Consider the following 57,671-nt stretch of genomic DNA (forward strand, 5'->3'; position numbering starts at 1 on the left):
CCCGAGGTTCAGTCCCAGTCGCACGAACCGGGACCCTACCGGTCGGTAACCTGGTTGGCCAGGGCGACACCCCCGACGGCGTGTCCCCGATCGTGACGGGATCCGCCCTTGACAAGCGCGTGCCACGGGCCGCCGGAATGTCGATCACCCCTTAGGCTCCCCCGCGTGGAACAGCGATACCTCGGGCGCAGCGGACTGCGGGTCTCCCGGATCGCCCTGGGCACGATGACCTGGGGCCGGGACACCGACGCGGACGAGGCGGCCACCCAGCTGCTCGCCTTCACCGAGGCGGGCGGCACCCTGGTGGACACCGCCGACGTGTACGTGGAGGGCGAGAGCGAGCGGATCCTGGGCGGCCTGCTGGGCGAGGTCGTGCCGCGGGACGAGCTGGTGATCGCGACGAAGGCCGTGGCGCGGCGCAACGACGGCCCGTTCGGCGGCGGGGCGTCGCGCGGCGCCCTGCTGCACGCGCTGGACGGGTCGCTGCGCCGGCTGGGCGTGGAGCACATCGACCTGTGGCAGCTGCACGCGTGGGACGCGAACGTGCCGCTGGAGGAGACGTTGTCGGCGTTGGACGCGGCGGTGGCGTCGGGCCGGGTGCGCTACGCGGGGGTGTCGAACTACTCGGGCTGGCAGCTGGGCACGGCCGCGGCGCTGCCGGGGCACACGCCGCTGGTGTCGACGCAGGTGGAGTACTCGCTGCTGGAGCGGGGCGTGGAGCGCGAGGTGGCGCCGGCGGCGCAGCACCACGGCGTCGGGCTGCTGCCGTGGGCGCCGTTGGGGCGCGGTGTGCTGACCGGCAAGTACCGCAACGGCACGCCGTCGGACTCGCGGGGCGCGTCGGCGCACTTCGCCGGGTACGTGGAGCAGCACCGCACCGAGCGGGCGGCGCGGATCGTGCAGGCGGTGGCGACGGCGGCGGACGGGTTGGGCACGAGCGCGTTGTGCGTGGCGCTGGCCTGGGTGCGCGACCGACCGGGCGTGGTGGCGCCGGTGGTGGGCGCGCGGGACACGGGCCAGTTGCTGGGGTCGTTGGCGGCGGAGGAGCTGACGTTGCCGCCGGCGATCCGGGCCGCGCTGGACGACGTGAGCGCGGTGGAGTTCGGCTACCCGGAACGGCCGCTGGTCTGACCCGCGCCCCCTCCCCCGCCCCGAGCCGCAGGGGAACAAGTCGTGCCACTCGACCGTCGTGCCGATGGGGATCGGCGGGGTTCCGGGTCACCGGTCCGGCGGAGGGTTGCCGAGCAGGGTGTCGTCCACCAGCCGGAACCACTCGCGCACCCCGCCGAGCTGGCCTTCGAGCCAGGTGGCGACGTCCGCGGCGAGGTCGAGGGCGCGGGGCGTGCGGACGTGGCCGGCGAGGTGCTCGACGAGGGTCTGGATGCGCCGCACGGGCGGCGGGTGGTTGCCCGTGAACGGGACGGCGAGGCCCAGCTCGTCGGCGAGCCGGTCGGTGACCTCGTGCAGGAACAGCACCAGCAGCACCGCCCCGACCAGGCACGGCTCGTGCGCCTCCAGCTCGCGGTGCCCGAGGTCGTCCAGGGTGCGCAGCATGATCGTGGCGGCGACGCGGTCGGCCTCGTGCTCCCGCGGCCAGCCGACCGACTGGGCGTCGAGCGGGCCGACCGGGGTGTGGGGGTCGGTGCGGCGGCGGGCGTGCACCAGGTGCCCGGACACCACGTGCCCGACCTCGTGCGCCAGCACGAACTGGGCGCCGCGCCGGGCCATCAGCGAGACCAGCGCGGCGCGCTGCCCGGACAGCTCGGGCAGCCGCCGGGCCTGGACCGCCCCGTTGCCGTACAGGTGGGCGTTGACCGCCTCGGCCAGGGCGTAGGTCGCCTGCTCGGGGGTCAGCAGGGGCGGCGTGCCGTAGTTCGGCAGCGCCCCGGTCATGATCTTCAACACGGTGTCGAGCAGGTCCAGCAGCGAGGTGTTGACCAGCACGAGCACGCCGCGGCCGGGCACGGGGACGCTCAGCGCGTCGAGGACGCCGGTGGGGAACACGCCCGCCAGCAGCGGGGTGGCGGTCTCCCAGCCGGCGGCGCGGGCCAGGCGCAGCACCTCGGGTTGCAGCGCGTCGAGCAGGCGCTGCTGGTCGCGCAGGTGCGCGGGCCGGTAGGCGGCCGGCCGGACCCGCACGTCGACCAGCCGCGTGAGCAGGTCCGACAGCGGCTCGGCGGCCACCTGCGTCCACGTGTGGTAGCGCTCGCCGGTGTCGGCCGGGTGCGCCGGCGGGTCGAGGTGGTCGGCCACCCGCCGGTCCCGCAGCAGTTGCACGTGCCGGTTCCGCAGCTCCTCGACCGTCATGGCGACGCCTCCCGTTCACCTGGGATAGTCGTCGGGAAAAGCGCGGAGGTACGGGTGGAGCGCGACTATCACCTGCCCAGACCAACGACAACACCCGCCCCCTGCGTGACGATGGCCGTTCGGTGATGGATGCTGGGAGGGCTGAACGGGGTCGACTGGGAGGTCCGACGTTGCGCCGACTGGCGGCGGTAGTGCTCACCGGGGTCGTGGTGGTCTCGGGCTGCGCGACCGAGGAGAACCCGGCCGATCCGCTGCAGCTCGCGGCGACGTTGGAGCCCGCGCGGCCCGCCGCGTCGCCGGCGCAGGCGGGTGTCCCGCACGGTCGGGTGGTGCCCTCCGGAGGGGCCGCGGCGGTCGCGGTCGCGGGCGGTCGGGTGGCGGTGGCGGTGACCGATCCGCCGTCGGTGGCCCTCTACCCCGTCGACACGCTGGGTGACCCGGTGGTCGTGCCGTTGCCCGGTCCGGCCGAACGGTTGGTGACCGTCGGTGACGCGGTGGAGGCGGTGGTGCCCGCCGGTGTCGTGGTGACGATCCGGCCGGACGGCACGACGACGCAGCGCGCGGTGGACGGCGCCCCGGTGGACGTGGCGCGGGTGGGCGACCGGACGTTGGTGGCGCAGCGCGACCTGCGCCAGGTGTCGGTGGACGGGCACGTGGTGCGCGGCATCTCCAGCCCGGACCGGCTGGTCGCGGTGGACGGCGCGGCGGTGGTGCTGGACCGGCCGCGCAGCGCGGTGTTCGACCTGGACCCGACCGCCGACGGCCCCGGCGCGGGGCTGCGCGCGGGCGAGGGCGCGACGAACGCGGTCGCCGACCGGTTCGGCCGGGTGCTGGTGGTCGACACGCGCGGCGGTGAGCTGATGGCGTTCTCCACCGGTCCGCTGATCATGCGGTTGCGCTACCCCGTGCCGGGTGGCCCGTACGGGATGGCCTACGACGAGACGCGCGACCTGGTGTGGATCACGCTCACGGAGCGCAACGAGGTCGTGGCGTTCGACGTGGCCGGCGCGGAGCCGGTGGAGGAGCACCGGTTCGCCACGGTCCGCCAGCCGGACTCGGTGGCGGTCGATCCAGGCAGCGGGCGCGTGTTCGTCGCGTCCGGGGACGGCGCAGGGATGCAGGTGATCGGATGACGGGGTGGTCGACGGGGACTGGGAGTACCGGCCGCTGCGGCTGCCGGCCGGTGTCTCCCGCCGCACGGCGACGACGCAGCTGACGATCCACGCGGAGTTCGCCGGGTGGGAGCTGTCGCGGACGTTGTTGTTCGGCGACGGTTCGCGCAAGGTGTGGCTGCGCCGCAAGCGGACGGCCGCCGTGATGCCGGGTGTGATCACCTAGGACCGGTCCGGCGCGGTCCTTCGCGCGTCACCGTCGCGGCGGTGACGGCGGGTTCGTCCGGCCCTCGCGACTCACCACCACACCTGTGGTACCACAGGTGTGGTGGTCCGGGCTCGGGCAGAACCTTCCGCCCCTTCTGTCCGCTGTGGACGACGAACCCCCTGCGGCGGACGGGTCCACGGTGGACGGACCTCCGGCACGGGCGACTGCTTGCGGCGCCCCGGGTTCAGTCGGTGTCGTTGAGGGCGGTGGCCGGGTCGCGGTGCGGGGCGCCGGTGGGCCACCAGTCGCCGTCGGTGGCGCGGTAGGGGTACCAGCGGCCGTCGCGGCCGTAGCGGAGTTGTCGGTCGTGGACGGTCCAGCGGTTGCGCCACACGGTGGGTTCGGGCAGTTCGCCGCCGGCCCAGGCGGCGCGGGCGCGGGCGGTGTCGGGTTTCCCGGGCGTCCACGGGTGTTCCAGGACGTCGAGGGCGCCCGCCCCGCCTTGTTGCCACGCGCGGACGGCGCGCGGGTCGACGTCGAAGCGGTCGCGCAGCGCGGGGTGGGCGGCGGCCATGCGGATGTGGTCGCGGCGGTCGTCGGGCGCGGGCCACTGGCCGGTGGCGAGCACCTCGCGGGCCTTGGCGGCGGCGTCGGCGACGAGCAGCCGCAGCACGTCGACGTCGAGGCCGGGTGCGGGTTCGAACTCGGGCAGCGGGCCGAGGTCGGCGGGCGGCGGGTCGTCGGGCAGGTCCGCGACGGGGCGGGCGTAGGCGGCGGTGGCGAGGATGCCGGCGGTGGGCCTGGCGCCGGCGACGACTTCCTCCTGGTCGCGTCCCCGCAGGAGCAGCAGCACCCACGGGTCGGCGTCGAGCAGCCAGGACGCCTGGTGGCACAGGGCGGCGGCGTGGCGGCAGGGCAGTTCCCAGCCGGGGCAGGTGCACTCGGGGTCGAGGTCGCCGATGCCGGGCAGGAGCGGCACGCCCGCGTCGGCGGCGGCGTCGGCGAGCTCGCGGGGCATCTCGCGGTCGAGCAGCGCGGCGAGGTGCCCGGACTTGGCGGCGACCTGGCCGAGGAACCGGTCCCACTCGGCGTCGGTGAGCGGGGTGAGGTGGACGGAGGTCCGGTAGGTGTCCTCGGTGTCGTAGACGGTGGCGGCGATGCGGCCGGGGCTGACGGTGATGGTGCCGACGAGCCCGGCGTGGGCGTACTTGCGGCCCTGCCGCAGCGGCGCCTGGTCCAGCGAGGTGTCCTCCAGGGCCTTCAGCCACGCCTTGCCCCACCAGGAGCGGGCGTGGCGCACGCCCTTGCCGAACGCGGGGAAGCCCTTGACGCGGTCGCTCATGTGCCGCTCCGGAGTTCGACCAGGTTGCCCAGCTCGTCGTCGGACAGTTCGGTGAACGCGGCGTCGCCGCGGGACAGGACGGAGTCGGCGAGGTCTCGCTTGGCGCGCAGCATCGCGGCGATGCGGTCCTCGATGGTGCCCTCGGCGATGAGCCGGTGCACCTGCACGGGCCGGGTCTGGCCGATGCGGTGGGCGCGGTCGGTGGCCTGGTCCTCGACGGCGGGGTTCCACCACCGGTCGTAGTGCACGACGTGGTCGGCCCGGGTGAGGTTGAGGCCGGTGCCCGCGGCTTTGAGGGAGAGCAGGAACACCGGGCACTCGCCGTCCTGGAAGCGGCGCACCATGTCCTCGCGGGCGGGCACGGGTGTGCCGCCGTGCAGGAGCTGGCTGGGGATGCCGCGGTCGGCGAGGTGGCGTTCGATGAGGCGGGCCATGGCGACGTACTGGGTGAACACGAGCACCGCGCCGTCCTCGGCGAGGATGGTGTCGAGCAGTTCGTCGAGCAGTTCGAGCTTGCCCGAGCGGCCCGCGAGCTTGGGCGAGCTCTCCTTGAGGTACTGGGCGGGGTGGTTGCAGACCTGCTTGAGGCCGGTGAGGAGCTTGACGATCCGGCCGCGGCGGGCGATGCCGTCGGCTTCGCGGACCTCGGCCATGAGCTCCCGCACGACGGCCTCGTAGAGCGCGGCCTGTTCGCGGGTGAGGGAGACGGGCTGGTCGGTCTCCGTCTTCGGCGGCAGTTCGGGCGCGATGCCGGGGTCGGTCTTGCGGCGGCGCAGCAGGAACGGCCGCACGAGCCGGGCGAAGCGCCGCGCGGTGTCCTGGTCGCGGTCGCCCTCGATCGGGCCGGCCCAGCGGGCGGCGAACTCCGGCCTGGTGCCGAGCAGGCCCGGGGTGGTCCAGTCGAGGATCGCCCACAGCTCCGAGAGCGTGTTCTCCACGGGGGTGCCGGTGAGGGCGACGCGGGCGCGGGCGGGGATGCGGCGCAGGGCCTTGGCGGTGTCGGAGGCCGGGTTCTTCACGTGCTGCGCCTCGTCGGCGACGACCATGCCCCAGTCGACGTCGGCGAGCCGGTCGGCGTCCAGCCGCATGGTGCCGTAGGTGGTGAGCACGAAGCCCTCGTGCGCGACGTCGCGGCGGGGGCCGTGGAAGCGGCGGACGGGCACGCCCGGCGCGAAGCGCTCGATCTCGCGCTGCCAGTTGCCCATCAGCGACGCGGGGCAGACCACGAGGGTGGGGCCGGGGTCGCGCCGGTCGCGGTGCAGGTGCAGCGCGATGAGCGTGACGGTCTTGCCCAGGCCCATGTCGTCGGCCAGGCACGCGCCGAGGCCGAGCGAGGTCATGCGGTCCAGCCAGCGCAGGCCGTGCAGCTGGTAGTCGCGCAGGGTGGCGCGCAGCGCGGGCGGGGCGGGGACGGGGTCGTCGTCGAGGTCGGTGAGCCGGGACCTCAGCTTGTCCAGCCAGCCGGTGGCGGCGACCTCGGCCTCGACGCCGCCGACGCGGGTGGTGCCGGTGAGGGCCGCGCCGAGCGCGTCGATCGCGGTGACGGGTTCGAGGGCGCGTTCGCGGGCGCGGCGGGCGAGTTCGGGGTCGACCAGGGTCCAGCGGTCGCGCAGCCGCACGACGGGCCGGGTGGCCTCGGCGAGCTGGTCGAGCTCGGCGGGCGTGAGCGGGTCCTCGCCTAGGGCGAGCTGCCAGTTCACGGAGGTGAGCTGGTCGGAACCGAAGAACGAGGGCCGGTCGGCGGGGCGTTCGCCGATGACGACCTTGGCCGACAGGTCGCGCACCAGGTCCTTGGGCCAGTGCACGTCCACGCCGGCGCCGGCCAGGCGGACCGCGCCGGTGGCGAGCAGGTGCTCCACGTCGGAGTCCAGGAGGGCGACCTCGTCGGGCACGGGCTGGTCGAGCAGCCGTTCCAGGGGCGGCCAGGCGCGGGCGGCGCGGCGCAGGGCGACCGTGGCGTCGGCCCGGGACCGCTGGTTGGCCGACGCCCACAGCTCGGCGGCGTCGACCACGCGGGCCGGGTCGGCGAGGCTGTGCACCTGCACGACGGCGCGGAACGGGCCGAAGCCCTCGATCCGCAGCGAGATGCGCACGCCCTGGTCGGCCCAGTCGCGCAGGTGCGGCACCCGCTGGGGCGCGGTGGCGGCGAACGCGGGCGCGCCGGCGGCGTGCACGGCCGCCGCGCCGCGCGGCATGGTGTCGGCGACGGCGTCCAGGAACGCGCGCAGCAGCGGTTCGGCGTCGGGCAGTTCGAGCGGTGCGCGACCCGGCAGCGGGACGGCCCTGGCGTGCGCGGGCATCGCGTCGGCCAGGTCGCGGACGCGGGCGTGGTCGGCGGCGTCGAGCGGGCCGAGCAGCCAGGCGTCGAAGTCGCCGTCGGTGACCGCGGGCCGCACCCGGCCGCGGGCGACCAGCTGCAACGCCACCACCACGGCCGCGCCCCAGAACGCGGTGGCGGGGTGGGCGTGCGGCGCGCGGCGGGCGCGGCTGAGCATCGGCACGGCCTCGGACACGGGCAGCCGCAGGGCGGGGACGCTCCGCCGGACGCCGTCGGGCGTGGCGATGCTCAGCCGGTCGGGTCCGGGGGCGCCGACCGCGTCACCGGCGGGAGGCGGGTCCTGGGCGGGGTAGAAGGCGATGGTGGACGTGCGTGGCGGGTCGGCTGCCTCGAAGACGGCCGCGTACCGCTCCAACCCTGTGTTCAGCGCTCCCCCTCGCTACTCAAGTTTGAGTATAGCCCAGCTGCCGGGTGTGCCGGGCGATCCCGGCTCGCCCGCCATCGGGTAGGCGCCCGCTTCGAGGCGGTCGACCAGGCCCCGCGTCCACTCCACCCCGCTGGCCGCGATGTGCTCGGACAGCCCGTACAGCTCCTTCACGTGCGGCGGTTCGCCCCACTGCCCCGCCTGCTCGCGCGCCGCGTCGCGCCGCGCCCGCAGCGCCGCCAACCGCTCGGTGAGCAGGCCGACGGCCTCCGCCCGCGACAGCGACGGCAGCAACGCCAGCCCGGCGGCCAGCAGGTCGGGCCGCGCCTCCGGGCGGCGCAGCGCGTCGCGCAGCAGCTTGCGGTACTCGGCCTCCCCCTTGGGGGTGATCTCGTAGTCCGTGCGGCCCGGCGGCACCGAGTAGTCGGTCAGGCAGCCGTCCTTGGTGAGCTGCTTGAGCGCGTGGTAGAGCGAGCCCCACTTGACGTTGGCCCACTCGCCCGCGCCCCACGACATCAGGTCGTTGCCGATCAGGTAGCCGTGGGCGCGCCCGTAGCCACGCACCACCCCGAGCACCAGCAGCCGTGTTGCCGACATCGCGTCCTCGTCCAGCGGTATCCGGGGTTCCGCGATCCCGGTTTCGCCGATCAGGGTAGATCGCCGAGGATGGGCCGGTGACGCTCGCCAGGATCGACGACGCCCAGCGGCGGGCCCGCCTCGCCGTCCGACACCTCCTGACCACCCGCGCCGCCGCCGTGGAGGACGTGGCCGAGGCGGTGGTCGGCCTGCACGCCACCGACCCGGCCACCGTGTTCCTGTCCGCGTGCGCCCGCTTGGCGCGGCCCTCGGTGGCGGAGGTGGAGGCCGCGTTCTACGACCGGGGCACGCTGGTCCGGCTGCTGTGCATGCGCCGCACCATGTTCGCCGTCACCGCCGCGACCGCGCCCGTGGTGCAGGCCGCCGCCGGCGCCGCCATCGCCGTGAAGGAACGCCGGAAGCTGCTCGACTTCCTGGCCGAGAGCGTCGGCTGGGACGCCGACCGCCTCGCCGAGGTCGAGCGGAACACCCTGCGGGCGCTGGCGCGGCGGGGCGAGGCCACCGCCGTCGAGCTCACCCGCGACGTGCCCGCCCTGCTCGAACAGGTCGTCGTCGCGGCCGGCAAGCCCTACAAGACCCGGCAGAACGTGTCCAGCCGGATCATCCGCGTGCTGGCCGCCGACGGCCGGCTGCGCCGCGGCCGGCCCCTCGGCACGTGGCTGAGCACCCAGTTCCGCTGGGCGCCCGCCACACCGTGGCCCGAGCTCGACCCCGACGAGGCCCGCGCCGAGCTGGCCCGCCGCTGGCTCGCCTCCTACGGGCCCGGCGCCGAGGCCGACCTCAAGTGGTGGACCGGCTGGAACCTCGGCCACACCCGCAAGGCCCTCGCCGCGGCGGGCGCCGTCGCGGTCGAGCTGTCCAGCGGCCCCGGCTACGCCCTGCCCGACGACCTCGAACCGGTCGAGGAGCCGGAGCCGCGGGCCGCGCTGCTGCCGGCCCTGGATCCGACCCCGATGGGGTGGCAGGCTCGCGACTGGTACCTCCCCGACCGGCACCGGCCACGCCTGTTCGACACCGCGGGCAACGTCGGCCCGACCGTGTGGTGGAACGGCGCGGTCGTCGGCGGGTGGTCCCAACGCGCGGACGGCGGACTGGTGTGGGAACTGCTCGACGACGTCGGCGCCGAGGCGGAGGCCGCGATCGCCGGGGAGGCGGACCGGGTGGCGTCCTGGCTCGGCGGGGTGCGCGTGATCCCCCGCTTCCGGACACCGCTGGAGAAGGAGCTGACGACGTGATCGTGCTGCGGAAGGTGGACGACGCGGCGGTCGAGCGGCTGCTCGACCTCGCGGTGGCCGACGCCGACCCCGCCGACGTGATGCCGCCGGGCTGGACGGCCGACCGGCCCGACGAGTTCCGCGACTTCTACCGCGGCTTCCAGGACGACGCCTACGAGATCGTGCGGGACGACCGCACCGTCGGCATGATCCGGCTCACCGCCGAGGGCGAGACCGGCATCTGGGTCGCCCGCCGCGCCCGCGGCGACGGCGTCGGGCTCGCCGCGCTGCGCCGCGTGATCGAGCAGGCCCCGCGACGCGGCGTCACCACGATCGTCGCCGACACCACCACCGGCAACACCGCCGCCCTGACCGTCCTGCGCAAGGCCGGCGCCATCCTCGACGTCGACGGCGCCCGCGTGCTCGCGCGCATCACCGTGCCCGTCGGAACCGTGCCGGCCGAGTCGCCGCCCGACTCCCCCGAGCCGCCCCCGACCCGACTCGACGGCGGGGTCGGGACCTGACGGGCCGGTCGGTCAGGTCCCGGACCTGCGGAGCTTGGCGTGCAGCGCGCGGCGGGCGACCGGCCCGAGGTCCTGCACCACGTCGACGAGGACCGCCAGGCGCTCCAGGGCGTCCAGCGCGGCGTGCGCGCCGGCGGGGTCGACGCCCTCGAACAGCTCCAGGCCGATGAACCCCGCGCACACCGCGCGGGCCAGCCCGGCGGTGTCCACCAGGTCGACCACCGGGGAGCCGGCCAGCAGCCGCTCCAGCGCCCGCTCGACCGGCCCGACCCACAGCCGCAGCGCCGCCGCCGTCGCCCCGGCCAGCGCCGGGTCCCCCTGCGCGCCGGCCAGCATCTGGGCGAGCACCATGACGTTGCCCTGCTCGCGTTCCTCGGCGTGCAGCCGCCTACCCAGGTCCAGCAGCTGCCGCAGGTCGGCGACCTCGTCCAGCCGGGCCGCGAACGGCGCGACCCTCGCCTCGGTCGAGGCCAGGCACGCCGCTTCCAGCAGCTCGTGCACGCTGCCGAAGTGGTAGAACACCAAGGCCTGGTTGACGCCGGCGGTGGCGGCGATCGTGCGCGCGGACGTCCCGGTGAGGCCGTGCCGCCGGATCGTCTCGATCGCGCCGTCGATCAGTCGCTGTCGGGTGTCGGCCATGCCATCACGGTAGGGGCGCGGCCACGCGGACCTCCGCCGGGCGTGCGCACAGGTAGGGCCGGGCGAGCACCAGCGCGGTCGCGGTGAGGCCGAGCCCGGCGAACACCGGCGCCAGGTGGCCCGCGTCGGTGTAGCCGATGACGCCATGCACCACGAGCGCGGGCAGGAACCCGGCGGCCGCGGCGAGCGCGAGCGACCACCACACCCACGCCTCGCCCCGGCGCCACCCCCACGCGCCGAGCAGCGTGATCGCGGCGGCCGCGGCCATCAGCGCCCCGCCGAACCCCGCCCGGTCGTGCGCGACGAACCCCGGCAACCGGGGGTTGGCCGCGTGCAACGCCTCCGGGCCGGTCCGCAGGAACTCCAGGTCGCCGGCCACGAACACGTCCGACAGGCCGACCGCCGACACCACCACGCCGCCCACGAACAGCCCGGACCCCGTGCACACCAGCAGCAACTGCCCGACCAGCGCCCGCCGCCGCTCGCGCTCGGGCCCGTCCGGGCGCACCGTCCACCGCGGACCGCCCGACCGGCGCCGCGTGGCGGCCACGAACATCGGGAACAGCACCACGACCGCCAGGGTGTGCAGCGGCTCCACGAACCCGACCCCGAGGAAGTAGAGCAGCGTCGGGAACCCGATCCACCCGGAGACGAGCAACGCCTCGCGCGCCCACGGCCGGCCCGTCCGCAGACCGCCCGCCGCCAGGCCCGCGTAGAGCACGCCGATCGCCACCATCGTCCCGGCCATGGTGATCCGGTCGTGCTGCAGGAAGCGCACCAGGTGGTGGTTGATCCCGTGCAGCCGGTCGACGTCCGCGCCCAGGTAGCCGCGGTCGTACCACAGCAGCACCGGGCCGAGGGTGATCGCGGCGGCGCCCAGGCCGGCGACGACCATGCCCACCCCGAGCAGCGTGCCCCACCACCACGCCGGCCACCGCCGCGGATCACGGCCGACGTCGCGCACCGACGGCGCCGGACCGGTGGGCGTCACCACCTCCACCACCCGCGCGAAGAAGCCCGGACCGGCCCGCACCAGCACGTCCGGCGTGACCAGGACCGCGGTGGCCGGGTCGGCGAGCAGGTCAGCGGCACGCGCCGGGGACGCGGAGGTCAGGTGGACCACGTCGGGACCGGCGCCGACCCGGACCGCGTCGACGTGCGGCGACAGCACGTCCGCCACCGCCCGCTCCGTCGCGCGCACCACCACCGGCACCCGTCGACCCGCGGCGGCCGCACGCACCACGCCCACGTCGGCGAGCCCGACCGGCGCCACCTCGACGACTCCCGCGCCCAGCAGCGGCAACGCCCGGATCGCGTCCCGCGCCACGTCCGGCGGCACCACGGCGCCGAGCCGGTTGCGCACCGGCACGCCGGCGACCTCACCGGCCAACGCCGCCGGCGGGTGACGGTGCCCGAACCCCCACGACACCAGCCGACCACCGCCCGGCCACGACCCGACCGCGGCCAGCGTCCGCAACGCGACCCGCCGGGAGCGACCGGTCCCCAGCAGCGCGGCGGCGATCCCCCGCAACGGGTGGTAGGTCCAGTCGGGCACTAGCGACCCGCGCCGTGCGGCGCGCGGTCGGACGACGGCGGGTTCCACCCGAGGACCGGCGCCACGGCACGCAGCGCGACCGCGGCCGGGGTCAGCCTGGCGGCGAGATCGCGCGCCACCACCGCGGGCGGCCACGTCCACCGGGCCACCCGGCCCAGCCGCGCCGAACGCCGCGCCACCGCCCGCGTCCGAGGCCCGCGCGACCGGTCGTAGCGGACCAGCGCCGATCCCACGCTCGCGGCCGAAACGAGGCAGTCGGCCAGCACGACCGCGTCCTCCAGCGCCTGCCCCGCGCCCTGGCCCAAGGCCGGGTCCATCGCGTGCGCCGCGTCGCCCAGCAACGCCACCCGGCCGCGCACGTAGCTCGCCAACGGCGGCACGACGTGCACGTCGTGCCGCACCACACCGCCCTCCGGCACCGCCGCCACCAGCGCGGGCACCGGGTCCGGCCAGGCGCCGAACCGGGCGCGCACGGCGGCCAGCTCACCCTCGGCAGCCGCGCCACCGGCGGGCACGGCCGCCGTCCCGAAGCAGTAGAACCGGCCGCCCGGCAGGCCGGTGAACCCGAACCGCTCACCGCGACCCCAGATCACCGCCCCCTCCGCGGGCGGCTCGGCGACGGGCCCGGTGATCATCCGCCACGCCGTGCACCCCGCGTAGCGCGCGGGCTCCGCCTCCGGCCACCACTGCCGCCGCACCCCGCTGTGCACGCCGTCCGCGCCGACCACCAGCTCCGCCCGCACGACCCCGCCCCGGTGCTCGACCACCACGGCGTCGCCGTCCGGCCGCACCGCCCGCACCTCGGCGTCCGCCGGCAGGCACTCCGGCGGCAACGCCTCCGCCAGCACCCGGACCAGGTCCGCCCGGCGCACCACCACCAGCGGCATCCCGTGCCGCCGGGCGATCTCCGCGTTGTCCGTCCGCGACAGCCAACGACCGGAACGGCCACGCACGCCGCCCGCCGCCTGCACCGCGCCGACCGCGCGGACCCGCTCCGCCACCCCGAGCGCCGCGAGCGCGCGCATCGCGTTGGGCCACAGCGCGAGCCCCGCCCCGACCTCGCCGAACCCCGCCGCGCGTTCCAGCACCACGACCCGGCACCCGACCCGGCGCAGCGCGACCGCCGCCGCCAGCCCACCGATACCGCCACCCACCACGACCACAGTCCGCCCGACCACCGGCCACCCCCCGTATTTGAGCGAGTGCTCAAAACGGAGGGTAGCCAGTTCTGAGCACCCGCTCAACACCCGGTCTACGGCCCGACCGAACCGATCACCACGGTCGCCGACAACTCCTCGTCCGACACGACCTCCCCGCGCAACCCGCCCGCCGCGAACGCCCGCACCGTCCCCGACGCCTGCCGCGCACCCGTCTCCACCAGCAACCGCCCACCCGGCGCCAGCCACCGCGCCGCGCCCGCGATCACCCGCCGCTGCACGTCCAGACCGTCCGCCCCACCGTCCAACGCCACCCGCGGCTCGTGCTCACGCGCCTCCGGCGGCATCAACCCGATCGCCTCCGTCGGCACGTACGGCGCGTTCGCCACCAGGACGTCGACCCGCCCTGCCAACGACACCGGCAACGGCTCGTAGAGATCACCCGCGTACACCCGGCCCGCGCCGACGTTGCGACGAGCACACGCCACCGCCGCCGGGTCCACGTCCACCGCGTGCAACTCCACCCCCGGCACCCGGTCGACCACCGCCGCGCCCACCGCACCCGAACCGCAGCACAGGTCCACCACCACCGAACCCGACCGCGCCACCCCCACCGCCACCCGCACCAGGAACTCCGTGCGCCGACGGGGCACGAACACCCCCGGCTCCACCACCACCCGCAACCCGCAGAACTCCGCCCACCCCACCACCTGCTCCAACGGCAACCCGGCCACCCGCCGCGCCGTCAACAACTCCAACTCCTCCGGACCCCGCGCGGCGGCCACCAACAACCGCGCCTCGTCCTCGGCGAACACACACCCGGCCGCACGCAACCGCGCGACGACATCAACATCCATGGGAACGAACGCCTCTCGCGTGAAACCCGAGGGCGCCCCTCACACCGCCACGACGCGGCCGGGAGCGACCCGATGCACACCAGCAGAAATGGGTCCCACCTCCCTCGTCCGCGCCAACCGCCACACCGTATATCACCACGCACCGAACTCAGCCCCCGCCGGCGCGCGCCCGCGCCACCGCCGCCTCCACGCCGTCCAACAACACCTCCAACCCCGTCACGAAGTTCCCCACCGCGTCCCGCTCCAGGTACGGCACGTCCTCCTCCCCCGCCACCTCCGGCGGCTCCTCCGCGCCCAGCCACGCCGACAACGGGAACCGCTCGGCGAAGTCCGGCACCACCTCCTCGAACACCCCCGACCGCGAGAACCACCACTCCTCGTCCGTCATCCCCGTCTCCCGCGCCGCCCGCCGCGCCTCCGCGATCACCCCCGCCGCGCCGCGCACGAACTGCACCACCGCGCCCACCACGCCCCGCAACACCGACGCGCCCAACCCGGTCGGCCGCAGGATCCCCAGCAGCACCTCCAGCATCACGAACTCGTTCGGCCCCAGCACCGGCCGCGCCTGCGACACCTGCAACACCCACGGGTGCGCCAGGAAGAACTCCCGCGCGTCACCCGCCCACGCCCGCAACGCCACCCGCCAGCCCTCCTCCAGCGGGTACCGCGACGGCAACTCCCCCAACACCCGGTCGTACATCAGGTCCAACAACTCCGCCTTGCTCGGCACGTGCGTGTACAACGCCATCGCCGAACGCCCCAACCGCTCGCCCACCGCGCGCATCGACAACGCCGCCATGCCGTCCCGGTCCGCCACCTCGATCGCCGCGTCCACGATCACGTCCACCGACAGGCCCGACCCCGCGCCACCACCCGGCGCACGCCACAGCAGCCTCATCGACCGACCCGCGTCACCCTGCCCGGCGAAGACGGCCACTTGCCCACCCCTTACAACGTAAAGTACGGTGCCGCGAGCACCTTACGGCATAAACAAAGCAGGGGGAAAGCCGGCGATGGCCGCACCAGCAGACAGCCACGACGTCATCCAAGTACGCGGCGCCAGGGAGAACAACCTCGCCGACGTCTCCGTCGACATCCCCAAACGACGACTCACCGTCTTCACCGGCGTCTCCGGCTCCGGCAAGTCCTCCCTCGTCTTCGGCACCATCGCCGCCGAGTCCCAACGACTCATCAACGAGACCTACACCGCATTCGTCCAGTCCTTCATGCCGAGCCTCGGCCGCCCCGACGTCGACGCCCTGCGCAACCTCAGCGCCGCCATCATCGTCGACCAGGAACGCATGGGCGCCAACTCGCGCTCCACCGTCGGCACCGCCACCGACGCCCACACCATGCTCCGCATCCTCTTCAGCCGCCTCGGCCGACCCCACGTCGGCACCTCCGGCGCCTTCAGCTTCAACCTCCCCGAAGGCATGTGCCCCACCTGCGAAGGACTCGGCCGCGTCTCCACCGTCGACGTCGACCAGCTCGTCGACCGCACCAAGTCCCTCACCGAGGGCGCCATCACCGTCCCCGGCTTCACCGTCGACAACTGGTACGTCCAGACCTACGTCCAGTCCGGCTTCTACGACCCCGACAAGAAGCTCCAGGACTTCACCGACGAAGAATGGGACGCTTTCCTCAACCGCGACACCACCAAGGTGAAAATCGGCAAGACCAACGTCACCTACGAAGGGCTCCTGGTCAAGGTCCAACGCCTTTACCTCGGCAAAGACCGCGAATCCATGCAACCCCACGTCCGCGCCTTCGTCGACCGCGCCGTCACCTTCACCGAGTGCCCCGACTGCGGCGGCGCCCGCCTCAACGCCGCCGCCCTCTCGTCCAAGATCGACGGCGTCACCATCGCCGACTGCTCCACCATGCAGATCAGCGACCTCGCCGACTGGGTCGCCAAGATCACCGACCCGTCGGTCGGCCCCGTGCTCACCACCCTCAAGGAACTCCTCGACAACCTCGTCGAGATCGGCCTCGGCTACCTCAGCCTCGACCGACCCGCCGCCACCCTCTCCGGCGGCGAGGCCCAGCGCGTGAAGATGGTCCGCCACGTCGGCTCCGCCCTCACCGACGTCACCTACGTCTTCGACGAACCCACCGTCGGCCTGCACCCCCACGACATCCAGCGCATGAACGACCTCCTGCTCCGCCTGCGCGACAAGGGCAACACCGTCCTGGTGGTCGAGCACAAACCCGAGACCATCGGCATCGCCGACCACGTCGTCGACCTCGGCCCCGGCGCGGGCACGAACGGCGGCCACATCACCTTCACCGGCACCGTCGACGAGCTCCGCGCCTCCGGCACCCTCACCGGCCGCCACCTCGACCACCGCGCCCGGCTCCGCGACCAGGTCCGCACGCCCACCGGCCGCCTGGCCATCACCGGCGCCGCCCTGCACAACCTCAAGCATGTCGACGTCGAGGTGCCCCTCGGCGTCCTCACCGTCGTCACGGGCGTCGCCGGCTCCGGCAAGAGCTCCCTCATCCACGGCTCCCTGGCCGGCCGCGACGGCGTGGTCACCGTCGACCAGGCGCCCATCCGCGGCTCGCGGCGCTCCAACCCCGCCACCTACACCGGGCTGCTCGACCCCATCCGCACCGCCTTCGCCAAGGCCAACGGCGTCAAGCCCGCCCTCTTCAGCGCCAACTCCGAAGGCGCCTGCCCCCAGTGCAAGGGCATCGGCCTCGTCTACACCGACCTCGCGATGATGGCCGGCGTCGCCTCCGTGTGCGAGAAGTGCGAGGGCAAGCGGTTCACCGCCGAGGTCCTCACCCACACCCTGCGCGAGAAGAACATCAGCGAGGTCCTCGGCATGTCCGTCACCGAGGCCCGCGACTTCTTCACCGAGAAGCAGGCCAAGGCCGTCCTCGACCGGCTCGTCGACGTCGGTCTCGGCTACCTCTCCCTCGGCCAGCCCCTCACCACCCTGTCCGGCGGCGAACGGCAACGGCTCAAGCTCGCCATCCACATGGCCGAGAAGGCGTCCACCTACATCCTCGACGAGCCGACCACCGGCCTGCACCTCGCCGACGTCGACCAGCTGCTCGCCCTGCTCGACCGGCTCGTGGACGACGGCAACACCGTCATCGTGATCGAGCACCACCAGGCCGTCATGGCCCACGCCGACTGGATCATCGACCTCGGGCCCGGCGCCGGCCACGACGGCGGCCGGGTCGTCTTCACCGGCACCCCCGCCGACCTGGTCGGCAACGCCTCCACCCTGACCGCCCAACACCTCCGCGCGTACGTGGGCGGCTGACCGTCCAGGCGGTTTGGGGAGTCCTCTTCCGGTGTCGACGTGACCCCGGAAGAGGACTTCTTTCAGTTGACACTGAAGTTATTAAGATTATTGGCCAGTGGGGCGTGCGTCACCCCTTCGGGGGCTCGGCGTCGTTCGGAATACCGCAGGTCGTTCCCACTGCCGGCCGATTGTCCGGTTCCGAGCGGTCCTCTAACGTTGCCGATCACGTCCGCGCGAACGTGATCGCAGAACCTCCACTCCCCGGCCGACCCGCGCCGCTATGGGTCTGCCGGAACCCCTGCATGAGGGAGAACCCTGCAATGGGAGACGTTCGCGGATCCAGACGTGCGCTGATCGCCCTGGGCACGGTCGCGGTGACCGCCCTGGCCCTGGCCTCCGGCGCCACACCGGCCGCCGCCGAGGGCGACATCCTCGGCACGACCAACCCGACCGCCATCAAGGACAGCTACATCGTCGTCTACCACCAGCTGTCCACCCAGAGCGTCGACGCTCTCACCGCCGACCTCAGCGCCAAGTACGACGCCGAGGTCGACTACACCTACCGCAACGCGTTCAAGGGCTTCGCGGGCACGCTGTCCGAACGGGACGCGCGCCGCCTGGCCGCCGAGCCGGGCGTGGCCTACGTCCAGCAGAACGGCGAGGTCCAGGCCACCGGCACCCAGCCGAACCCGCCGTCCTGGGGGCTGGACCGCGTCGACCAGCGCGACCTGCCGCTCGACTCGTCCTACACCTACCCCAGCGACGGGACCGGCGTCACCGCCTACATCATCGACACCGGCATCCGGACCACGCACTCCGACTTCGGCGGCCGGGCCACCTGGGGCACCAACACCGTCGACACCAACAACACCGACTGCAACGGCCACGGCACCCACGTGGCGGGCACGGTCGGCGGCACGTCGTACGGCGTCGCCAAGGGCGTGCGGCTGATCGCGGTCAAGGTGCTCAACTGCGCCGGCTCCGGCTCGTTCGCCGGTGTCGCCGCGGGCATCGACTGGGTCACCGGCCACCACACCTCCGGCCCGGCCGTGGCGAACATGAGCCTCGGGGGCCAGGGCAGCGACGCGACCGGCGAGGCCGCGGTCCGCAACGCGATCGCCGACGGCGTGACCTTCGCGATCGCGTCGGGCAACTCCAACGCCGACGCGTGCAACTTCACCCCGGCCCGCGTCGCCGAGGCGATCACCGTGAACGCCTCGACCAACACCGACGCGCGTGCCTCGTTCTCCAACTACGGCACGTGCAGCGACATCTTCGCCCCGGGCCAGAACATCACCTCGGCCTGGAACACCAACGACACCGCCACCAACACCATCAGCGGCACGTCCATGGCGTCGCCGCACGTGGCCGGCGGTGCGGCGGTCCTGCTCGGCGCCACGCCGTCGTTGACGCCCGCGCAGGTCCAGAGCACGATGATCGCCAACTCCACCGCGAACAAGATCACCAGCCCGGGCACGGGCTCGCCCAACCGGCTGCTGTTCGTCAACACGGGCGGCAACCCCGACCCGGGCAGCCCGTCGGTCACCCCGCCGGGCAACCAGACCGGCAGCGTCGGCACCGCCACCAGCCTGCAGCTCAAGGCCTCCGGCGGCACCCCGCCGTACACGTGGTCGGCCACCGGCCTGCCGCCCGGCCTGACGATCGCGGCGGCCACCGGCCTCATCTCCGGCACGCCCACCACCGCCGGCTCCTACAGCGTGACCGCCACCGCGACCGACAGCGCGGGCAAGACCGGGAGCGCCACGTTCACCTGGACCGTCAACCCCCCGGGCGGCTCGTGCGCCGCGCCCGGTGAGAAGGCGGTCAACGGCGGCTTCGAGAGCGGCACCACCGGCTGGTCCAACGCCACCCACACGATCTCCGCGTGGACCGGCGAAGGCGCGCCCCGCACGGGCACGCGCTCCTCGTGGATCAGCGGCTACGGCTACAGCAACACCGAGACGCTGACCCAGACCGTCGCCATCCCGGCGGGCTGCGTCAACACCACGCTGTCGCTGTGGCTGAAGATCAGCACGGCGGAGTACGAGCCCGAGGTGTTCGACACCTTCACCGTGTCGGTGGCCGGCACCACCCTGGCGACCTACACCAACCTCAACCCCTCCGGCTACGCGGTGCGCACCTTCAGCCTGGGCGCGTACGCGGGCCAGAGCGTCACGCTGAGCTTCACCGGCACGGAGGACTGGTCCTACCAGACCTCGTTCGTGCTGGACGACGTCTCGGTGAACGCGGCCTGAGCCGACCGTGGGGAGGGCCGGTCGCCGGCCCTCCCCACGGCCTCACTCAGCAGGCGATCGGCGAGGAGCCGATCGCGACATCGTCGTACCACAGCGTGTTCGAGCCCTCGCCGTAGCTCTCCCAGCCCAACCGCAGGTCGGTGACCGCGGGGCGCCAGTTGGTCTTGCGCAGCCACTGCCCGTCGACGTCCGGCGTCGACACGCCGTCGGCCACCAGGCCCTCGACGACCGCGCCGTTCAACGAGGTCGACAGCTTGCCCGCCGGGTCCACGGTGAACTGCACGCAGTTCCACTGGCCGGTGGGCAGCGGCTTGCTCTTCGACACGCCCACCGGGCTCTGCTCGGGCAGGGTCGCGTCGTCGGACTCGCGGTTCCACTGCAGGGCCGCGTTCTGGCCGCCCATGCGCAGGTCCTTGCCGCCGTCGGCAGTGTCCTTCATCGCCATGAACGTCACGTGCGACATCGGCAGGGCCGTGGTGTGGCGCACGTAGTACCGGCCGTGCACGACGCTCGAACCGCTCAGCGGGGTGCCGAAGAAGATGTGGTTGCAGTAGCCCGCCGCGCCGTTGACCCGCACCGACTTCGAGCCGCTGCGCGCGACCGAGTTGTCGATGCTGACCGTGCCCTGGCCGGTGCAGTTGGGCGCGCCGACGGTCCAGCGACCGCTCGGCGACGTCCCGGTCTGCTGCTCGAAGCCGTCGCACAGCGTCGCCGAGCCGCAGTCGCCGGGCACACCGGTCGTCGTGGTGGTCGTCGTGGTCGACGTCGTGGTGGAGGTGCTCGTCGAGGTGCTCGTGGACGTGGTGGTCGACGTGGTGGTGGTCGTCGTCGGACCGTCGCCGCTGCACGAGACCCCGTTGAACGCGAAGTCGGTCGGCGTCGCGTTCGTGCCGCTGTAGGTGGCCTGGAAGCCGAACTGGGCGCTCGCGCCCGTGCCCAGCGAGCCGTTCCACGGCATGTTGGACGCCGTCACCACGGCGCCGGACTGCTTCACGTCGGCGCTCCAGCCGGAACTGACCGCCTGGTTACCGGCGAAGGTCCAGGTGAGCTTCCACGAAGTGACCGGAGCGGACTGGTTGGTCACGGTCACGTTGGCGGTGAACCCGGTGGCCCACTGGTTGAGCTTGTAGTCCACGGCACAGACGGGAGCAGCCCCCGCCGTGCTGGTCCCGCCGATCACCACCAACCCGGCTATCGACACCACAGCGGCCACCGCCGCCAGCAGATTTCGCACAACAACCCCTTCGTTGTCGTATCTGGGAGCGTTCCCAGAAACAGACTGTAACGATTCCGTCACCTGAACGGAATAGGCCGCTTGCCGCAACGGCCGTCCGAACGACGACCCGCCGAGCTGCCGTCGGGTACCGCGGAACGATCCAGGTCCGCTGCGCATTACCCGGTTCCGACGGGGCGATCGGCCACCGCGAGTCGACTTGGCGCTGAGCGCGGTCACCGTGCCGCGCCACGCCTGCGGCGCCGGGGAAGCCGGAGACGTCGTCGCCGAGCGGTGCCGCGAAGGCGTCGAAGACGTCCAGGCGGCGGTCCGGGCCGGCAGCCCACGTCTCGGGGTCGAACCGGCCCCGGATCACCGTCGAGTACGGCGGCAGCGCGCGGTAGCGGTCGTAGGCGGCGCGGCGAGCTCGTCCACCTCGCGGCGCAGTCGCGCGACCTTGCCGGGGTGCGCGGCCGCGCCCACGCCGCCTCGCGCACGGCCGCCTGCCTGGTCGGCAGCTCTTCGGGGTCGACGCCGACGTCGTGGTGGCGAGGCCACTCCGGGTCCTCGGCCGGGCGCGGCGCGGACACCTCGAACTCGTCGGCGAAGCGGTGGCCGCACTGTCGGGCGTAGGCCTCGCGGGTGAGCTCGGCGCGGGCGAGTCGGGCCAGGCCGAGGCTCGTCAACTCCCCCACAGCGCGAGCAGGGCGAGCCTGGTCAGCGAGGCGCCCTTCCCGTCGACGGTCTCCAGGTCGGCCGCGGGGTCGGCGAGCGGCAGCACCAGTGTGGTGGTCCCCATCCGCCGCTCCTCGCACCGGTGGCGACCACGGGCGGCGCGTGGCTCTACGGGGCGAGCAGGGCTGTTGGGGGCGTGGGGTTCCCCGGCGCGCGGGGTGAGGGCGCGAACTCCCGCGCGCCGGGGAGGTTCACAGGCCGTTGGTGAACAGCAGGCGGTTGACCGTGCCGCCGGTGGCGCCGCCGCCCACGACGTTCGGCGTGGCGCTGGAGTTCAGCCAGTTGTGCACGGTGGCCGACGGCTGGTCGCCGAACCGCTGCTTGTAGAGCGCGGCCACGCCCGCCACGTGCGGCGACGACATGGACGTCCCGCTCATCGTGCCCGAGCCGCCGGTGCGGACGGTCGAGACGATCGAGCTGCCCGGCGCGTAGAGGTCGACGCAGGCGCCCGTGCTGGAGAACGACGACCGGGCGTCGGTGTTCGTGGTGGACGCCACCACGCTGGCCGTCTCGACCTTGCGCGGCAGGCGGTCGCACGAGTTGCCGCCGGTGTTGCCCGCCGAGGTCGCCAGGAAGACGCCCGCCGCGATCATGTTGCGGATCGCGGTCTCCAGGCTGGCCGACGCGGTGAAGTTCCACGACGTGTTGGCGACGGCCGGCTTGGTGTGGTTGGCGGTGACCCAGTTGATCGCGTTGAGCGCCGACGTGGTGGTGGCGCTGCCGGAGCAGTTCATCATCTTCACGCCGTGCAGCCGCACGCCCTTGGCGATGCCGTAGGTGGCGGAGCCGATCGTGCCGGCGACGTGCGTGCCGTGGCCGTGGCAGTCGGTGTTGTCGGTGTCGTAGGCGTTGTAGTCGAAGGTGGCCCGGCCGCCGAAGTCCGCGTGGCCCGGCGTGATGCCGGTGTCGATGATGTAGGCGTGCACGCCCGCGCCGGTCTGGTTGTAGGTGAAGCTCTTCGACAGCGGCAGGGCGGCCTGGTCGATCCGGTCGATGCCCCACGACGGCGGGTTGGCCTGGGTGGCGTCGAGCGCGTCGGTGACCAGCACGTCCTGCTCGATCGTGGTGACCGCCGGGTCGCGGCTGAGCTTGCGCAGCTGCGCCGGGGTGAGCTTGGCGGCGAAGCCGTGGAACGCCGCGTCCCACACGTGGGTCGGCGTGACGCCCGCCGTGGCGGCCACGCTCGCGCCGCCGCGGGCCGTCGAGCCGAGGGTGACGATGTAGGAGTCCTTGATCGGGTGGACGGTCGCGGACGCCGTCGCGGTGACGAGGTCGGCCTGGTGCTGGGGTTCGGCCGAGGCGGTGGTGGCGGTGAGGCCGACGGCGGTGCTCGCGACGGCCAGGACGGTGAGCGTTCGACGGAAAGGACGCACGGGGTGGCTCCTTCGGGTGAACCCGGACGAGCGCGCCCCGACGCAGGGTTGACGGAGCCGACGGTCACTCGCCCGAGGTCCAGACCAGCAGCCTGACCAGCGGTTTTGTCATGGTCAACCGAGGTCGGCCGAACGGCCGCCCGGCTCGTCACCCTCGGTGGACATAACGGACAACTGGTAATGCCCGGGTCGCTCGGCCGGGCGCTTGCCCGCCGCCGACCGGGCCAGTGCCAGCCGGGTCAGCGCGACACCGACCAGGACGACCGCCATGCCCGCGACGATCCGGGGCGTCAGCGGCTCGTCCAGCACGAGCGCGCCCAGCGCGACCGAGACGACCGGCAGCAGGTAGCCGACCGTGGCGGCGCTGGTCGGGCCTTCGTCCTCGATGATCCGGTAGTTGAGGATGAACGTGAAGCCGGTGCCGAAGACGCCGAGCACCACGACGGCGACGACGGCCGTGGCGTTGGGCGTGGCCGGCGCGTGGTCGAACGGGATCATGACGGTGCTCAGCGCCGTGGCGGCGAGGAGCTGCGCCGCGGACACCGCGACCGGACCGCCCTGGCCGACCAGCTCGCGCCCCATGTAGGCGAACGCGACCGCGTAGCTCGCCGCCGCGCCGAGCAGGGCCAGCGCGCCCAGGCTGACCACGCCGGGCTGCTCCCACGGGGCGAAGATCAGGGTCACGCCGGTGAAACCGACGACCAGGCCGAGCACCCGGACCGGGGTAACGGGGCCGTCCGTGCCCAGGGCGAAGCCGATGAGCAGCGAGAACAGCGGGGTGGTCGCGTTGAGCACACCGGCCACGCCGGAGTCGACGGTCTGCTGCCCGACGGCGAACAGCAGGAACGGCAGGGCGTTGCAGAAGAACGCGGCGACCGCGAGCCTGCCCCACAGGCGGCGCGGCAGCTTCTGGCGGTTCACGCGCGCCATCACGAGCAGCGTCACGGCCCCGAGGGCGCAGCGGATCACCGTGATCTGCGTCGGCGACAGTCCGGTGAGGGCCAGTTCGATCCACAGGAACACCGAGCCCCACAGCAGGGCCAGCGCACCCATCCGCACCACACCGCGTCCGATCATGGGAACCACCGTCCCCCACGACCGACTTCAAGAAAAGTGAAACCTCATGACGAAGCGTTAAGCACTGCTACAAGATCCGTGCCTGGGTGCAGCACCCCCGCGAGAGTCCCGCACCCAGGTCCCGAGAGTCCTACGCCGAGGACCCCTGAGTTCAACGGTCAGCGCGTGTGGACGAGCAGCGTCTCGACCCCGTGCACGATCGACGCCGTCCGGAACGCGGGCCGCTCCTCGGCCAGGCGCAGGTTCGGGAAGCGGCGCAGCAGGGCCGGGTAGGCGGCACGCAGCTCCAGCCGCGCCAGCTCCGCGCCGACGCACCGGTGCGCGCCGTAGCCGAACGCCAGGTGCGACGACGCCGACCGGCCCGCGTCGAAGTCGGACGCCCCTTCGCGGTTCGCCGCCGACAACGACACCACGACCACGTCGCCTTCCTCGATCTGCTGCTCACCGACCCGCAGCGCGTGCCGGGCGAACCGCGGGAACGCCACCTGCACCACGCTCAGGTGCCGCAGCAGCTCCTCGACCAGCGGCGCGGCCGACGCGTCGTCGTCACGCATCGCCGCACGCGCGGCGTCGTCCTTCAGCAGCACGATCGCGCCCAACGCGAGCATCGAGGCCGTGGTGTCGAACCCGCCGGTCAGCACACCGTCGGCGAGGCCCGCGAGCTCCACGTCGCTCACGTCGTCGCCGTGCTGCCGGATGATCGAGCCGATCAGGCCGTCACCGGGCGACCGGCGCTCGCGGCGCACGATCTCCTCCATGTACGACAGCGACTCGGAGATCGCGCCCAGCGCCTGGCCCGCGCCGCCGAACACGTCGAACCGCGCCGCCGCCAGCTCTTGGAACCGGTCGCGGTCGGCGTAGGGCACGCCCAGCAGTTCGCAGATGGTCAGCGACGGGACCGGCAGCGCGAACTCCCGCACCAGGTCGACCGGCCCGTCGGCCGCCTCCATGGCGTCCAGCCGCTCGGTGACGATCGCGTCGATGCGCGGCACCAGCCGGGACAGCCGGCGCATGGTGAACTCCGGCGTGAGCAGCTTGCGCAGCCGCGTGTGGTCGGGCGGGTCGGCGAAGCCGAGGCCGCCGGGCGACTGCTCCAGCCGGCCGACCGCCGCGCCGAGCCGCGCGTAGTCGTTGCTGAACGCACCTGTGTCGGAAAGCACGTTCTTCGCTTCGTCCTGACCGGTGACCAACCACACCCGCAGGCCGAACGGCATCGGGATCCGGTGCACCGCGCCGGTCTCCCGCATCCGCTCCAACTCGGCGACCGGCACCACGCCGTCCCGCTTCAGCGGAACCAGCGCACGGTCCGGGAGCAGCGCGAACGCCCGCGAACCGATCTTGCCCAACACCCACCGCGTCGCCGAACGCCGTGCGACCCACGCCACCAGACCGTCGCGCACGGACGCCAGAGTCGTCATCGAACACCCCTCTTCCCCAGACCGGATCGCCCGACGGTAACCGTACGTAGGGGTGAGCAGCATCGCGCTAGAGGCGGATTGACACGCCAAGGTCCGTGACAGACGATCGGCAATCGCGCGCGACACGGGGGAAGCCGGTCGAAATCCGGCGCTGACCCGCAACGGTAGGTCCCACCCGGGACGAGCCCGAACACCCGTCGCGCGTGCCACGCTCCTGACACCGTCGAGGTCAACGGGTCGGAGCCCGGGGGAAGTCGGTCACGGCTGTCCGGGGTCCGCTCACGCCTTGCCCCCGGAAAGGCCGAACATGTCGTTGAGACGGACCGCTGCCGTCATCGCCGCCGCCGCTGCCGCCGTGCTCGCGGCGACGACCGCCGCCCAGAGCCAGGCGGCGCCGACGACGCCGGACGTGAGCGACACGGCCGCCGGCTGGCTCTCCCGGCAGCTCGTCGACGGCGACCACTTCGAGAACGTCATCGAGGGCGTCGCCTACCCCGACCAGGGCCTGACCCTCGACGCGCTGTTCGCGTTCACCGCGGCCGGCGTGGCGTCCGACAGCGCGGACCAGGCCGCCGCCTGGCTCGCGGAGCCCGAGGTCATCGCCAACTACCTGCGCTTCGGCGACCCCGCCGAGTCGTTCGCGGGCGCGCACGCCAAGCTCGCGCTGGCGGTGCAGGTGCGGGGCCTGGACCCGACGTCCTTCGGTGGCGAGGACCTGATCGCCGGCCTCACCGCGCTCCAGACGCCGTCCGGCCGGTTCTCGGACAAGTCCCAGTACGGCGACTACTCCAACGGCTTCACCCAGGCGTTCGCGGTGCTCGCGCTGGACCGGTGGGAGGGCGCGCCGCAGGCCGCCGTCGACTACCTCGTCGGCCGGCAGTGCGCCGACGGCGGGTTCCCGCTGGTCCTGGAGGCCGCGACCTGCGCGTCCCACGTGGACGCCACCGCCATGGTGGTGCAGGCGCTGCTGGCCGTGGGGAAGGACGCCGAAGCCGCCGAGGCGCTCGACTGGCTGACCGGCGCGCAGCAGCCCGGCGGCGGGTTCCGCGACGAGGGCGCGGCCGGCGAGGGCAACGCCAACAGCACCGGTCTGGCCGCGCAGGCGCTGCGCGCGGGCGGTCGGACGGCCGCCGCGGACCAGGCGGCGAGGTTCCTGACGTCGTTGCAGGTCGGGTGCACGGCCGCCGAGGCCGGCCGGGGCGCCATCGCGTTCGACCGGAACGGGTTCACGCAGGCCACGTCGCTGCGTGCGAGCGCACAGGGCGTCCTCGGCCTGGTGGGCGTGAACTTCGCGGACCTGACGGCGGAGGGCGGTACGCCGACCGCGCCGGCGCTCGACTGCTCGGTCACCCCGACCACGTCGACGTCGTCCTCGTCGTCCACTTCGAACACGACGACGACCGCTCCCGCGGCCACCACCACCTCCGACGACACGGCCACCACGACGACGACCGCCGCCGTGGTGGCCGTGTCGACCAACCGCGGCAACCTCGCCCGCACGGGCGCGGAGGTCGGTCCGATGCTGGGGATCGGCGCGTTGCTGCTGGTGGGCGGCGTGCTCGCGGTCACCCTCGCGCGTCGGCGGCACGCGGAGGCACGCAAGTGACGGCACCTGGTCGCGGCACGCCGGCCGTGCCCGTCATCCGATGAGGGGCGGGCTTCGGCGGGCCCTGACGGCCCTGGCCGTCGTCGGGCTCGCCCTGACCACCGTCCCGCTGACCGCCCACGCGGCCGACTGCGGGGGTGTCACGGTGGTCGTGGACTTCGGCCCGCTGGGCGGCGGCGTGCGGACGGGGTGCGCCCCGGGTGACCCGGCCACGGGCACGGCCGCGCTGACCGCCGCCGGGTTCGGCTACACGTTCGCCGCCCGGCAGCCCGGTTTCGTGTGCCGGATCAACGGCGCGCCGAGCAGCGACCCGTGCGTGACCACCTCCCCGACCACGGCGTACTGGGGTTACTGGCACGGCCGGCCGGGCGGTTCGTGGGTCTACAGCAGCACCAGCGCCGGCGCGTACGACCCGGCTCCGGGCAGCGTGGAGGGCTGGGCGTTCGGCGCGGGCGGGCAGCCGGGCATCGCGCCGCCCGCGCCTCAACCGACCCAGCCCGCGCCGCCACCGCCGGCGGCGGGCCAGCCGGTGCAGCCCGGCCAACCTGGGCAACCCGGGCAACCGGAGCCGCCCGCGCCGGTGCCCGGTCAACCCACGCAGCAGACCGCTCAGCCGTCGGAGACGCCGGCGTCGACCACCGCCGGGACGACGACCTCGCCGCCTTCATCGGCGGCGACGACCGCCGCGGGCACGACGTCGAGCACGGCCGCGCCGACCGGTCCAACGGCGGTGGCCGTGGAGCCGACGGCGGGCACGTCGTCCGGTGGCGCGGTCGGGCTGGTCGTCGGGATCGTGGTGATCGCCGCGTTGGCCGGCCTGGGTGTGTGGACCGCGCGCCGGCGCGCCAAGGCGACGGAGTGAGCCTGCACCCCGGCGCGTGGTGGCTGTGGGCGTTGTGCCTGGCCGCCGTGGCCGGCCGCACCACCAACCCGGTGCTGCTGGCGCTGGTGATCGCGGTCGCCGGGTTCGTGGCCGTGTCGTGCCGGGAGGACACGCCGTGGGCCAGTGCTTACGGCGTGTTCCTCAAGTTCGCGCTGGTGGTGCTCGCGGTCCGGGTGGTGCTGCACGTGCTGCTGGGCGGGGTGGGCGGGCCGACGGTGCTCGTGACGTTGCCGGAGATCCCGTTGCCGGAGTGGACGAAGGGCATCCGGCTGGGCGGCCCGGTGAGCGCCGAGGGGCTCGCGTTCGCGGTGTACCAGGGGCTTCAGCTGGCGACGTTGCTGTGCTGCGTCGGCGCTGCCAACGCGCTCGCCAACGCCAAGCGGCTGCTGCGGTCGTTGCCGGCCGCGTTGTACGAGGTCAGCGTGGCGGTGGTGGTGGCGTTGACGGTCGCGCCGCAGCTGGTGGCCAGCGCGCGGTCGGTGCGGCGGGCGCGGGCGTTGCGGGGTGACGTGGTGCGTGGGGTGAAGGCGATGCGGGTGTTGTTGGTGCCGGTGCTGGAGGACGCGTTCGAACGGTCGCTGGTGCTGGCCGCGGCGATGGACTCGCGCGGCTACGGCCGGACGGCGGGGTTGCCGAAGCGGACCAGGGTGGTGACCGGCGCGCTGGTGCTCGGCGGGCTGCTGGGGTTGTGCGTCGGCGCGTACGGGCTGCTCGGCGGCGCCACGCCGGGCGTGGTCGGCACGCCGATGCTGGCGGTGGGCTCGGTGCTGGCCGTCGCGGGCCTGTGGACGGGGTCGCGGCGGGTGCGGCGCAGCCGTTACCGACCGGACCGGTGGGGTGCGCGCGAGCTGGCGATCGCCGGGTCCGGGCTGGTCGCGGCGCTGGCGACGTACCTCGCGCCGGGAGGTTGGGGCGGTGCCGCGCTGACGCCGGCCACGGTGCCGCTGACCGTGCCCGAGCTGCCGCTGCTGCCCGCGGTCGGTCTGCTGTGCGCGCTCGCGCCCGTCGTCATCGCCAGGAATGTCGTGGTTGCCAGGAACGTCGTCGCCAGGGACAAGGTGAACCCGTGATCCGGTTCGAGAACGTGTCCGTCACCTACCGCGACGCCGACGCGCCCGCGTTGGCGTCGGTCGACCTGCACGTGCCCGAAGGCGAGCTGTGCCTGGTCGTCGGGAGGACGGGGTCGGGCAAGTCGACGTTGCTGCGCGCGGTCAACGGCCTGGTGCCGCACTTCACGGGCGGCACGCTCACCGGCCGCGTGCTCGTGGCCGGGCGTGACACCCGCACCCACCCGCCGCGCGAGCTGGCCGACGTGGTGGGCCTGGTGGCGCAGGACCCGCAGGCCGGGTTCGTCACCGACTCGGTCGAGGAGGAGCTGGCGTACTCGATGGAGTCGCTGGCGCTGGCGCAGCCGGTGATGCGCAAGCGCGTCGAGGAGACCTTGGACCTGCTGGGCCTGGCCGACCTGCGACACCGGCCGCTGGCGACGTTGTCGGGCGGGCAGCAGCAACGCGTGGCCGTCGGCGCGGCCCTGACCGCCCACCCGCGGGTGCTGGTGCTGGACGAGCCGACCTCGGCGCTGGACCCCGGCGCGGCGGAGGACGTGCTGGCCGCGCTGCACCGGCTGGTGCACGACCTGGGGATGACCGTGCTGATCGCGGAGCACCGGCTGGAACGGGTCGCGCAGTACGCGGACCGCGTGGTGTGGCTGCCCGGCGGTGGCCTGCCGCCGGTCGCCGGGGAGCCCGGCCCGGTGCTGGCGGACGCCCCCGTCGCGCCGCCCGTGGTGCGGTTGGCGCAGCTGGCCGGGTGGACGCCGGTGCCGGTGTCGATCCGGGACGCGCGGCGGCTCGCCGGCCCGTTGCGCGACCGCCTGCCCGAGCCGCCGGTGGCGCCGTCGTCGCGGCCGGCGGAGTTGGTGGTCGCGCGCGACCTGCGAGTCCGCTACTCCACCGTGGACGCTCTGCGGGGCGTGTCGTTGAGCGTCGGCGCGGGTGAGCGGGTGGCCGTGATGGGCCGCAACGGGTCGGGGAAGTCGAGCCTGCTGTGGGCCGTGCAGGGCACGGGCAAGCGGTCCGGCGGCGAGGTCGCGGTCGACGGCGTCGACCCGGCGGCGCTCAAGCCCGGTCCGCGGCGCAAGGCCGTCGGCCTGGTGCCGCAGCAGCCCGGTGACCTGCTGTACCTGCACACCGTGGGCGGCGAGTGCGCGCAGGCGGACCGCGAGTCGGGCAAGGCCGAGGGCACGTGCCGTGAGCTGCTGGACCGGCTGGCGCCGGGCATCCCGGACGGCCGGCACCCGCGTGACCTGTCGGAGGGCCAGCGGCTCGCGCTGGCGCTGGCCGTGTCGCTCACCCCCTCGCCGCGGGCGGTCCTGCTGGACGAGCCGACGCGGGGCCTGGACTACCCGGCCAAGACGCGGCTCGCGGCGGCGTTGCGCGAACTCGCCGATGCCGGTCACGCCATCGTGCTGGCGACGCACGACGTGGAGTTCGTCGCCGAGTACGCGAGCCGGGTCGTGGTGCTCGCCGAGGGCGAGGTGGTGGCCGACGGCCCGACCGCCGAGGTCGTCACCGCGTCCCCGGTCTTCTCGCCCCAGGTGGCCAAGGTGCTCGCTCCCCTGCCGTGGTTGACGGTGGCGGACGTGCAGACGGCTTTGGCGGCCCTGTGACCGCGCACCGCGCACCGACCCGCGCCACGCGCCACGCGCCGACTCCGGACGCCCAGGGCTGCGCGCCGGCTCCGGACGTCCTGGGCTGCGCGCCGGCTCCGGACGTCCTGGGCTGCGCAGAGGTACCCGCCAGGGGGACCCCTGTTCTTGATCCTGCCGGCTGGGGGCGACAGATCCGCGTCGCCGCAGCCAGCCTGTGGACAACTGCCGGGTGGGTGACCACGTGACTCCTCCGGTCCGCATCCGGCCCCGCGCCACGCTCGCCCTGGCGGTGGCGGCGGCGATCAGCGTGGTCGCGTTCGGGTGGCCGTTGCTGGTGTCGGCGGACGCCGGCATCGCGCAGGGCGCGACCGCGCCGTGGACGTTCGCCCTGCTCCTCCCGCTCGTGCTGGCCGTGGTGCTGGCCGAGATCAGCGAAGGCGGGCTGGACGCGAAAGCCGTGGCGATGCTGGGTGTGCTGTCCGCGCTGGGCGCGGCGATCCGCCCGCTCGGCGCGGGCACGGCGGGGATCGAGACGGTGTTCTTCCTGCTCGTCCTGGGCGGCCGGGTGTTCGGGCCCGGTTTCGGGTTCGTGCTCGGCAACACCATGCTGTTCGCGTCCGCCCTGCTGACGGGCGGGGTCGGGCCGTGGTTGCCGTACCAGATGCTCGGCGCGGCCTGGGTGGCGTTGGGCGCGGGTCTGCTGCCGCGGGCGCGCGGCAAGGTCGAGCTGGCGGTGCTCGCCGCGTACAGCGCCGCCGCGTCCCTGGTCTACGGGCTGCTGCTGAACCTGTCGTTCTGGCCCTTCGCGTTGAGCGCGGGCAGCACCTCGCTGTCGTTCCAGCCGGGCGCGCCGGTGCTGGACAACCTGGTGCGCGTGGTGGCGTTCAGCCTGGCCACGTCGCTGGGCTGGGACGTCGGCCGCGCGGTCACCACCACGATCCTGGTGCTGGCGACCGCTCCGGTGCTGCTGCGCACGTTGCGCCGGGCCGCCCGCCGGGCGTCGTTCGGCGATCCGGTGTTCACCGGGGCAGCTGCGCCGCCACCTCCGCCAACGCGTCCAGCACCTCCGGCGTGACGTAGCCGGTCGCGACCTCGGCCTCGGCGACGGCGACCGTGGTCCGGTCGCGGCCCGAGCCGTAGTTGGCGCCGGTGAACGCCACGTCCGCCAAGCCGACCTGGGCCACGCCCAACGCCGTCACGTCACCGGTGCCGGGCGCGTCCACGATGTCCTGGAACTCCTGCGCGGCGCCGCGCGAGGCGAACTCGACCCAGGCCACCGCGATCACCGCCGAGTTGCCCGCGTCGTCACCGACGGTGAACAGCACCCGTTCCATCGACGCGCACCCGTTCTCCCGCAGGAACTCCCGCACACCGCCGAACGCCGCGTCGACGCACGCGACCTGCTGCTTCTCCGTCCGCTTGAGGCCGTGCAGCCCCATCCGCCGCCACGCGCCGTCGGCGTCACCCCGCCGGGCGAGGTCGCCGCTCTCCTGCTTGCGCGCCTCGACGCCGAGTCCCGGACCACCGCCGCCGCCGGAGCCGCCGGTGCTGAGGCCGACCGCTCCCCCGTACCCGACCGCGCTGAGCGCGATCAACCCGGCCAACAGCGCCGACCTGCTCCGCCCGCCCCGGCCGGCGACCGGCCGGACCCGGCCGCGGTCGTCGGTGTAGAAACCCTTGGGCACCGTGACCTCCTCCCCCTGAGGAAGGTTTAGCAACGCCCGGGGCGCGGAGACCCGAAATTCGCGGAGAACCGCTCGAAGAGCGCAAACCAGACGGTCGGTTCACTGACCGTGCGTAACCCGCCACCGGTCGTAGTCCTCCGGTGTGCGCACCGCGTCGTCCAGCACCGCCCGGTACACGTCGAAGCTGCGGTAGTCCGGGCGCGAGTGCTTGATCAGCAGGATCGCCGAGCGGGTCTCCGGCGTGAGCCGGGCGGGCAGCTCGCGCACGTGCCCGAGGTCCGGCTGGCGCGCCGGCTCGTCCACGAACCAGATGTCGGCGTTCCACTCGGTCCCGGAGCTCTCGCGGTACGTCAAGCCCAGGTACAGCCCGTCGGGGTAGGCGTCCGGTTCGGCGTTCCAGTGGCCGTCGTCCTTGCGGAACCGCACCACCCGCACCCGCTCGTGCCGCGCCAGCCGGGCGGCGACCCCCACGACGGCGTCCACGTCCAGCGTCGGGCACGCCACCGTGACGTCGAGGTCGGGCACCACCATCAGGCCCATCGCCGAGCTGCCCGTCCGCACCGGCTCGCCCAGCGCCGACAGCAGCTCGTCCAGCCCGAGGTCCGCCACCACGGCGTCCGCCCGCGCCTGCAACTCGTCCTGGCGCCGCAGCAGCTCGTCGATCATGCGGCCAGTGTCGCCGACTTGGGACGCACGGCCAGCAGCAGCGCCAACCCGAGCACCGACATCGTCAGGCCCATGCCGTAGGCGGTGCGGTAGCCGAGGTGCTGCGCGAGGCCCAGCAACGGCCCGACGAGCATCGCGCTGGTCTTGTAGGTGTTGGTGAACAGCGTGCTGGCGTACCCGGGCCGGTCGGGCGCGAGGTCCTGGAAGTAGGAGATGCCGAGGCCCATCACCGCCGAGATGACCACGGCGTGCAGCACCTGTGCCGCCATGACCTGCCAGGTCGCCTGGGTGAACAGCATGATCGAGTAGTACGCCAGGGCGACCGCGCCGCCCGACAGCACGAGCACGCGGAGGTTGTGCCGCATCGCCAGCGCGCCGAAGCCGAGCATCAGCGGGATCTCCAGGGCCGCGCACAACCCCAGCACCAGGCCCGCGTCCCGGGTCGTGCCGCCCAGGCTCTCGGTCACGAACAACGGCATCGCCGTCACGCCGACCGACGTCGCGCACTGCAGCAGCACGAACGCCGCCGCCGCGAGCACGACCTCCCGCCGCAGCCCCGACTGCCGGGCCACCTCGGGCGACGGCGGCGCGGACGGCCCCAGCTCGGGCAGCCACACCAGGATCACGACGACCGCCACCGCGTACACCGCGGCGCTGACGGCGAACAGACCGGTGAAGCCGCCGCCGGCGAGCAGCAGGGCGCCCAGCGGCGGACCACCGACCCACGCGATCGACATCGTCGTCCGCAGGCCGCTCATCGCCAACGGCGCCCTGGCCGAGCCGCTGCGTTCGAGCAGTTGCCGCGCGTAGGCGTACATCTGCGGGATCTGCGCGGACGCCATCGCCCACACCGTGACCGCGACGACCAGCAACAGCCAGTAGTCCCGCAGCACGGCGAACAGCACCCACGCCAGCCCGCCCGACACCCCGGCCACCACCAGCAGCGTGCGGCGGATCGCCCGCGAGTCGGAGAACCGCCCGACCAGCGTGCTCACCACCATCGACACCAACGCGCTGACCAGCAGGAACGCCCCTACCGCGACCGGGCCGGCCTTGACTTCCTTGATCAGGAACAACGACAGGAACGGGCCCGCGAGCGCGTACCCGACCCCCGTCAGCAGGCTCACGGACAGCAGCGGCAGGAAGGGACGCGACCGGGGTTGGGCAGGGGTTTCGCTCAGGACGGGCACACCGGCGATCCTCGTCGCCCGAATGGGTGACGAGGAAGCCGATTTCCAGCATGCGGACCGGTGAGAGCGCTCACACAGCGGCGCGCGCGACCAGCACCGCCATGTCCAGCGGCAGCTCGCGGATGTCCTCCAGCACGAAGCCGTTGGCCGCCAGCAGGCTCCGGTGCTCCTCCGTGGTCCGCTCGCCACCCTGCACGGTGTTGACCATCATGTGGACGTTGAACGCCAGCGGCAGCAGGGTGCGCGGGTCGCCCTGGATCGGGCGCTCCACCAGGGCCAGCGTCGCGCCCTCCGCCATCGCCGCGCGCACGTTGCGCAGGATCACCGAGCACCGCTCGTCGTCCCAGTCGTGCATGATCCGCGACAGCAGGTAGAGGTCCGCGCCCGACGGCACCGGGTCGTGGAAGAAGTCGCCCGCGACCACCGACGCCCGCGCGCCGTGACCGGCGAGCACGTCGGTCGCCGCGCCGATCACGTGCGGCCGGTCGAACAGCACCCCGCGCAGTCCCGGTCCGGCGGCCAGCACGAGGTCCAGCAGCCGTCCGTCGCCGCCGCCCACGTCGACCACCGTGCCGGTGTCGGGCAGGTCCAGCAGTCCGGGCACCAGCCCGAGGAACGCCGTGCCCGCCGCCATCGCGCCCTCGAACAGCCGCGCGTCGGCCGGGTTCGCGGCGAAGTGCTCGAACGGCTGGGCGCCGTAGACGTGGCTGAACCCGCTCTCGCCGGTGCGCACGGCGTGCTCCAGCCCGCTGAACGACCGGTAGAACAGGCCGCCGTAGATCCGCGCGAGGTCCCGCTGCGACCCGGCCACGTCGTCGCGCAGCAGCGTGCCGACCTCGGTCAACGACCACCGCTCGCCGTCGCGGCCCAGCACGCCCAGCCCGGCCAGGTAGGCGAGCACCCGGCGCAGCTTGTCCGGGCGCGAGCCGGTGCGGGCGGCCAGGTCGGCGGTGTCGAGCGGGCCGTCGGCGAGCTGGTCGGCGATCCCCAGCTCCGCCGCCGCCGCCACGGCCCGGGTGCGCCACGCGCCGGTCATCAGGTCGAGCATCGAGCGCCGCGGCTGGTCGGGGCGTCCGAGGTGGTGCTCCAGCGCTTCGGCGTGGTGGCCGGGCGCGTGCAGCACGAGCCGGGTCGTGCCGCGGAAGCAGAGGGTCGTGTCCTGCCCGTCGTAGCCGCCGCCGTCGGGTCTGAGGCCCGAGTCCCGCAACGTCGCGCACGCCCCGCGCAGCACCACGTCGTCGGCGTCGGTGACGCGGAACGCGACGTGCGACTCGGCCTCCCGCTCGGCCTCGGGCATCTCCGCGCGCGGCACGAGCAGCCGCACCTCCCGCGACCCGACCGCACCCCGCACGACCCGCACGTCGAGCTCCTGCCCGGCACGTCCGCGCACCACTTCATCCGGGCGCGGCTCCGGCGCGTCCACGCCCAGCCCGGCCAGCACCCCGACCAGGCCGGCCGGCCGCGCCGACGCCACGAACACCGCCGCGCGCCCGAACTCCAGGTAGCGCACGAGGCAGGCGGACGGCTCAGCGCCCACCACGGCCGCCAGCACGTCCCCGGTGCCCCGGTCCCGCAGGAAGGCCACGGTCGCCGTCAACCGGTCGAGGTCTCTCCCACCGAGCACGCCGGGCACGCCGCTCACCGTCACGGACATCGCTGATCCTCTCCAGAGGATGGCCGTGCCCCACCCGCGCGGGCGGGGCACGGCGGACTCGTCACCCCGGGCGGGGTTAAGGTCTGTCGAGCTCCGGGTGGAGCTCGATGTCGCACCAGCGCACGAGGCCGGCGATGCGTGGCTGCCCGTCGTGCCGCCACACCATGGACGGTTTGGTCATCTCGCCGGGCGCGGACACCCTGCTGGCGCCGAGCACGGCCAGTTCGCGCGCGGTCCGCCGGAACTCCTCGCCGACCGCGCCGAGGCCGACGTTCTGCAGGTGCTCGGCGAACGGCCGCATCGCGTCGACCGCCGCCGCCACGTCCGGCACGGACACGATCCGCGCGACCCGGTTGCCCGCTCCGCTGAGCGGCATGAGCGCGTCGTCCAGCACGACCGTCCACTCCAGACCGTCGGGCGCCCACACCTCGCTGTCGTCGGAAGTGGCCGCACGCCACTCGGCGACGAGGCGGCGGTGCTGCAGCACGGTGGCGTCCTGCGCGTCGATCGTCCCGGGTGGACTGTCCTGCGCCTCCCGGCGCATCGCCGCCGCCAGGTGCTCGGCGATCGACCGGGCGTGCTCCCGCGGCACCAGGTAGACCTGCGGTGAGAGGCACGCGTGCTGGTCGAAGTCGCTGCAGTCGGCGGCGATGCGGCGGGCCACCTCGGCGGGGCCGTGCTGTGCCGCGTACTCGGCGCTGACGATGCCGAACGACAGCTTGTGCCCGTGCTCCTCGTAGAGCTGGTGCGGCCCGACCTTGGCCCGGATCGCCGCGCACGCCTGGTCGCCGCCGTAGGCGATCACGGCGTCGGCCTGGCCGAGCGCGGCTTCCAGCACGGCCTCGTCGTCCCGGTCCCAGTAGGTCGCCACGACGGCGTCGGCGAGCACCGGCTCCACGTCGTGCAGGGTGCGCAGGAACGCGGCGGTGAAGTGCGGCTCCTTGGCCGGGATCTTGGCGATCACGGACGCCTTCACCAGCAGCGACCGCACCAACGACCGCGACGGCAACCCCGGGACGTTGCCGGAGAACACCGCCAGCACGGTGCGCGGCCCGACCGCGGTGGTGCCGCCGCGGAAGCCGTCGAGCACCTCCGGGTCGCCCAGCTCCCGCGTCAGCGCGGCCAGCAGCGACTCGGCGCGCAGGTTGCCCAGCTCCGCGTCCAGCGCGTGGTCGATCGTCTCCTCCGACATGCCGGTGACCAGCGCCGCGTCCCGCACGGCGGCCCGGCGGGCGGTGAAGTCCCGCTTGCCCCACAGGTCCACGACCGCGTCGACGGCCTCGACGATGCGCCGCACGGGCATCCGCCGCAGGTTCTCGTGCGCGGTCCGGAGTCCGTCGCCGACGGCGGCCCAGTCGGTGGGGCGCACGCCACGCCACTCGTGCGCGCCGGCCTTCAGGGTGAACGGCACGCCTTCCGCCGTCAGCCACCCAGGCGTCCACGACACGCTCATGCCGCGCCTCCCGTCATCTCGTCCAGGGTCAGCGAGCAACCGCGGCTGGAGCTGCCCGCGATCCGGCCCGCGATGGCCACGCCGTCCGGCCCGGCGATGCCGACGTCGCCGGTGAGCAGCACGTGCGGCCGGTCCAGCAGGGACAGGTCGGTGACCTCCAGCAGGCCTCGGCCCTCCGCCAGGTGCTCGCGCGTGCGGGGGTCGCGGACCTTCGGGCCGCCCGCCGGGTGGCTGCCCTTGGGACGTTCGCCGAGCGGGCCGACCGGTGTGTCGGAGGCGTCGTAGAGCATGTTGGCCAGCTCGGTCATGCCGAAGATGTTGCCGTGCCGCTCGATGCCGAAGACCCGGTGCACGGCGGCGCGCAGGTCGTCCACGCGCATGACCCGCGAGCGGCCCTTGAACCCGCCGCCGTCGTACATCCGCGAGCCGGGCGGAAGCTGCCAGCTCCGGCCCTGTTCCTCCAGGGCGTCGCAGATGTTGACGAACGCGAAGGTCGCGCCGACGAGCACGACCGGCAGCCCTTCGGCCACGGCCGCGTCCAGGCGCCGCGCCAGCAGGTCGAAGTCCACCCCGTCGGCGCCCACGACGGCCGTGCTGAGCGCGGGGTCGCCGCACGACTTGGCGATGCGGGCCATGTCGAACGCGATCGCCATCTCCGGCGCGGCCTGCTCCGACGGCGCGAACGGGAGGACCACGGGCCGCACGCCGTCGTCCGGTCTCAGGTGCCGCCGGGCGTTGGCCTCGATGGCGAGCCCCTTCAGCTCCAGCCCGAGCTTGGAGTAGCGCACGGTGCCGCGGGTGCTCCCGGTCGTTCCGCTGGTGCGGAACACGCGGACCACCGGCGCGTCCGGGAACAGGTTCGGACCCCCGTCCTTGTAGGCGGTGTCCGGAACGCCGACGCCCACGCCGACCTGCTTCCAGTACCGGGCCACGTCCGGCGAGTTCGCCGTGGACAGCTCGACCAGCTGCTCGTGGAGGTCGAGGGGGTCGCCCACACCGTCGCAGACAAGTCGCGCCATGTGGTCGAAGAGCCGCGCGACGTGGGGATCGTCGTGGGCAACGGTCATCGAGAGATCCTCCTGCGGTGACGGTCGGGCTCGGGACAGGTCAGCAGCGGCGGACGCGTCGGACAAGGTCCGTCCCCGGAACGGGGCACGGCTGACCGGGGGTTTTCCGAGGGCCACAGGATGACTCAGCAACGGCCTGCGCAGAACCGAACGAGCGCGTTCCGCTTCGGGAAGCGGAACGCCGACCGGTCCGGTCGGTGCTTGTGGACGGAGGCGGAACGCCCCGGAACGCCTGCGAACGTCCGTGAACGCGCCGGCATGTCACCGACCGGGGCTTGACACGCGGTCGACATGGTTCTGACACGCGCTCTGACACGGGTCTGCACGCCCGATGACACGTCCGCCTTGGAGGGTCGTCCCCGAACGACAGGGAGGAACGGACATGGAGTACGCATTCGAGGCGGAGGGCCTGGTCAAGCGGTACGGCAAGACGACCGCGCTGGCCGGCGTCGACCTCGCCGCGCGACCCGGGACCGTGCTGGGGGTGCTCGGGCCGAACGGCGCGGGCAAGACGACCGCGGTGCGGATCTTGGCCACGTTGCTGCGGCCGGACGGCGGACGCGCGGCGGTCGGCGGGCTGGACGTGGTGTCGGACGCGGCGCGGGTGCGCCGGCTGATCGGGCTGACCGGGCAGTACGCCTCGGTGGACGAGGACCTGACCGGCGTGCAGAACCTCGTGCTGATCGGGCAGCTGCTCAACCTGCGCACCTCGCAGGCCAAGGCGCGGGCCGCCGAGCTGCTGCGCGACTTCGAGCTCACCGAGGCGGGCGGGCGGCAGGTCAAGACCTACTCCGGTGGCATGCGGCGGCGGCTGGACCTCGCCGCGAGCCTGGTCGGCCGGCCCGACGTGATCTACCTGGACGAGCCGACCACCGGGCTGGACCCGGCCAAGCGGGACGACATCTGGCAGGTGGTGCGCACGCTCGTGGCCGACGGCGCGACCGTGCTGCTGACCACGCAGTACCTGGAAGAGGCGGACGCGCTGGCCGACGAGATCTCGGTCATCGACCACGGGCGGGTGATCGCGCACGGCACGCCCGCGTCGCTCAAGCGGATCGTCGGCGGGCAGACCGTGCTGGTGCGGCCGGCGGACCCGGCCCGCCTGGCGGACGCCGCCGCCGTGCTGGCCGAGGTGTCCGGGCACCAGCCGGAGTCGACCGCGCGGGGCGTGGTGACCGTGCCGGTGGACGGCGACGCGGCGTTCACCGAGGTGGTGCGGCGGCTGGAGCAGCGGCGGATCTCGGTGACCGAGCTGTCGCTGCGGCTGCCGAGCCTGGACGAGGTGTTCTTCACGTTGACCGGCAAGCACACGGAGGTGGCGGCATGACGACGGTGACGGCTTCACCGGTGGTGGTCCGCGGGGCGGAGGCGCCGCGGCCGTTCGCCCTCGTGCGGCACAGCCTGGCGCTGGCGCGCCGCAGCCTGATCAAGACGATGCGGTCGCCGGAGCAGTTGCTGGACGTGACGTTGCAGCCGGTGATCTTCGTGGTGCTGTTCGTGTACCTGCTGGGCGGCGCGGTGTCCGGGTCCACCCACGAGTACCTGCAGCTGCTGCTGCCCGCGATCATGGTGCAGACCACCATGTTCGGCGGGATGGCGACCGGCGTGAACCTCAACACCGACATCGGCAAGGGCGTGTTCGACCGGTTCCGGAGCCTGCCGATCGGCCGGTCCGCGCCGCTGGTCGGGTCCGTGCTCGGCGACCTCATCCGGTACGTGGTGGCGGTGGTGTCGCTGCTGGTCTTCGGCAGCCTCATGGGGTTCCGCGTGGAGACCGGGGTGTTGCCCGCGCTGGCCGCGTGCCTGCTGGCGATCCTGTTCGCGTTCTCGGTGAGCTGGGCCTTCGTGCTGGTGGGGATGCTGGTCCGGACCTCGGGCGCGGTGCAGGGCATCGGGTTCCTGGTGATGTTCCCGCTGACGTTCGGCACGAGCATGATCGCGCCGGCCGAGACGTTGCCGGGGTGGCTGCGCTCGTGGGTCGAGATCAACCCGGTGACCCACGTGATGAACGCGTCACGGGGCCTGATGGTGGGCGGTCCCGTGGCCGGCCCGGTGGCGTGGACGTTGGCCTGGTCCGCGCTGTTCGTGGCCGTCTTCGCCCCGCTGGCCGTGCACGCCTACCGCCGCCGCGCCTGACGGGGCCCGGGCCGACCGGTCTTCAGCGGGGTGAAGACCGGTCGGCCCGGTTGCCGCAGTGGTCAGCTCAGGACCAGCGAGAGGCCGTAGGCGGAGAGGATCGGGTTGACTTCCTGGTAGTACGTGGTCCCGCCGCTGGAGCAGTTGCCCGAGCCGCCCGACGTGACACCCTGGGCCTGGTTCGAGCTGAGCCAGGAACCCCCGGAGTCACCGGGCTCGGCGCAGACGTTCGTGCGGGTCAGGTTGTAGACGACGCCCTGCGGGTAGTTCACGGTCTGGCCGCGGGCTTGGATGTAGTTGCACCACATGCCGGTCGTGGAGCCGGAACGGCACACACCGGAGCCCACCGGGACCTGTGCGGAGCCGCGCACGTAGTACCAGCTGCCGTTGTAGCCCTCCATGTAGCCCCACAGGTTCACGCCCGCGACGGTCTGCACGTACGAGTAGTCGTAGTAGGGGAACGTGGAGCCCGCGAAGTAGCCGTAGAGTGCGCCGTACTGGTCGGTGGTCTGGGAACCGGGGGTGCCGCAGTGGCCCGCGCTCACGAACCCGCCGTACACGGCGAAGCCGATGGAGCACCGGCCGGCGTTGTTGATCCAGTACGGCCAACCGCCGACCACGTCCGCGTAGAGCCGCGGCGAGTGCTCCTCCTGCACCACCCGCACGGCGCGGTGCCGGGAGGTGGCCTCGTCGACGAACGCGGTCACGGCGGCGTCGACCTTGTGCCGGTTGACGGTGACGACGACCGCGTTGGTCCGCACGTCGACGTACCAGCCGTTCACACCGGCCGGCGCGGCCTTGCCCGCCTGCCGGTCGATGGCGGTCTTGGCGGCGTCGAGCTGGGCGTAGCTGTGCGCGACGGGCACGACGGTCACGTCGAGACCGGTCTTGTCGGCGGCGGCGTCACCGGCCACCGCGACGGCGAGCTTGCCGGTCGCGGGGTCGAACCAGCTGCCCGCGTAGGACGAGCCGTAGAGCTTGCGGGCCACCGTCTCGGCGCCGCGAGCCTTCTCTTCCTGGGCCAGGCGGGTCTGCACGCCTTCGGCGGTGAGGCCGAAGTCGCGCTTCATCGCCTCGGCCATGCCGAGGGAGACGCGCGTCGCGGCGTCGGGGGACGTCGTGTCGGCGATGGTGGGCGCCGCGGCCGCGGGCAGGGACGGAATGGCCAGGCCGATCGCGAGGATGACCGCGCCGGCTAATCGGGCAGTGCGGGAAGAAGTCATTCGGGCAGCCCTTTCACACCAAGGATGCAGGGGATGTCGACCGTCGGAGACCCGACGGAGTCGAAACGATACATTCCCGATCGAAGCACCCATACCGCCGAGTCGGTGGTGTCACGATGATTGTTTTCGCAGTTCACGACGGGTGGAATGACGCAGTCGCACACCCGGGAACACCGCACTCGCGGATTCGTCTTCCCGTAGTGACAACCCGGTCGAACCCCTTCTCGCGATTTCGGGTCCGGGCCGTTCCCTTTGTTTCGGCGAGGTCCCGCGGCCTATCCGTCGAGGGCGCCCGCCGCTTTCCCGCGCGCCGGGCGAGTGGCGGTCAGGGGGTCGGTCGGATCAGGGCGATGGCGTCGGCGCGGTCGAGGGCGAGACCGGCGGCGTAGGCCAGGTCGTAGGCGGCGGGGCCGATCGTGTCGTGCAGGTGGGTGGCGAGGCGGGTGATCTCCGGGTTGCGGGGGTCGGCGGCGCCGCGCAGGTTCTCGGCCACGCCCAGGGCCCTGGCCCCGTCGGTCGGGTTGGCGAAGTGGGTGCGCACGGCCGCCTCGGCGACGGCGACCCTGGCCAGGACCGGCATGTCCTTGGCCGACATGGCGTGGTCGAAGGCGGTGCGGACGGCTTCCGCGGCCGCCGCGTGGTCGCCGCGCTCCACGGCGAGGTGCGCGAGTGACGTCAGGATCTGCGCGTGGAACTGCGGCACGACGAACGGCTCGCCCGCGAGCGAGGCCTGGGCCGCCTCGTACTGCCGTTCCGCCTCGGCCAGGTGGCCGTCGTAGCGGGCCAGGTCGCCGAGCACCAGCCAGGCGAACGCGACACCGCGCGCCGCCCACGGTTGCGACGACACGGGCTTGGTCAGCGCGAGGCAGTCGGCGCGGGCCGCGGCCACGTCGCCCAGTTGGATGCGCGCGGTGGCCAGCAGGATCCGTTCGTGGGCCGCGTCGTCGTCGGCGTCCAGTTCGGCGAGCAACCGGATCGACTCCTCCAGCGCCGTGATCGCCTCCTCCGGGTCGCCGAAGCGCAGGTGCGCCTCGGCCACCCCGGTCAACGCCTGAGCCAGCGCGAACCGGTCGCCCACCTCGCGCAGCCCGGCGATGGCGGTGGTGATGTCGTCACGCGCGCCGCGCAGGTCGCCCTCGTTCTCCCGCACCGCGCCGCGCACCATCCACAGCACGGCCCGCGCCCACGGGTCCGGCACGTCCAGCCGCCGGTCCACCGCCGACAACGCCCGTCCGGCGTCGTCGAGGAACAGCCCCAGCATCGGCTCCAGCAGCACGAGCACCGGGTGCTCGGCGCCGGCGGACTCGGCGACCAGCTCGGCGAGCCGGGAGATGTGGTCGTCGAGGTCCTGGAAGCCGCCCGTCACCGCGTTGTTCACGAGCAGGAACGCGGACACGACCTGGCGTGCCGTGGCGGGCGCGTCCCCCGGCACCGCCAGCGCGAGCCGCAGCCAGGGCACCGACTCGGCCCGGTTGCCGCGCATGGTCCAGAACAGGCCCATCGCGGCGGCCAGCCGCACGGCGGTGTCGGCGTCGCCGCTGTCGGCGGCGAAGTGCAGCGCGGCGATCAGGTTGTCCCGCTCGGCCTCCAGCCTGGCGATCCAGGTCAGCTGCTCCTTGCCGCGCAGGTGCGGTTCGGCGGTCTCGGCGAGGTCGCGGAAGTACTCGGCGTGCTCGGCCCGGGCCGCGGCGACCCGGCCGCCCTCGGCGAGCCGTTCCAGGCAGTACTCGCGGATCGTCTCCAGCATCCGGTAGCGGGCGCCGTCGACGACCTGCACCAGCGACTTGTCGACCAGGGCGGCGAGCAGGTCGAACGCGTCGGCGCCGGCGAGCCGTTCGGCGGCTTCCAGGTCGAGGCCCGCCGGGAACACGGCCAGTCGCGCGGCGAAGTCCCGTTCCGGCTCCGACAGCAGGTCCCAGCTCCACGCCACCACCGCGCGCAACGTCTGGTGCCGCGGCATGGCGGTGCGGCTGCCGCCGGTGAGCAGGCGGAACCGGTCGTCGAGGCGGGCGGCCAGCTGCGCGACCGTCAGCGACCGCAGCCGGGCGGCGGCCAGTTCGATCGCCAGCGGGAGGCCGTCCAGCCGCCGGCACACCTCGGCGACCGCCTCGGCGTCGTCCGGCGTCACGGTGAAGCCGGGCCGCACCGCCGCGGCGCGTTCGGCGAGCAGCCGCACGGCCGCGTCGCCGTCCAGCGGCGGCACCGGGCTGACCACCTCCCCGTACACGCCGAGCGGTTCCCGGCTGGTGGCCAGCACGCGCAGCCGGGGGGAGCGGCCGAGCAGCTCGTCGGCGAACCGGGCCGCCGCGTCGACCAGGTGCTCGCAGTTGTCCAGCACGATCACCGCGTCGGTGCGCGACAGCACGTCCACCAGCCGGGTCATCGTGTCGACCAGCGCCACGGGCCGGTCGACGGTGCGCTGGTCGCGCAGGCCGAGCGCGCCGAGCACGGCGGGCGCGACGTCGTCCGGGTCGGTCACCGACGCCAGCTCGACCAGCCACGCGCCGCCGGGCAGCCGGGCGGCGACCGTGGTGGCCAGGCGGGTCTTGCCCGCGCCGCCCGGTCCGACGAGGGTGACCAGCCGGTGGGCCGCGAGCTGCCCGGCGACCCGTTCGACGTCGGCGGACCGGCCGACCAGGCTGGTCAACGGCATCCGCAGGTTGCCGGGGCGCGGCTGGTCGGCGGGTTCGGCGCGGAGGATCTCCTGGTGCGTCTCGCGCAGTTCGGGGCCGGGGTCGGCGCCCAGCTCGTCGGCGATGCGGCGGCGGACCTCCTCGTAGGCGACCAGGGCCTCCGCCGGGCGGCCGGTCGCGACGAGGGCGCGCAGCAGCAGGGCTTGCAGCCGTTCGCGCAGCGGGTGGCGGGCGGCGAGGTCGGTGAGCTCGGCGACCAGGTGCTCGGCCCGGCCGCACGCCAGGTCGGCCGCCGCCCCGTCCTCCACCACGGCCAGCCGCGTCTCGTCCAGACCGGCGACGTAGCCGACCGCGAACGGCGCGCCCGCCGCGTCGGCCAAGGCCGGTCCGCGCCACAACGCCGTCGCTTCCGCCGCCAGCCGCCGCGCGGCGCCCGGGTCGCCCGCGGTCAGCGCGGCCCTGGTCTCGCGGGCGAGCCGGTCGAAGCGGAGCGCGTCGACCGCGTCGGCGGGCAGGTCGAGCCGGTAGCCGCCGTGCGCGGACCGCAGCACGTCGGCCGGCAGGGCGCGGCGCAGTCGGGACACCAGCGACCGGACCGCGGCCACCTCGTCCGCCGGCCGGTCCTCGGGCCACAGCGCGTCGGCCAGCTCCTCGGTGGTGACGACGCGGCCCGCGGCCACCGCCAACCTCACCAGCAGGGCGCGCACCCTGGCGCCGCCCACCTCGACCGCCGTGCCGTCCGCCGTGACCTCCAGCGGCCCCAACACCCCCACCCGCATGCGGTCACTGTGCCACGGCGGCCGGTGGCCGGCGTGGCACCCCTCCGGCCGTCACCGCGCCCGGTGGGCGGACACGAATACGAGGGGCCCTCCCGTGTCGGGGATCGATCTCGCCAAGGGGACGTCGCAGAGTGTTCACTACGACAGAAAAATTGCACGGTTTTCCGCAATAGTGCGGCTAACGTTCGGACATCCGACCATTCATAACGTAACAATGTCAGGCGTGAGCTAACGAATGCCCGGAGCAACCGATATCGCCGCTATGGACGAGGATTCCACTCCGGCGGCACGAGTCCCCGCGCCCGAACGCCGGAACCCGGCGTCCGAACGCCGGAACCGCGCCGCCGCGGACCGAGCAACCACCTGGGGTGCCGGATGAACAGCCGAATGGTCGAACTCGAAGCAGTACTGGCCCGGTCCGCGCCGGACCGGCAGGCGGCCCGCCGCCTCGCCGTGGACCTGGCGCGGTCGCTGGACGCGCTCAGCGCGCGCCGCGACGTGGACCGCCTGCTGCGCTGCGCCGCCGCGCTGACCCGGATCGGCTCCGCCGACGCCGCGGACGCCCTGCTCATCGCCATGCTGGCGCTGGTGGACCCGACCGGTCCGGAGGCGTCGCGGGTGCGTGACCTGCAGGCGTTGGCGTCGGTGGCCCGCGGTCGGCGCGAACCGGGGGTGACGGCGCCGCGCCAGGTGCGGCGCAGGCCGCCGACCACGGCGTTCGGTCGCGGCGCGCCGCTGCGCCAGGTCGTCGGCGACTTCCTCGACCCGCTGCCGGTGGCCGACCCGGTCTCCGTCGGGTCGGTGGCGGTGGCCGTGGAGATGGCGAAACCGAGCGAGACGGGCGCGCTGGAGCTGGCGTTACAGCGCAACTCCGCGGTGCTCGGGTCGAACCACCCGCAGACGTGCGTGCTGCGGCTGAACCTGATGTGCGCCCGGTTCCGGATCGCCCGCGACCACGGTGACGCCGAGGAGGTCGCCGAGTCGTTGACGGACCTGCGCGACGCGACCGATCGGGCGTTGAACGCGCTGGGCGCGCACCACCCGCGGGCGCTGGTGGCGCAGGCGAACCTGGCCTCGGCGGAGTTCGAACTGGCCAGGGTGCGCCGCTCCGCCGAGCGGGCCCGGCTCGCCCTGCCCAGCCTGCGCTCGGCCGCGGACCGCACCGCCACCCGGCTCGGCGGGGACCACCCGCACTCGGTGATCGCCACGTCGAACCTGGCGTCGGCCGAGCTGGAGCTCGCCCACCTCGACGGCACCCGGGGCCAGGCGCAGCGGCTGCTGGACGTGGTGCGCGACGCGTCGATGCGGGCGGTGGCGGCGCTGGGCGCGGACCACCCCGCCGTGCGGGCGCTGGACGAGCAGCGGCGGGCGTGCGAGGCGCTGATGTCCGGGGTGGGGCCCGACCCGTCGTTCGAGCGGGGTTTCGCCTCGTTCGCCGACGCGGGCCGGTCGTTGGCCACGGCGAAGCCGAACCCGCCCGCGGCGCGGCAGCACGTGGCGATGCCGGAGTGGCCGCCGGGCACGCTGCTGGCGCGGCTGCGGGAGAGCAGCCGGCAGGAGCTGATGTCGCTGGGCACCGCGGTCCGCTACGCCGCCGACCGGGAGCTCATCGTCCAGGACGCCACCGACACCCACGTGTTCCTGCTGCTCGAGGGCGTGGTGAAGGTGCTGGTCAACGACTCGAGCGGGGACACCGCGGTGCTCACCGTGCGCGTCGCGGGCGACCTGGTGGGCGAGCTGGCCGCGCTGGACCACAAGCCGCGCTCGGCGACCGTCGTGACCTGCGGTGACGTGTCGGCGAAGCTGATCACGAGCGCCGAGCTGCACGGGTTCCTGCACCGCCGCAACGACGGGTTCGTCGAGCTGATCGGCGTCATCGACGACCAGCTGCGGTGGGCCAACCGGCGGCGGCGCGACTTCCTGTCCCACACCGCCGCGGAACGGGTGGCGCGCGTGCTGGCCGAGCTGGTCGGCGCGCACGGCCGCCAGGAGGTCGGCGGGTGGGTGCTCGGCATCCCGCTGACGAAGGTGGAGCTGGCCTCGATCGCCGGGATGAAGCCGCGCACGGCCGAGAAGGCGTTCGCCGACCTGCGCAAGGCCGGTGTGGTGGTCAGCCACCTGCGGCGCGACGTCGTGGTGCCCGACCTGGAGGGGTTGCGGCGGTTCGCGCGGTTGTGAGGGCGGTGGTGCGGGGGCGCTCCCCGACGTGGTGAGGTCCGCACGTGCGGAGGCGTCGCGCTGGAGGTGCGCCTCGGCGGAACATGCGGTGCGATGCCCCCGACGGGAGGGGATCCGGTTGCGGAAACACTGGTCGTGGCCCGCGGTCACCACCGTGCTGGGGCTCGGCGCGTTCACCGGCCTGGCCTCGCTCGTGCGGGCGGTCGTGGCACCCCGCGGCCCGGGCGCCTTCGAGTTCGGCGTGTGGTCGGCCTTGGTCGCGGCCTCCGCGGTGGTCTTCGCGTTCCTGTTCTTCCACGCCCTCCCGCTGGCGACCGGTTGGCGTGCGGCCCGCGCGGACGGCCGCGGGCCGCTGCTGTGCTACGTCGCGTTCGCCGCGGCGATCCTGGCCTTCCTGTGGGCGGGCGGCGGGCCGGTCGCCCAGCTGCCGCCGGCCGCGGTGGCGCCCGTGTCGCGCGGGCTGGTCCTGCTCGCGCTGACCGCCGCCGCGCCGGCGGTGCTCGGGCTGTGGCTGGTCACCACGCGGCTGCGCCTGGTCACGGCGGCGCTGTCGGCGCCGACCACCCCGCCGACGCGGGCGGACGCGGTGCTCGCCGACCTGATCGACTGCCGTCGGGCCATCGGGGTCTGCCTGACCGTGCTGGCGACGATCGTGACCATCGCGGTGGTCGACTCGGGCGCCCAGCGCAAGGCGTTCCTGGCCGGCGGCGTCCCGCCGGCGAAGTTCCCGCCCGAGTGGGTGCTGCTCTACGGCGCGTTGTTCACCGCGATCTCGCTGTTGCTCTACGTGCCCACGTTCGTCGCGTGGCGCACCCGCTGCCTGCTGTTCGTGGACCAGTGCTACCCGCTGCCCGCCGACGCCCGGCCCACCGCGGCGTGGGTCGAGGGTCGGACGCGGCTCATCGGGGTTCTCGGCGCGGACCTGACCGTCGGGAAAAGCCTCACCGCCGCGTTCGGCCTCCTCGCGCCGCTCGCGGTCAGCGTGCTCAGCGTCGTCGTGCCCGGGTTGAAGTGAGTCCCGCGCCCGTTGAGCGCTTATCCGGTAAACCAGCCGTCGATCAAGGGGTTGCGGAATGTGCGGGCGGGGTCGAGTTCCGCGCGCAGCTCGGCGAACCGCGCCCAGTGCGGGTAGCGCTCGCCGGGGTCGGCCAGCTCGAACACCTTGCCCCAGTGCGGGCGCGGGCGCCACGGGCTCAGCGCCGCCTCGACCTCGCGGAGCACGGCGCGCACGGCCGCGTCGTCCGGCTGCCAGGTGAAGTGGAACGCGACGCTCGGCCGGTCGTGCACCGGGCTGAGCCACTGGGTGTCGGCGGCGATCGTGCGGACCTCGGAGGTCAGCAGCACGGGCCTCAGCTCGGCGGACAGCGCGTCGAGCGCCCGCAGCGCGTCGGCCGCGTGCTCGCGGGCCACGAAGTACTCGGACTGCAGCTCACGGCCGACGCTCGGGGTGAAGTCGGCGCGGAAGTGCGGCAGCCGCTCGTGCCACGGGCCGGGCACGCCGAGCTGGGTGGTGCAGTGCAGGGCGGGCTGGCCGGGCACCGGGTGCACCGGCCCGGTGGCGGGCGTCGCGCCGGTCCAGGCCAGGTCGTGCCCCGGGTCGGTGGTGCGGTGCTTGGCGAACACGTGGGCCACGCCCTGCCAGGTGGTGAAGGCGCTGACGCTGTAGGCGGAGGCGAACACCGCGTCCACGTTCTCGACCAGGGCGTCGAAGGGCATGTCCTGGTAGACCCGCTGCTCGACGTCGAAGCTCGGCACGACGTCCAGCTCGACGGCCACCACCACGCCGAGCGAGCCGAACGCCACCACGGCGCCGTCGAAACCGGCGTCTCCCCTGCTCAGCGTGCGCAGAGAGCCGTCGGCCGCGACCAGGTCGAGCGAGCGGACCAGGCTCGCCAGCGACGGGATGTCGTTGCCGGAGCCGTGGGTGGCGGTGGCGCAGGCGCCGATGATCGTGATGTGCGGCAGCGACGGCATGGCGGGCAGCGCGAGGCCGGCGGCGTGCAGCCGTTCGGCGAGCCGCGCCAACCGGGTCCCGGCGCCCACCCGCACCGACCCGTCCCGGACCTCGAACACCTCGGGCATCCGGTCGAGGCTGATCAGCGTGCCGTCGGTGTCGGCGATCGTGCTGAACGAGTGCCCCGCGCCGACCACGCGCGCCGACTCGGCCGTCCTGACCGCGTCCTGGAGCTCACCGACGGACGTCGGGTGCGCGGTGCGCGCGGCGGAGAAGGTGACGTTGCCTGCCCAGTTGGTGCTCACCGGGCCGATTCTGCCCCATCGCCGGCGGCGGGCGGCCGGTCCGGGACCTCGCCGACGGTCCCGTGGTCCAGGTCCGGGCGGCGACGGGCGGTGGCGGTCGCACCACGCCGACGATCGTCGTGGAACGGATCCCCGGCGCTCGCCGTCCCACGCGGGGAGGTGCGGGGATGCTGCGCTACATGACCGCGGTGGGTGCGTTGTGCGCCGCGTGGGCGCCGTTCCGGTCGGGTGGCGTGCCCCGGCCGGAAGCGGACGTCACGGTGATCGGGTTGGCGGTGGGCGTCGTGCTCACGGCCCTGTCGGTGATCGGCGGCGGGCGCGCGGTCCGGGTGTTCGCGGCGGTGGCGGGGGTCGGCTTGGCGGTCGCGGTGGGGTGGCTGCTGGCGGCGGACCTGCTGATCGGCCTGACCGGTGACGACCTGCCGGTGTTGGCGGTGGGTTCGGTGGCGGTGGCGGTCGGCGCGATCGGGTCGGCCGGGCGGCGGGAGGAGGACCCGGCGGCGCGGCGGGCCTGGTCCGGCGGGTGGCGGGTGCGGCCCGTCGGCGTCCTCGCGGCGGCCCTGGTCGTGGTCGCGGCGGTCCTGGCGCCGGCCGGGGCCCACGCGGCGATCGTCCGGTCCGACACCCGGGACGCCCGGGACTTCCCGCCGGAGCCCGTGGTGGAGCAGCCCGGCACGCGGCAGTGGGCGTGGCAGCCTCCCGCGGAGGTGGTGGACGTCGTGCCGGTGCTGCACGGGGTGGCGGTGGCCACGCGGGACGGGGCCGTGGTGGCGTTGAGCGGCGTCGACGGTCGGGTGGACTGGCGGTACGCGCGGCCGGGCGCGCCGGTCGGGTCGCTGGTGGCGTCGGCGGACCGGCGGACCGTCGTGGTGTCCTTCCGGTCCGCGCACGACACGCGGGCGCAGTCGGTGGTGGTGCTGGACGCGGACACCGGCGCGCCCCGCTCCGAGGTGGTGCTCCGGTCGGCGCTGGTGGAGACCGACCAGGTGCGGCCCGGGGCGCGGGTGTTGACGGTGCGCGACGAGGAGGTCGTCACCGGCTACGACCTGGCCGGCGGCGGGTCGCGGTGGCACTGGTCGCCGCCCGCCGGCTGCACGTCGTGGTTCGGGCAGGTGGCCTGGGGCCGCACGACCGTCCTGGTGCCCGTGGAGTGCGCGGACACGTTGGGTGTCACCGCCTTGGACGAGGCGACCGGGCAGGAGCGGTGGCGGCACGAGGTCCGGCGCGCCGACGCGAACGGCGAGCGGCAGGACATCCGGCTCGGCGCCACACCGGACGGGGACGTCGTCCTCTTCCAGACCTCCGGCGCGCGGGCCACGCCCGACGCGGTGCCGAACGGGTTGCTGGACGCCGAGACCGGACGGGTGCTGACCCGGCCGGAACGGCCGTGGACCGTGCGCGCCGACGCCGGCGCCGCACCGCTGGTGGAGGAAGCCGACGGTGGCCGGGTCACCGGCCTCCTCGCGCTCGACCCGGCCACCGGCTCGACCACGCGGCTGTCGATCGACGCGTGTCCCCGGCGCACGGCGGACCTCACGACGCGCACCACCTACGTGCGCGCGTGCGAGGACAACGGCCGTGAGCTGACCGTGGTGACGCAGCCGTTGACCGGCTCGTCGCCCACGTCCACCCCGGTCCGCCTGGACGGCTCGGGCTCGCGCGGCCGCTCGGACGTCCGCCTCGTCGCCGCCCCCGGCGCGATCGTGGTCACCCGCACGACGTTCGGCGGCACGCCCGCGCCGGTGGTCGGCCTCACGGGCTGACCACCGGTCAGGTGAGCCGCGCGCTGATCGCCAGCCGGTTGTAGGCGTTGACCACCGTCACCACCCACACGACCTGCTGCGTCAGCACCTCGCCCACCGCGTGGACCGCCGCGTCGAGGACGGCGTCCGGCACGTGCCCGTCGTGCACCAGGGTCACCGCCTCGGCCAACGCCAGCAGCGCCCGTTCCGGCCCGGTGAACACGGGACCGGTCCGCCAGGAGGCGACGTCCCGCGTCTCCCCCGCCGCCGCGGCCGCGTCGCCGTGCAGCCGGACGCAGTAGCCGCACCCGTTGATCTGCGAGCACCGCAACCGCACCAGTTCGACGAACCCGACCGGCAGGTCCACGTCGTCCACGGCCTCCGCCACCGCGCCCAACGCCGCGAACCCCGGCCCGGCGAACGGATCGAGCCTCACCACCGACCACCTCCTGTGAGATCCCCGCGCCCGCCCGCGTGCCGTTCGGCCGCCAGCCGGGTCACCGTGGGCAAGCAGACCTTCCCCGTCCGGCCCAGCGGCAGCTCCGGCAGCACGACCAGGTGTTCGGGCAGCTTGCGGCGGCTGAGGCCGCGGTCGATCAGGAACGCGGTCAGCTGCCCGAGCGACGGCGCCGGCCGGCCGGGGCGCACGGCCACGCACGCGCACAGCCGCTCCCCCAGGTCGGGGTCCGGCACGGGCACGCACGCCACCTCGGCCACCTCGGGGTGGCCGTCCAGCGCTCGTTCCACCTCGGCCGGGCTGATGGTGTAGCCGCCGCGGATCACCACCCGCTTGAGCCGGCGCACCACGTGCAGGGTCCCGCCGTCGTCGAAGAAGCCCTCGTCGCCGGTCCGCACCCAGCCGCCGGGCAGGCGGTGCCGCCGGTCCAGCTCGGGCGCGTCGACGTAGCACAGCGGTGTCATCGGCCCCAGCGCGCAGATCTCGCCGTCCACCACGCGGATGTCGGTGACCGCCGGGTCGGGCCGGCCCACCCCGTGCTCCGGCGTCGACGTGTGGCAGTTCACGCCGTCGGACGACCCGTAGACGTTGATCACCGGGCAGTCGAACGCGGACCGGGTCGCCGCCAGCGCCTCCGGTGTCAGCACGTCGCCGCTGGACACCACCGCGCGCACCGACGAGGTGTCGGCCGCGGAGGCCAGGGCGGCCATCCGCCGCAGCATCGTGGGCACGCCGAACACGTGCGTGGGCCGGTGCTCCGCCACCACGCGCAACGCCGCCGCCGCGTCGAACCGCCGCATCAGCAGCACCGTGCCGCCCCACCGGCACAGCGTGATCGCCGCCCCGAACGACCCGAACGCCGACGCCAGCGGCGCCAGCACCAGATCGCGTGGCACGGCGGTGCCGCCGTGCACCGCCCGCACGTAGTTCGCCCGGCCGCCGGCGAACGCGTTGTGCGAGTAGGCGACCAGCTTCGGCGCGGACTCCGACCCCGACGACACCAGGATCCGCGCCGGCGCCTCCGGGTCGACCGCCACCGGTGACCACCGCGGCGCCTCCCGGGCCGGGTCGGAAGCCGCGGCCAGGGCGTCCGACACGTCGGTGATCACCGTGCCCACCACCGGTGAGCCCGTGCCCGCCGCCGGCGGACCGCCGTCGGGCAGGTGCACCGCCACACCGCCGACCGCCGCCACCGCCAGCTCCGCCACCACCCCTTCCCGCCCGTTCGGCACGCGGATGCCGATGATGTCGGAGGGGCCGTGACCGCGCAGCGACCTCGCCTGCCACCGCACCGCCCGGTCCACCCACGCGTAGTCCACCGACCCGGCGGAGTCGATCACCGCCGGCCGCCCGGGGTGCGCGGCCACCCGCTCCCGGAACAACGAGTACAGGTCCCGGTCGGGGCAGTGGCCGGCCGCCACCCAGGACCGGCGCAGCGCGGCGGGCACCAGGTCCCGCAGCACCACCCCGGTCGACGACGTCCACGTCATCCGAACCTCCAGGCCGACCCCGGCACCACGCACCCGTCCGACACCAGCGCCCGCGAGAACCGCCGGTCCCGCGCCAACTCCGCCAGGTCCGTGCACACCGGCACGCTCAAGGGCGCCGTGCACCGCCGCGTCGCCCGCGCGTTCAGCCTCGACGCCGCCGACAGCAACGACGACGCCACCGCCCGGCCCGTCCCCGACCGGATCCGCTCCGCCAAGGCGTCCACGACACCGCGGGCGCACACCACGCCCCCGAACACGTCCACGGTCGTCATCAAGGACGGCGGCACCCCGGCGTGGGCCTGCACCACGAAGTCGGTGCCCAACGGCGGTCGCGGACCCAGGGCGTCGCCCCACCCGGACGCGTGCGCGTAGACGATCCCGGGCCGGACCCGCGCGACGTCCCGTGCCCGCAACGACCACGCGGCGGCCTTCCCCGGCGCCCAGTTGTGCAGGAACACGTCCGCGCCCGAGGCCAGCTCCAGCAGCTCGCGCCGGCCGGCCACGGTCCCGAGGTCCGCGGTCACCACCCGCTTGCCCCGGTTCACCGCGTGGAACCGGGCGGAGACGTCACCGGCCATCGGCGGCACGCCGCGCAGCGGGTCGCCTCCCGGCGGCTCGACCCGCACCACCGTCGCGCCCAACTGCCACAGCAGGTGACCGGCGACCGGCCCCTGCACCCGGCGGCACGACTCCAGCACCACCAGCCCGGACAGCGGCAGCGCGCCCGGGTCCGGCGCCCCTCCCCCGACCGGGCCCGCGGCCGCGCCCAACGGCCGCACCACGTAGGGCGGCACGTCGTCGACCGCCCGGTGCGCCACCCGCACCAACGTCATCCCGGTCGACTCGGCGACCCGTTCCAGCCGCACGACCGGCAGCCGCGCGGTCAGGCCGGTCAGCTCCGGCGGCAACGGGCACGTCGCGGTGGCGAACCGCTGCTGGAACGGCCGCCACGCCGACGCCACCACGCGCGGGTCGGCGTCCAACGCGGCCCAGAACCGCCGCCACACCTCCGCGTCCAGCGCCTCGACCTCGAACGCCACCCCGTCGGCGGACAGGAACGGCGGCCCGCCGACCTCCGCCGGCGCCGGGTCCGGCTCGTCGGCGGTGGCCGCCGCCAGGTACTGCGACACCGCCAGCAGCGCCGCCTGCGCGACCGACGTCGTCACCGCCTCCAGCGGCACACCGCGCAGCCGCGCCACCTCCAACGCCGACCGGCCGATCTCGTCGAGCTCCGCGGCCACGATCGAGGCGTAGTCCAGGCCGAGCGCCGTGGGGCGCCCGAACCGCCGGCCGTGCACGTGCATGAGGCCGCACGCCGCCTGCACGTCCAGCTCGCCGCCCAGCGGCAGGTCCACCGGTCCCGACCAGGGCGCGGCCGTCACCGCCGAGGTCATGCCGGCCGCCGCCCGTGCACGGAGTAGACGACCGGCGACGTGGCCAGGAACCGCTCGTCGGCCAGCACCTCGCGCACGGCGGCCAGGTGCTCGTCGCTCATGCCCGCCTCCACCAGCTTGTCCCGCAGCATGTGCGTGGTGTGCGCGAGCAGCCGCACGCCCGGCGACCCGGCCCGCCACGGGTGCACGACCACCCTCGGGTCCACGTCGACCAGCCCGGCCTCGACCATCGCGCCGGCCGCCTTGCGCCCCCACGCGCCGTCGACGCCGTAGACGTCGAACACGCTCTCCTTGACCGCCAGGAACGTCTCGTACAGCTCGGCGGCGTCCCGGTCCGGCGCGAGCAGCACCGGGCTGTAGGAGTTGTCGAACTCGTCCACCTGGAGCCACCCGCCGGGTTTCAGCGCGGCGACGAGCTTGCGCAGCACGGCGTCGCGCTCGGGCAGGTGCCGCAGCACGAGCCGCACGTGGACCAGGTCGAAGGAGGCGTCGGGCAGCGGGTCGCACACCACGTCGTGCCGCAGCACGGTGAGCCGGGGCGCGGGCGGCACGTGGTCGGGCTGCACGTCGGTCGCCAGCACGGTCGCGCCGCGGCCGGCCAGCCAGTGCGCCACGGTGCCGCCGCCCGCGCCGACGTCCAGGCAGCGCCAGCCGGCCCGGACCCCGGTCTGCGCGAGCCGCGCGAAGGTCACCGGGTCGTAGGCGGCGGCCAGGCAGCGGTGCTGTTCGGCGACGTGCGCGCGGTCGAACACGTAGGTGGTCACGTCCACCTCCCGCTGCCGTGGGTCTCGGCGGTGCCCGCCAGCCGGGTGAGCAGGTCGAGCCGGCGCACCTTGCCGGTGGCGGTGCGCGGGACGTCGTCCCAGGCCATCAGGTGCGGGTCGGCCATCGGCGGCAGGTCGGCGACCGCCTGCCGCCACGCCGCGGGGTCCAGCGGGCCGGACGTCACCAGCACCGGGATCGGCGGGCGGCCCGGGGTGCCGAGCACCACGCACTCGACGACCTCGGGCAACCGGTCCTCGACCAGGTCCTCGACCCGCAGGCAGCTCAGCCCCGGCACGGCGTCGACCTCGCGGTCCAGCAGCCGCACCGAGCCGCCGCGGGTCAGCACGCCGAGGTCGCCGGTGTTCCACCACGGCCCGGCGGTCTTGGCGTGCCAGCGGTCCTGCTCGCCGACGTACCCGGCGCACCGGGCCGCCGTGCGCGCGAGCACCAGGCCGCTGTGGCCGCGGGGCACGGGCGTCAGCGTCACCGGGTCCACCACGCGCAGCCTGGTCCGGCCCGGCACCGGACGGCCCAGGTCGCGGGCGTCGGGCGACCGGTCGAGCGCGCGGCGGGTGAGGAAGCGGAACGTCAGCGGGCCCGTCTCGGTCTGGCCCCAGCCCTGCATCCACAGCGGACGTCTGCGGCGGGAGGCGTGCAGCATCGCCCGGATCGCCGGCGGGTGCATCGCGTCGAAGGTGCTGACGAACAGCCGCACCTCCCGGAACGGGTGGTCCGGCCGCGTGGTCAACGGCTGCCACCGCACGTAGGCCGACGGCAGCGCCTCCAGCACGGTCGGCCGGTGCCGGGCGAGCACCGGGGCGGCCGACCCGGGGTCGCTGAGCAGCACGACCTTGCGCGGCGCGAGGCAGAACACACTGGCCGTCCAGCAGAACGCGCGGCCGTGCGCGTAGGAGCCGGCGTTGGCGACCACGTCGTCGCGGCGCACCCCGATCACCGGCCAGCGGACCGCCTCGAACCGGGCCAGCCGGTGCACGATCGTGCGGGTCGTGTGCACCACGAGCTTCGGCACACCCGTGGTGCCCGAGGTGTGGTTGACGACCAGCGGCTCGTCGTCGTGCCTGCGCCGGGGGGCGGGCACCCGTGCGCCGCGCACGTCGTCCAGCGTCAACGCGCCCGGCACGGGCGGGCCCAGCGACAGCACCCGCCGGGCCAGTCCGACGGGTGGCACGCGGTCGGTGACCAGCACCGCCGGGTCGAGCCGCTTGAGCAGCACCTCCAGCACGTCGTCGGGCAGGTGGCCGGACAGCAGCGCGGGCACCGCGCCGATCCGCACCGCCGCGCACGCGAGCAGGGCGTAGTCGTAGTGGTTGCGCTTCACCACCGCCACCCGCTCGCCGCGCCGGGCGCCCGCCTCGTACAGCCAGCCGGCGGCCTCGCGGACCAGCCCGGCCAGCTGCGGCACGGTGAAGTCGACCCCCGGCCCGTACCCGGCGGGCAGGATGTCGAAGGGCCGGTCCAGGTGCACGGTGGTGTGCGTGCCGCGCGCCGCGACCTCGTCGAACAGCGTGCCCATGTCGTGCGGCCTCATGCGTGTTGCCTCCTCGGCACCTCGCGGACCCGTGCGGCGGCTCGGCGGCCGGATCGCACCGCGGCCTCGCTGTACGGGGTCAGGGACACCCAGTCGCCCGCGTAGTCCACGACCCCGCCGAGGCGGGACGCGAACTCGCCGCGCAGCGCCAGGGCGTGCGGTGTGGCTTCGGGCAGGCCGTGGCGGAACCGGTGGACCACCGACCCGGTCACGGCGGCGCGCAGGCCGGGCACGAAGCGCTCGGCCTCGGCGGCGAGCTCGGACACCACCTCGTCGTCGGTGGCGTCCAGCAGCGCCGGCGCGACCGCCGGGCTCGCGATCACGGTGAGCAGGCCGCGGCCCTCGGGGGCGCGGTCGGGGTGCTTGAGGTGGTCGAACAGCACCACCGACACCGACCGGCTCTCCGCGCGGGGCACCGCCAGCAGGTACACGTCGGACTCGGGGCGGTGGTCCAGCATCAGGTGCGCCTTCACCATCGGGGTGAACGTGCACGCGTCCAGGAACGGCCGCTCGTGCTCCGGCGGGTTCACGTAGACCTGCCGCGCGACGGGCGCGGGCACCGCCAGCACCACCGACCGGGCGCGCAGCTCCGTGCCGTCGCCGGTGATCCGGGCGTACGCCGGTCCGGCCAGGATCTCCCGCACCGGGGAGGACGTGGTGACGTCGAGCC

46 protein-coding genes and 1 riboswitch (2 of these 47 cut by a window edge) are annotated in these 57,671 nt (G+C 74.3%); of the genes, 17 read left to right on the top strand and 29 right to left on the bottom strand.

Annotated elements, in window-relative coordinates:
* A protein-coding gene (locus tag IOD16_RS16480; protein WP_201440757.1) for an LLM class F420-dependent oxidoreductase crosses the window boundary here: on the bottom strand, positions 1–24 show its start. Its footprint begins 1,026 nt before the window's first position; the window shows 24 of its 1,050 coding nt (coding positions 1–24); it begins with the start codon at positions 22–24; the stop codon falls past the left edge of the window.
* 141 nt (positions 25–165) lie between these two features.
* Here IOD16_RS16480 and IOD16_RS16485 point away from each other — a divergent pair, with 141 nt between their 5' ends.
* Positions 166–1,131, top strand: coding sequence for an aldo/keto reductase (locus IOD16_RS16485; RefSeq protein WP_123741561.1), 966 nt, complete (start codon positions 166–168; stop codon positions 1,129–1,131).
* An 87-nt stretch (positions 1,132–1,218) separates the two neighbouring features.
* Here IOD16_RS16485 and IOD16_RS16490 read toward each other — a convergent pair whose 3' ends face one another.
* Positions 1,219–2,307: a M48 family metalloprotease gene (locus tag IOD16_RS16490; protein WP_201440758.1), complete on the bottom strand. Its 1,089-nt coding sequence runs from the start codon at positions 2,305–2,307 to the stop codon at positions 1,219–1,221.
* A gap of 170 nt (positions 2,308–2,477) precedes the next feature.
* Here IOD16_RS16490 and IOD16_RS16495 point away from each other — a divergent pair, with 170 nt between their 5' ends.
* Together IOD16_RS16495 and IOD16_RS16500 are read left to right on the top strand one after the other, a co-directional pair.
* Entirely contained in the window at positions 2,478–3,440 is a 963-nt protein-coding gene (locus IOD16_RS16495) for a YncE family protein (protein WP_201440759.1), read from the top strand.
* 4 nt (positions 3,441–3,444) lie between these two features.
* Positions 3,445–3,645: a DUF5703 family protein gene (locus IOD16_RS16500; RefSeq protein WP_201440760.1), complete on the top strand. Its 201-nt coding sequence runs from the start codon at positions 3,445–3,447 to the stop codon at positions 3,643–3,645.
* 226 nt (positions 3,646–3,871) lie between these two features.
* Here IOD16_RS16500 and IOD16_RS16505 read toward each other — a convergent pair whose 3' ends face one another.
* The 3 genes from IOD16_RS16505 to IOD16_RS16515 all read right to left on the bottom strand — a co-directional run bounded on the left by IOD16_RS16505 (position 3,872) and on the right by IOD16_RS16515 (position 8,268).
* Positions 3,872–4,969 (bottom strand): SWIM zinc finger family protein, encoded by a 1,098-nt coding sequence (locus tag IOD16_RS16505; protein ID WP_201440761.1) that lies wholly within the window; start codon positions 4,967–4,969, stop codon positions 3,872–3,874.
* Positions 4,966–7,464, bottom strand: coding sequence for a DEAD/DEAH box helicase (locus IOD16_RS16510; RefSeq protein WP_236595177.1), 2,499 nt, complete (start codon positions 7,462–7,464; stop codon positions 4,966–4,968). The genes IOD16_RS16505 and IOD16_RS16510 overlap by 4 nt, the downstream gene beginning before the upstream one ends.
* A 222-nt stretch (positions 7,465–7,686) precedes the next feature.
* Complete coding sequence (locus IOD16_RS16515; protein WP_201440763.1) at positions 7,687–8,268, bottom strand: PadR family transcriptional regulator; 582 nt, start codon at positions 8,266–8,268, stop codon at positions 7,687–7,689.
* Between the two features lie 77 nt (positions 8,269–8,345).
* On the opposite strand from IOD16_RS16515, the gene IOD16_RS16520 reads away from it, so the two are divergent.
* Together IOD16_RS16520 and IOD16_RS16525 are read left to right on the top strand one after the other, a co-directional pair.
* Complete coding sequence (locus IOD16_RS16520; RefSeq protein ID WP_201440764.1) at positions 8,346–9,503, top strand: winged helix DNA-binding domain-containing protein; 1,158 nt, start codon at positions 8,346–8,348, stop codon at positions 9,501–9,503.
* Positions 9,500–10,006 (top strand): GNAT family N-acetyltransferase, encoded by a 507-nt coding sequence (locus IOD16_RS16525; RefSeq protein ID WP_201440765.1) that lies wholly within the window; start codon positions 9,500–9,502, stop codon positions 10,004–10,006. Before IOD16_RS16520 ends, IOD16_RS16525 begins: the two co-directional genes overlap by 4 nt.
* A 12-nt stretch (positions 10,007–10,018) precedes the next feature.
* Here the strand turns inward: IOD16_RS16525 and IOD16_RS16530 are convergent, their stop codons facing one another.
* The 5 genes from IOD16_RS16530 to IOD16_RS16550 form a co-directional block, all read right to left on the bottom strand.
* Entirely contained in the window at positions 10,019–10,645 is a 627-nt protein-coding gene (locus IOD16_RS16530) for a TetR/AcrR family transcriptional regulator (protein ID WP_123741570.1), read from the bottom strand.
* A gap of 4 nt (positions 10,646–10,649) precedes the next feature.
* Entirely contained in the window at positions 10,650–12,200 is a 1,551-nt protein-coding gene (locus IOD16_RS16535; RefSeq protein WP_201440766.1) for a hypothetical protein, read from the bottom strand.
* A complete protein-coding gene (locus IOD16_RS16540) occupies positions 12,200–13,378 on the bottom strand; it encodes an FAD-dependent monooxygenase (protein WP_201440767.1) in 1,179 nt (392 codons plus the stop codon). Before IOD16_RS16540 ends, IOD16_RS16535 begins: the two co-directional genes overlap by 1 nt.
* Positions 13,379–13,452: 74 nt before the next feature.
* Entirely contained in the window at positions 13,453–14,214 is a 762-nt protein-coding gene (locus tag IOD16_RS16545; RefSeq protein WP_201440768.1) for a putative protein N(5)-glutamine methyltransferase, read from the bottom strand.
* Between the two features lie 148 nt (positions 14,215–14,362).
* A complete protein-coding gene (locus IOD16_RS16550) occupies positions 14,363–15,151 on the bottom strand; it encodes a TetR/AcrR family transcriptional regulator (protein WP_123741574.1) in 789 nt (262 codons plus the stop codon).
* Between the two features lie 76 nt (positions 15,152–15,227).
* On the opposite strand from IOD16_RS16550, the gene IOD16_RS16555 reads away from it, so the two are divergent.
* Both IOD16_RS16555 and IOD16_RS16560 read left to right on the top strand, forming a co-directional pair.
* The gene (locus IOD16_RS16555) at positions 15,228–17,489 is read left to right on the top strand and encodes an ATP-binding cassette domain-containing protein (protein ID WP_201440769.1); all 2,262 of its coding nucleotides are present in this window, start codon (positions 15,228–15,230) and stop codon (positions 17,487–17,489) included.
* Between the two features lie 302 nt (positions 17,490–17,791).
* On the top strand, positions 17,792–19,726 hold the full coding sequence (locus tag IOD16_RS16560; protein ID WP_201440770.1) for a S8 family peptidase: 1,935 nt from the start codon (positions 17,792–17,794) through the stop codon (positions 19,724–19,726).
* A 46-nt stretch (positions 19,727–19,772) separates the two neighbouring features.
* On the opposite strand, the gene IOD16_RS16565 is transcribed toward IOD16_RS16560, so the two are convergent.
* The 4 genes from IOD16_RS16565 to IOD16_RS16580 all read right to left on the bottom strand — a co-directional run bounded on the left by IOD16_RS16565 (position 19,773) and on the right by IOD16_RS16580 (position 25,542).
* Positions 19,773–20,960, bottom strand: coding sequence for a cellulose-binding domain-containing protein (locus tag IOD16_RS16565; RefSeq protein WP_123741577.1), 1,188 nt, complete (start codon positions 20,958–20,960; stop codon positions 19,773–19,775).
* A 905-nt stretch (positions 20,961–21,865) separates the two neighbouring features.
* Complete coding sequence (locus IOD16_RS16570; RefSeq protein ID WP_201440772.1) at positions 21,866–23,047, bottom strand: S8 family peptidase; 1,182 nt, start codon at positions 23,045–23,047, stop codon at positions 21,866–21,868.
* Between the two features lie 114 nt (positions 23,048–23,161).
* Positions 23,162–24,124, bottom strand: a complete 963-nt coding sequence (locus tag IOD16_RS16575) for a DMT family transporter (RefSeq protein WP_201440773.1) — start codon at positions 24,122–24,124, stop codon at positions 23,162–23,164.
* Positions 24,125–24,282: 158 nt separating this feature from the next.
* Positions 24,283–25,542, bottom strand: coding sequence for a cytochrome P450 (locus IOD16_RS16580; RefSeq protein WP_201440774.1), 1,260 nt, complete (start codon positions 25,540–25,542; stop codon positions 24,283–24,285).
* A gap of 103 nt (positions 25,543–25,645) precedes the next feature.
* A riboswitch (cobalamin riboswitch) is annotated at positions 25,646–25,758 on the top strand.
* Between the two features lie 91 nt (positions 25,759–25,849).
* Between IOD16_RS16580 and IOD16_RS16585 the strand changes: the two genes are divergently transcribed.
* From IOD16_RS16585 to IOD16_RS16605, 5 genes are all read left to right on the top strand, one after another.
* The gene (locus tag IOD16_RS16585; protein ID WP_201440775.1) at positions 25,850–27,148 is read left to right on the top strand and encodes a prenyltransferase/squalene oxidase repeat-containing protein; all 1,299 of its coding nucleotides are present in this window, start codon (positions 25,850–25,852) and stop codon (positions 27,146–27,148) included.
* Between the two features lie 40 nt (positions 27,149–27,188).
* Positions 27,189–28,010, top strand: coding sequence for a hypothetical protein (locus IOD16_RS16590; protein ID WP_201440776.1), 822 nt, complete (start codon positions 27,189–27,191; stop codon positions 28,008–28,010).
* Positions 28,007–29,101 carry a CbiQ family ECF transporter T component gene (locus IOD16_RS16595; protein WP_201440777.1) on the top strand — a complete coding sequence of 365 codons (1,095 nt, stop codon included), beginning with the start codon at positions 28,007–28,009 and terminating at the stop codon, positions 29,099–29,101. The genes IOD16_RS16590 and IOD16_RS16595 overlap by 4 nt, the downstream gene beginning before the upstream one ends.
* Complete coding sequence (locus IOD16_RS16600) at positions 29,098–30,699, top strand: ABC transporter ATP-binding protein (RefSeq protein ID WP_201440778.1); 1,602 nt, start codon at positions 29,098–29,100, stop codon at positions 30,697–30,699. Before IOD16_RS16595 ends, IOD16_RS16600 begins: the two co-directional genes overlap by 4 nt.
* Positions 30,700–30,922: 223 nt before the next feature.
* Positions 30,923–31,756 (top strand): ECF transporter S component, encoded by an 834-nt coding sequence (locus IOD16_RS16605; RefSeq protein WP_236595029.1) that lies wholly within the window; start codon positions 30,923–30,925, stop codon positions 31,754–31,756.
* Here the strand turns inward: IOD16_RS16605 and IOD16_RS16610 are convergent.
* The 6 genes from IOD16_RS16610 to IOD16_RS16635 all read right to left on the bottom strand — a co-directional run bounded on the left by IOD16_RS16610 (position 31,701) and on the right by IOD16_RS16635 (position 38,396).
* Positions 31,701–32,366: a hypothetical protein gene (locus IOD16_RS16610; protein ID WP_123741584.1), complete on the bottom strand. Its 666-nt coding sequence runs from the start codon at positions 32,364–32,366 to the stop codon at positions 31,701–31,703. The genes IOD16_RS16605 and IOD16_RS16610 overlap by 56 nt on opposite strands.
* A gap of 99 nt (positions 32,367–32,465) precedes the next feature.
* Positions 32,466–33,032, bottom strand: coding sequence for a hypothetical protein (locus IOD16_RS16615; RefSeq protein ID WP_201440780.1), 567 nt, complete (start codon positions 33,030–33,032; stop codon positions 32,466–32,468).
* Positions 33,029–34,222, bottom strand: coding sequence for a sugar efflux transporter (locus tag IOD16_RS16620; RefSeq protein WP_236595030.1), 1,194 nt, complete (start codon positions 34,220–34,222; stop codon positions 33,029–33,031). The genes IOD16_RS16615 and IOD16_RS16620 overlap by 4 nt, the downstream gene beginning before the upstream one ends.
* Positions 34,223–34,292: 70 nt before the next feature.
* A complete protein-coding gene (locus tag IOD16_RS16625; RefSeq protein WP_201440781.1) occupies positions 34,293–35,876 on the bottom strand; it encodes a methyltransferase in 1,584 nt (527 codons plus the stop codon).
* A gap of 76 nt (positions 35,877–35,952) precedes the next feature.
* A complete protein-coding gene (locus IOD16_RS16630) occupies positions 35,953–37,329 on the bottom strand; it encodes an acyl-CoA reductase (protein WP_201440782.1) in 1,377 nt (458 codons plus the stop codon).
* A complete protein-coding gene (locus IOD16_RS16635) occupies positions 37,326–38,396 on the bottom strand; it encodes an acyl-CoA reductase (protein WP_201440783.1) in 1,071 nt (356 codons plus the stop codon). Before IOD16_RS16635 ends, IOD16_RS16630 begins: the two co-directional genes overlap by 4 nt.
* Before the next feature lie 382 nt (positions 38,397–38,778).
* On the opposite strand from IOD16_RS16635, the gene IOD16_RS16640 reads away from it, so the two are divergent.
* Together IOD16_RS16640 and IOD16_RS16645 are read left to right on the top strand one after the other, a co-directional pair.
* Positions 38,779–39,723 (top strand): ATP-binding cassette domain-containing protein, encoded by a 945-nt coding sequence (locus tag IOD16_RS16640; protein WP_201440784.1) that lies wholly within the window; start codon positions 38,779–38,781, stop codon positions 39,721–39,723.
* Entirely contained in the window at positions 39,720–40,532 is an 813-nt protein-coding gene (locus tag IOD16_RS16645; RefSeq protein ID WP_201440785.1) for an ABC transporter permease, read from the top strand. The genes IOD16_RS16640 and IOD16_RS16645 overlap by 4 nt, the downstream gene beginning before the upstream one ends.
* A 62-nt stretch (positions 40,533–40,594) precedes the next feature.
* Here IOD16_RS16645 and IOD16_RS16650 read toward each other — a convergent pair whose 3' ends face one another.
* A complete protein-coding gene (locus IOD16_RS16650; RefSeq protein ID WP_201440786.1) occupies positions 40,595–41,755 on the bottom strand; it encodes a S1 family peptidase in 1,161 nt (386 codons plus the stop codon).
* A 325-nt stretch (positions 41,756–42,080) separates the two neighbouring features.
* Positions 42,081–45,167, bottom strand: a complete 3,087-nt coding sequence (locus IOD16_RS16655; RefSeq protein WP_201440787.1) for a BTAD domain-containing putative transcriptional regulator — start codon at positions 45,165–45,167, stop codon at positions 42,081–42,083.
* Positions 45,168–45,542: 375 nt separating this feature from the next.
* Between IOD16_RS16655 and IOD16_RS40335 the strand changes: the two genes are divergently transcribed.
* Positions 45,543–47,345 carry a Crp/Fnr family transcriptional regulator gene (locus IOD16_RS40335; protein ID WP_236595031.1) on the top strand — a complete coding sequence of 601 codons (1,803 nt, stop codon included), beginning with the start codon at positions 45,543–45,545 and terminating at the stop codon, positions 47,343–47,345.
* Between the two features lie 118 nt (positions 47,346–47,463).
* Complete coding sequence (locus tag IOD16_RS16665; protein ID WP_236595032.1) at positions 47,464–48,360, top strand: hypothetical protein; 897 nt, start codon at positions 47,464–47,466, stop codon at positions 48,358–48,360.
* A 20-nt stretch (positions 48,361–48,380) separates the two neighbouring features.
* On the opposite strand, the gene IOD16_RS16670 is transcribed toward IOD16_RS16665, so the two are convergent.
* Complete coding sequence (locus tag IOD16_RS16670; RefSeq protein WP_201440788.1) at positions 48,381–49,604, bottom strand: FAD-binding protein; 1,224 nt, start codon at positions 49,602–49,604, stop codon at positions 48,381–48,383.
* 167 nt (positions 49,605–49,771) lie between these two features.
* On the opposite strand from IOD16_RS16670, the gene IOD16_RS16675 reads away from it, so the two are divergent.
* Complete coding sequence (locus IOD16_RS16675; RefSeq protein ID WP_201440789.1) at positions 49,772–51,367, top strand: outer membrane protein assembly factor BamB family protein; 1,596 nt, start codon at positions 49,772–49,774, stop codon at positions 51,365–51,367.
* Between the two features lie 7 nt (positions 51,368–51,374).
* Here the strand turns inward: IOD16_RS16675 and IOD16_RS16680 are convergent, their stop codons facing one another.
* The 6 genes in view from IOD16_RS16680 to IOD16_RS16705 are tightly spaced (each overlapping or abutting the next) and all read right to left on the bottom strand, a layout consistent with a single transcriptional unit that may run on beyond the window.
* On the bottom strand, positions 51,375–51,782 hold the full coding sequence (locus IOD16_RS16680) for a carboxymuconolactone decarboxylase family protein (RefSeq protein ID WP_236595033.1): 408 nt from the start codon (positions 51,780–51,782) through the stop codon (positions 51,375–51,377).
* Positions 51,779–53,293 (bottom strand): class I adenylate-forming enzyme family protein, encoded by a 1,515-nt coding sequence (locus tag IOD16_RS16685; protein WP_201440791.1) that lies wholly within the window; start codon positions 53,291–53,293, stop codon positions 51,779–51,781. Before IOD16_RS16685 ends, IOD16_RS16680 begins: the two co-directional genes overlap by 4 nt.
* Positions 53,290–54,687 carry a CoA transferase gene (locus IOD16_RS16690; protein ID WP_201440792.1) on the bottom strand — a complete coding sequence of 466 codons (1,398 nt, stop codon included), beginning with the start codon at positions 54,685–54,687 and terminating at the stop codon, positions 53,290–53,292. Before IOD16_RS16690 ends, IOD16_RS16685 begins: the two co-directional genes overlap by 4 nt.
* A complete protein-coding gene (locus tag IOD16_RS16695; RefSeq protein ID WP_328809469.1) occupies positions 54,684–55,451 on the bottom strand; it encodes a class I SAM-dependent methyltransferase in 768 nt (255 codons plus the stop codon). Before IOD16_RS16695 ends, IOD16_RS16690 begins: the two co-directional genes overlap by 4 nt.
* Entirely contained in the window at positions 55,448–57,001 is a 1,554-nt protein-coding gene (locus IOD16_RS16700) for a class I adenylate-forming enzyme family protein (protein ID WP_236595034.1), read from the bottom strand. The genes IOD16_RS16695 and IOD16_RS16700 overlap by 4 nt, the downstream gene beginning before the upstream one ends.
* Positions 56,998–57,671 carry the 3' portion of an NAD(P)/FAD-dependent oxidoreductase gene (locus IOD16_RS16705; RefSeq protein WP_201440794.1) on the bottom strand. Its footprint extends 631 nt past the window's final position, so only the last 674 of its 1,305 coding nucleotides appear in the window; its start codon lies off the right edge, out of view — the gene reads right to left on this strand; it ends in the stop codon at positions 56,998–57,000. The genes IOD16_RS16700 and IOD16_RS16705 overlap by 4 nt, the downstream gene beginning before the upstream one ends.

The sequence above is a fragment of the Saccharothrix sp. 6-C genome, assembly GCF_016695385.1.
Lineage (GTDB): Bacteria > Actinomycetota > Actinomycetes > Mycobacteriales > Pseudonocardiaceae > Actinosynnema > Actinosynnema texasense.

Bases quoted from the DNA above. Each gene is read 5' to 3' on its own strand.
- IOD16_RS16490 (WP_201440758.1), bottom strand. From the start codon at position 2,307: ATGACGGTCGAGGAGCTGCGGAACCGGCACGTGCAACTGCTGCGGGAC.
- IOD16_RS16505 (WP_201440761.1), bottom strand. From the start codon at position 4,969: ATGAGCGACCGCGTCAAGGGCTTCCCCGCGTTCGGCAAGGGCGTGCGC.
- IOD16_RS16510 (WP_236595177.1), bottom strand. From the start codon at position 7,464: ATGCTCAGCCGCGCCCGCCGCGCGCCGCACGCCCACCCCGCCACCGCG.
- IOD16_RS16515 (WP_201440763.1), bottom strand. From the start codon at position 8,268: ATGTCGGCAACACGGCTGCTGGTGCTCGGGGTGGTGCGTGGCTACGGG.
- IOD16_RS16530 (WP_123741570.1), bottom strand. From the start codon at position 10,645: ATGGCCGACACCCGACAGCGACTGATCGACGGCGCGATCGAGACGATC.
- IOD16_RS16545 (WP_201440768.1), bottom strand. From the start codon at position 14,214: ATGGATGTTGATGTCGTCGCGCGGTTGCGTGCGGCCGGGTGTGTGTTC.
- IOD16_RS16555 (WP_201440769.1), top strand. From the start codon at position 15,228: ATGGCCGCACCAGCAGACAGCCACGACGTCATCCAAGTACGCGGCGCC.
- IOD16_RS16560 (WP_201440770.1), top strand. From the start codon at position 17,792: ATGGGAGACGTTCGCGGATCCAGACGTGCGCTGATCGCCCTGGGCACG.
- IOD16_RS16575 (WP_201440773.1), bottom strand. From the start codon at position 24,124: ATGATCGGACGCGGTGTGGTGCGGATGGGTGCGCTGGCCCTGCTGTGG.
- IOD16_RS16580 (WP_201440774.1), bottom strand. From the start codon at position 25,542: ATGACGACTCTGGCGTCCGTGCGCGACGGTCTGGTGGCGTGGGTCGCA.
- IOD16_RS16585 (WP_201440775.1), top strand. From the start codon at position 25,850: ATGTCGTTGAGACGGACCGCTGCCGTCATCGCCGCCGCCGCTGCCGCC.
- IOD16_RS16590 (WP_201440776.1), top strand. From the start codon at position 27,189: ATGAGGGGCGGGCTTCGGCGGGCCCTGACGGCCCTGGCCGTCGTCGGG.
- IOD16_RS16615 (WP_201440780.1), bottom strand. From the start codon at position 33,032: ATGATCGACGAGCTGCTGCGGCGCCAGGACGAGTTGCAGGCGCGGGCG.
- IOD16_RS16625 (WP_201440781.1), bottom strand. From the start codon at position 35,876: ATGTCCGTGACGGTGAGCGGCGTGCCCGGCGTGCTCGGTGGGAGAGAC.
- IOD16_RS16630 (WP_201440782.1), bottom strand. From the start codon at position 37,329: ATGAGCGTGTCGTGGACGCCTGGGTGGCTGACGGCGGAAGGCGTGCCG.
- IOD16_RS16635 (WP_201440783.1), bottom strand. From the start codon at position 38,396: ATGACCGTTGCCCACGACGATCCCCACGTCGCGCGGCTCTTCGACCAC.
- IOD16_RS16640 (WP_201440784.1), top strand. From the start codon at position 38,779: ATGGAGTACGCATTCGAGGCGGAGGGCCTGGTCAAGCGGTACGGCAAG.
- IOD16_RS16645 (WP_201440785.1), top strand. From the start codon at position 39,720: ATGACGACGGTGACGGCTTCACCGGTGGTGGTCCGCGGGGCGGAGGCG.
- IOD16_RS16650 (WP_201440786.1), bottom strand. From the start codon at position 41,755: ATGACTTCTTCCCGCACTGCCCGATTAGCCGGCGCGGTCATCCTCGCG.
- IOD16_RS16655 (WP_201440787.1), bottom strand. From the start codon at position 45,167: ATGCGGGTGGGGGTGTTGGGGCCGCTGGAGGTCACGGCGGACGGCACG.
- IOD16_RS40335 (WP_236595031.1), top strand. From the start codon at position 45,543: ATGAACAGCCGAATGGTCGAACTCGAAGCAGTACTGGCCCGGTCCGCG.
- IOD16_RS16675 (WP_201440789.1), top strand. From the start codon at position 49,772: ATGCTGCGCTACATGACCGCGGTGGGTGCGTTGTGCGCCGCGTGGGCG.
- IOD16_RS16685 (WP_201440791.1), bottom strand. From the start codon at position 53,293: ATGACGTGGACGTCGTCGACCGGGGTGGTGCTGCGGGACCTGGTGCCC.
- IOD16_RS16690 (WP_201440792.1), bottom strand. From the start codon at position 54,687: ATGACCTCGGCGGTGACGGCCGCGCCCTGGTCGGGACCGGTGGACCTG.
- IOD16_RS16700 (WP_236595034.1), bottom strand. From the start codon at position 57,001: ATGAGGCCGCACGACATGGGCACGCTGTTCGACGAGGTCGCGGCGCGC.